This is a genomic window from Klebsiella sp. P1954 (genome assembly GCF_018199955.1).
Lineage (GTDB): Bacteria > Pseudomonadota > Gammaproteobacteria > Enterobacterales > Enterobacteriaceae > Klebsiella > Klebsiella pneumoniae.
Map to the genome: position 1 here is coordinate 2,054,935 of NZ_CP073373.1, position 57,671 is coordinate 2,112,605.

Sequence of the window (57,671 nt, forward strand, 5' to 3'; positions counted from 1 at the left end):
ATGCCATGCTCCATGCCGGATCCGTGGTTCATGCTCATGTCGCCGTGATGCATATTCCCCATGTCGCTCATGTCGCCATGCCCCATCATGCCGTGATCCATTCCGGCCATCGCCTGGTCGCCATACTTCTCCATCAGCGCCTGCATGCCCATCCGGTCGAGCATCGGATCCATCGACAGCTGGAGCTGACGCTGCGTCAGCCCCGTCAGGGACGGTAACGCCGGGAGAGCGGCCAGAGTATCCAGCAGCTTGCCGGAGGCGGGAATGACCAGCGGCTGGACGCGCAGTACCGGCTGTGGTTTATCAAAAGGCGCAATCGCCATGCCCATCTGGCTCACCGGCAGGGTCATCAGATCGAAAGGTTTACCGTCGCTGGTGTCCACCAGCACCTCAAAGCGTTCCCCCATCAAGACCGGCAATTCATCGACCTTGACCGGCTCGGCCAACAGACCGCCATCGCTGGCCACTACGTACAGCGGGCGCTTATCGCTGGTGGCAAAATTGAGGGAACGGGCATTACAGCCGTTCAGCAAGCGCAGGCGCAGCCAGCCGCGCGGCGCGGCATGTTCGGGATAGAGGGCCCCATTGGTCAGTAGCGTATCGCCAAACCAGCCGACGGCGGCGCTCATCACATCCAGCTGATAGTCGATCTCGCCGGCGGCGGTGAACTTCTTATCCTGGACGATCACCGGCACATCATCGATTCCCCACTGCTTAGGCAGCAGCAGGCGCCCGCTCTCTTCATCCTCGATCAGCACCAGGCCGGCCAGGCCCATCGCCACCTGCCGGCCGGTGCTTCCATGCTGATGCGGATGAAACCAGCAGGTCGCCGCCCGCTGCGTTGGCGTGAAGCTTACCGTGCGGGTGGCACCCGGCGCGATAACCCCCTGTGGCCCCCCGTCGACCTCGCCCGGTACCTCCAGACCATGCCAGTGCAGCGTGGTCTCTTCCGCCAGCTGGTTAGTAATATCCACCGTGACGGTCTTCCCCTGCGTCAACTGCAGCGCAGGGCCCAGCAGCGACCCGTTGTAGCCCCAGGTAGTGGCATTCAGGGCGCCAAACCGCGTTTTGCCCGCCTGGATCCTGAGCGCGATGCGGTTGCGCGCATCGGCGGCTAACAGCGACGGTATCGGCAGAGCCGGGCGACTGGCGGCAAAGACCGCCCGGCTCCATAACGGCAATGCGCTGGCCATGCCGACCGCGGCGGTCAGTTTGAGGAAGTCTCGACGTTGCATATTCACATCCTTTTATTCTGCGGGCGAATATTTGAGCTTAAACCCTACCGTAACGGGAAGGTCAAGCAGAAGAGTAAGAATAAAGATCGGCGCTGTGTAAAGAAGTATGCTAATTTGAAGCGTCGGTGATCTAATGGTAGAAAAAATGAAGACGCTTTTCAGAACAATGGTACTCGGCAGCCTGCTTGCTCTCTCCGCCAACAGCTACGCGCTCAGCGAATCCGAAGCGGAAGATATGGCTGATTTAACCGCGGTTTTTGTGTTTCTGAAAAACGACTGTGGCTACCAGAACCTGCCCAACACGCAGATCCGTCGCGCGCTGGTGTTCTTTGCCCAACAGAACCAGTGGGACCTGAGCAACTATGACAGCTACAACATGAAAGCGCTTGGCGAAGACAGCTATCGCGATCTTAGCGGCATTAACATTCCGACGGCGAAAAAATGTAAAGCGCTGGCCCGCGATTCGCTCAGCCTGCTGGCTTACGTTAAATAATTCCCTGCGCGGGCGGCAACGCTCCGCGCCTTTAGCATTTCAATTTCCCCCTTTAAATATTTATATTTATTATTGTATATAAACAAACTTTATTTAATTGCGAACCTATCAATTTGCCAAATAAAGTAAACCCATAATAATGAAGAATGACTAAAAAACTAATAAAATATCATTATTCATATATTGAAAAATAAAAAGCACCCTTCTAGAATCCGGTAAAAATATACCTACTTCATGGACTGAAATTGTGAATATCTCGCTGACTCTTCGTGTTATCCCACTCGCCGCGCTGTTAGTAGCCGGCTGTAGCAATACCTCTTCCCGCCAGCCGGTTAAACCGATCGCCACGCCGCTGACGTCACAGCAGCAGGCAGAGCAGGAGCGGGCGGCCAGCGAACAAGCGCGCATTGAATCCTGTCGCCAGGCGCTGGATTCGCTAAAAGAGGTTAACCCACAGCAAGCCACTAAACTCAGCAATGAATTTAACGCTTTAGTGCGCGCGGCGTCACAATACAATATCGTGCGCGAGAAAGTGGCGGATCCTACCCGGCTTGGCATTGACTCCATGTATCAGTTTAAATCCATCAAACTGTGCGCCGATATCCAGAAAACGCTGATCGATAGCCTGGTACAGCGTGGTGAAAGCAAACAGCCATGAACAGAGCCGCCACGCTGACCCTCAACGCGCCCCTGCTGATGCTCGTCGCTGCGCTGGCGCTTTCAACCCCCTTCACCGCCGGCGCCGCGCCGGCCTTTCTTGATTACGCCCAACAGCAAACCCAGCAATCTCAGGCGCAAGAAAAAAACGATGCCGCAAGCGCAAAACAAACACAAGAAAACCGCCAGAGCGCAGATAATAAAAAAACCGGTACCAGCACCTCACAATTACAAAAAAGAATCACCAGCCAGCAGGCGGCGATTGCACAAAAAGATAAGCTTATACAGCAATTAAAAAAACAGCTTGCCGCTACGCCGCAAACGGATACTGCCGGAGCGAATGAGCAAGCGGCGTTGAATAAGAGAATTAATGAATTACAGGTCGCCTTAAGCGCCGCTACTGCAGAAAAAGAGGCATTAATAAAAAAAGCAGGCGTTGTGCAGAATAATAATCTAAAGCAAAGCCAGGCCGCGGCGCGTCAGCAGATCCAGCAATTAACGACGCAGATTCAGCAAGCCGAAGCTGAAAATAAACGCCTCAGCGCCAGCTTTACCACGCTTAATAAAGATAAACACGCGCTAATGACCCGACTGGCCGCTGCGGAAAAAGAGAAGCAGGCCGCTCTTGAGCAGGTCAAAGCGCTTAACGCTGACAAACAGCCGCTGACTACCCGACTGGCCGCCGCGGAAAAAGAGAAACAGGCCGTCCTCGAGCAGGTTAAGGCCCTTAACGCCGATAAGCAGTCGCTGACTATTCGCCTCGCCGCTGCGGAGAAGGCGCAGCAGGCCGCTCTTGACCAGGCTAAAGCGCTTAACGCTGACAAACAGCCGCTGACGACCCGGCTGGCCGCCGCGGAAAAAGAGAAACAGGCTGTCCTCGAGCAGGTTAAGGCCCTTAACGCCGATAAGCAGTCGCTGACTATTCGCCTCGCCGCTGCGGAGAAGGCGCAGCAGGCCGCTCTTGACCAGGCTAAAGCGCTTAACGCTGACAAACAGCCGCTGGCGACCCGGCTGGCCGCCGCGGAAAAAGAGAAACAGGCCGTCCTCGAGCAGGTTAAGGCCCTTAACGCCGATAAGCAGTCGCTGACTATTCGCCTCGCCGCTGCGGAAAAGACGCAGCAGGCTGCCCTCGATCAGGTCAAAGCCCTTAACGCCGATAAACAATCGCTGTCCACCCGGCTGGCCGCCGCGGATAAAGCGCCGCATGGCCCCGCTAACGACGCCGCTGCGCCAAAAAATGAGCCACCAGAGATGGCGGCCATAGTGGCAGCCTATCGCCTGCAGGCGGATAAAGACAACGCCCAGCTACGGATAAAAGAAGATGAAATCGAACTGCTGAGAACGCAGCTTTCTGTACAGTCCAAAACGCGCAGCGGCGAGAGCGCCGCTGCCAAACTCAGCGCATCGGGAGAACAGCAGGCTTATGCGATCGGCGCCTCGATGGGAAGCGAGGCGCTCAACGTCCTTACCACCCGTCGCACTCAGGGAGTTACCGTCGACGCAGGCCTGGTGCTGCAGGGCATCGAAGATGCCTTTCGCGGCCAGCTTCGTCTCGGAGAGCAGGAACGTAACAAGGCGCTGTTTGATGTGTCGCAGCAGGTTTTTCAGAACCTGAATAAAATAGAGCAGAAAAACATCAGTGCCGGCAAGAAATATCAGCAGGCCTTTGCGCGCAAAAAAGATGTGGTCTTTAAAGAGGGCGTCTACAGCCGCGTCGATTACCCGGGTAAAGGAAAAATAAGCGGTAATGACCTGGTTACCGTGGTGATCAAAGAGATGCTGACGGACGGGACGGTGATCAACGATATGGAAGCGAAAGATCAGGCGCTTACGCAAAAGCTGGATGCCTATCCCCCGGTGTTTCGCGAACCGCTGAAGCGTCTACAGAACCACGGCTCTGTGACGCTCGTCGTCCCGCCTGAAAAGGCCTATGGCAGTAAAGGATTACCGCCAAAAATCCCGCCAGGCGCCACCATGGTTTATTCCGTGCGGATAGTAGATAGCCAACCCGAGCCGGCAAAATAGCCTCATCCTCTCCACCGCCCTTCCGGGGCGGTGGCTGTTATTCCTGCCTCATTGCTGCAATAACCGCCGTGCATCCTCATCTATAGTTGTCTATGATGTTGCACTCGTTTTACGGGTGTAACAGATGTTAACGAAGGAGGAGCCTTATCGTGGCCGATAATCCACTGTGGCATGAAACGCTGCATGACCATTTTGGTCAGTATTTTAGCGTTGATAACGTGCTGTACCACGAAAAAACCGATCATCAGGATCTGATCATCTTTGATAACCGCGCCTTTGGCCGGGTGATGGCGCTGGATGGCGTCGTACAAACCACCGAACGCGACGAGTTCATCTATCACGAAATGATGACCCATGTGCCGCTGCTGGCTCACGGCAACGCGAAGCATGTGTTGATCATTGGCGGCGGCGATGGCGCGATGCTGCGCGAAGTCTCTCGTCACCGTAGCATCGAAACCATCACCATGGTGGAAATCGACGCCGGGGTAGTTTCATTCTGCCGCCAGTACCTGCCGAACCATAACGCCGGCGCCTATGACGATCCGCGCTTTACGCTGGTGATTGATGATGGCGTCAATTTTGTTAATCAGACGACGCAAACGTTTGACGTGATCATTTCGGACTGTACCGACCCTATCGGCCCGGGAGAAAGCCTGTTCACCTCGGCTTTTTATGAAGGCTGCAAACGCTGCCTGAACCCGGGTGGGATCTTTGTTGCCCAGAATGGCGTCTGCTTCCTGCAACAGGATGAAGCGGTAGGCAGCCATCGCAAGCTAAGCCACTATTTTCGCGACGTCAGCTTCTACCAGGCGGCAATTCCAACCTATTACGGCGGGATCATGACCTTTGCCTGGGCGAGCGACAATGAGGCGCTGCGCCATCTCTCCAGCGAAATCATTCAGGCGCGCTTTCACAAAGCCAACCTGACCTGCCGTTACTACAATCCGGCAATCCATACGGCGGCCTTCGCCTTACCACAATATCTGCATGATGCTCTGTCCGCACCGTGACGCGAAATAAGGGGGTGAACTAAATTGAAAAAATTGAAGCTGCACGGCTTTAACAACCTGACCAAAAGCCTGAGTTTTTGTATCTACGATATCTGTTACGCCAAAACGGCAGAAGAGCGCGACGGCTACATCGCCTATATCGACGAACTCTATAATGCCAATCGCCTGACGGAGATCCTGACAGAAACCTGTTCTATTATTGGCGCCAATATCCTGAATATCGCCCGTCAGGATTATGAACCCCAGGGCGCCAGCGTGACCATTCTGGTCAGCGAAGAGCCTGTCGATCCCAAGCTGATTGACCAGACCGAACATCCTGGCCCGCTACCGGAAACCGTGGTCGCCCATCTCGATAAGAGCCATATCTGCGTGCATACCTACCCGGAGAGCCATCCGGAGGGCGGCCTGTGCACCTTCCGCGCCGATATCGAAGTTTCAACGTGCGGCGTCATTTCCCCGCTTAAAGCGCTGAACTATCTGATTCACCAGCTGGAATCGGACATTGTGACCATTGACTACCGTGTGCGCGGCTTTACCCGCGATATCAATGGGATGAAGCATTTTATCGATCATGAAATCAATTCGATTCAGAACTTTATGTCCGACGATATGAAGTCGTTGTATGACATGGTCGACGTCAACGTTTATCAGGAAAATATCTTCCATACCAAAATGTTGCTCAAGGAGTTCGACCTTAAGCACTACATGTTCCATACCCGACCGGAAGAGTTGACTGCCGAAGAGCGCAAGGTCATTACCGACCTGCTATGGAAAGAGATGCGCGAGATTTACTACGGCCGCAATATTCCTGCCGTGTAATCTATGAAATGCCCGGCGGCGCTTTTGCTTGCCGGGCCTGTAGTTCTGCGCCGCCCGACATAAAAGGCGTCATTAACGCTGCTGCATAAACTCACGATAGGCGGCGACCACCTGCAGGAAATCCTCAACACCGCACAGAGAGAGACTTTCTTCGTCGTAGTAGCTCATCCCCTCCTCGATTTCGTCGCCGGAAAACTCCAGCTGATTGGCGCGGATCATCACCTCTTCGCCATCCAGCCACAGCGTATATTCATGCCCGGCACGCTGCCAGGAACGCTCGCTGCCCTTCACGGTGCGCGCAGCCTGCTCCACTTCGTCCAGCAGAGCAAGATTGCCTTTCACCTCCTCGTTGAACCAGTGGCCGATCGCCTCGTGATCCATCGACATTCGCACCTTTACCACTCCGGTAATATCGCGCAGAAATTCGTAATCCATAGTCTTTTCCTCTGCAAGGGCAATGCGTCACCGCTGCACTGTACCCATGCAGTAATTATCGCAGCAGACAGAAAGAAAAAAAGCGTAGCGGGCGGGAGGTTTGGAAATAAAAATGCCCGGTGATGCAATGTTCACCGGGCATTGGAGAGTTTATCGCCAAACGGTCAGCCGGGCTGACCGAATGGTTTACACCGCGGTCTGGAAGATCACGCCGTCAGCTTTTTCAGTGTACTGATCCAGCTGGTTGAAGTTCAGATAACGGTAGGTATCTTCCGCCGTCTTATCCACCTGCGCCACGAAGGTCTGGTACTCTTCCGGCGTCGGCAGTTTGCCGAGCAGCGAAGCCACCGCTGCCAGTTCGGCAGAGGCCAGATAGACGTTAGCGCCGGTACCTAAACGGTTCGGGAAGTTACGGGTAGAGGTGGAAACCACCGTCGCGCCGTCGGCCACGCGCGCCTGGTTACCCATACACAGGGAACAGCCAGGGATTTCGATACGCGCCCCGCTCTTACCAAACACGCTATAGTAGCCTTCTTCGGTCAGCTGCGCGGCATCCATACGGGTTGGCGGCGCCACCCACAGGCGAGTCGGCAGTTGGCCTTTGTGGCTATCCAGCAGCTTACCGGCGGCACGGAAGTGGCCGATGTTGGTCATGCAGGAGCCGATGAACACTTCGTCGATCTTCTCGCCCTGCACATCAGACAGCAGGCGGGCATCGTCCGGATCGTTCGGCGCGCACAGAATCGGCTCTTTAATATCCGCCAGATCGATGTCGATCACTGCCGCGTATTCCGCGTCAGCATCGGCTTCCAGCAGCTGCGGATCCGCCAGCCATTTTTCCATGCCCTGGATACGACGCTCCAGGGTACGGCGGTCACCGTAGCCTTCGGCGATCATCCACTTCAGCAGAACGATGTTGGAGTTCAGATACTCAACGATCGGCTCTTTATTCAGCTTGATGGTGCAGCCGGCGGCAGAACGCTCCGCCGAGGCATCGGTCAACTCGAACGCCTGCTCGACTTTCAGATCCGGCAGACCTTCGATCTCGAGGATGCGACCAGAGAAGATGTTTTTCTTACCTTTCTTCTCCACGGTCAGCAGGCCCTGCTTGATGGCGTACAGCGGGATGGCGTGGACCAGGTCACGCAGGGTGATCCCCGGCTGCATTTTACCTTTGAAACGCACCAGCACCGATTCCGGCATATCCAGCGGCATCACGCCGGTCGCGGCGGCGAAGGCCACCAGACCAGAGCCTGCCGGGAAGGAGATGCCGATTGGGAAACGGGTGTGGGAGTCACCGCCGGTACCCACGGTATCCGGCAGCAGCATGCGGTTCAGCCAGGAGTGAATCACGCCATCGCCCGGACGCAGAGAAACACCGCCGCGGTTCATGATGAAGTCCGGCAGAGTGTGGTGCGTGGTAACGTCAACCGGCTTCGGGTAGGCCGCGGTGTGGCAGAAGGACTGCATCACCAGGTCTGCAGAGAAGCCCAGGCACGCCAGGTCTTTCAGCTCATCACGGGTCATTGGACCGGTGGTGTCCTGAGAACCGACGGAGGTCATTTTCGGTTCGCAATAAGCGCCCGGACGGATACCGGCAACGCCGCAGGCGCGGCCAACCATTTTCTGCGCCAGCGAGAAGCCGCGGGTGCTTTCCGCCACGTCTTTCGCCTGACGGAAGACATCGCTGTGCGGCAGGCCCAGCGCTTCACGCGCTTTGGTGGTCAGACCGCGACCGATGATCAGCGGAATACGGCCGCCGGCGCGCACTTCGTCGATCAGCACATCGGTTTTCAGCTCGAAGCTGGCCAGCAGTTCGTTGGTCTCGTGGTTACGCACTTCGCCTTTGAACGGGTAAACGTCGATTACGTCGCCCATGTTCAGGTTAGACACATCAACTTCGATAGGCAGCGCGCCCGCATCTTCCATGGTGTTGAAGAAAATTGGCGCGATTTTACCGCCCAGACACAGGCCGCCGCCGCGCTTGTTCGGCACGTTCGGGATATCGTCGCCCATAAACCACAGCACCGAGTTGGTGGCGGATTTACGTGAAGAACCGGTCCCGACCACGTCGCCGACGTAGGCCAGCGGGTAGCCTTTCTGCTGCAGGGCTTCGATCTGTTTGATTGGGCCAACCACGCCCGGCTGATCCGGCTCAATGCCTTCGCGGGGGTTTTTGAGCATTGCCAGCGCATGCAGCGGGATATCCGGGCGCGACCACGCATCCGGCGCCGGAGAGAGATCATCGGTGTTCGTTTCGCCGGTGACCTTGAAGACGGTAACAGTGATTTTCTCTGCCAGCTGCGGACGGTTCAGGAACCACTCGGCGTCAGCCCAGGATTGCATAACCTGTTTAGCATGCTCGTTACCCGCTTTGGCTTTCTCTTCCACGTCGTAGAAGTTATCGAACATCAGCAGGGTATGGGAGAGCGCTTTCGCGGCAATCGGCGCCAGTTTCGCGTCGTCCAGCGCATCGATCAGCGGATGGATATTGTAACCGCCCTGCATGGTGCCCAGCAGTTCAACGGCTTTTTCAGGGGTAACCAGGGGGGAGGTCGCTTCGCCTTTGGCGATCGCGGCAAGGAATCCAGCTTTAACATAGGCGGCTTCGTCGACGCCCGGCGGTACACGGTTAATCAGCAGGTCTAACAGGAATTCTTCTTCGCCCGCAGGCGGGTTTTTCAGCAGTTCTACCAGCGCGGCCATTTGGGTTGCATCTAAGGGTTTGGCAACAATCCCCATGGCGGCACGCTCAGCTACGTGCTTACGGTATTCTTCTAGCACGACGGTTCTCCTCGCTCTCATTGTCATAATGCGGCCTACACGTCTTCAATCAATCTGCCTCTGTCCTGGCTTAGCTTGCCGCGTGACGCATCTTGAAGGATTTAGTGGCTGGGCGATTTTCTTCACGCTCCTGTGAGACAGCAGTTTGTAGGGTAAATGCCCGATACCGCGTCGGCAGCATAGCAGGATTTTTGAAAGGTGTTAATCTGTTTACAAAAAAGCAACATTAAAATTTAGCTGAATCGTTAAGGGCAGGATATTGCAGGCTTTCTGTTCAAATCCCGCGACAAAAATTCCTTTCCGCGTACAACGCCACGGGCCGATCCCAACAATAATCAATAAAAAGCCATACCGCTTACTTATACTCAGCAAACGCGCCGTTTTCGCAGATACTTTAGCGAGATGGGTTACTTTTTGGGTCAGGAGTTTCCATGTCACTGCCGTTCAAACCCCATATTATCGCCCTGCTCTGTAGCGCTGGCTTACTCGCGGCGGCAGGAACACTCTATGTACAAAGCCGAACCCCAGCGACGATCGCTGAACCGCCTGCGCAGCAAGCGCCAGCGCCCGCAGCGTCGACGACACAGCCGGTGGCCGCCACTTACACCCAGGCGCAAATTGATCAGTGGGTCGCCCCTATCGCGCTCTACCCGGACAGTCTGCTGTCGCAGGTGTTGATGGCCTCCACTTATCCCGACAACGTCCTGCAGGCGGTCCAGTGGTCCCAGGATAACCCCGCGATGAAAGGGGATGCGGCCGTGCAGGCGGTTGCCAGCCAGCCGTGGGACCCTAGCGTCAAATCTCTTGTCGCTTTCCCTGCCCTGCTGGCGATGATGGGCGAGAATCCGCCCTGGGTGGAAAATCTTGGCAATGCGTTTTTGGCCCAGCCGCATGATGTGATGGATTCAGTGCAGCGCCTGCGCGCCATTGCCCAACAAACCGGGACGCTGAAATCCACACCGCAGCAGAAAGTGATTGTCACCCCTGCCGCACCGGTTTCAGCCAGCAGCAGCACGGCAGCAACCGCAACCGCCCACACAGCGGCGCCTGCGCCCACGCAGGTCATTAAAATAGAGCCGACCAATCCACAGGTGGTCTATGTTCCCAGCTATAACCCCTCCACCGTCTATGGTACCTGGCCGAACAGCGCCTATCCGCCGGTCTATCTGCCGCCCCCTCCCGGGGAGCAGTTTACCGATAGCTTCGTCAAAGGCTTCGGGTACAGCCTCGGCGTGGCCACCACCTGGGCGCTGTTCAGCAGTATCGACTGGGATGATGATGACCATCACCATCACGATGACGACTACCGCCACGGCGATTACTCGCATAATGGCGATAACATCAATATTAATGTAAATAATTTCAATCATATAACAGGAGAAAACCTGCCGGGAGACCACGTTAACTGGCAGCACAATCCTGCCTATCGCGGACACACACCGTATCCCGATAATACGGTAGCTCAGCGCTTCCATCAGACCAACGTTTCCGGCGGACTGAGCGCGACCCAACATGCGCCAGTCGATCGCGAAGCGCAGCGCCAGGCAGCGATGACCCAGCTGCAGCATAACGTACCGACGGCCACAGCGGGCAATCTGGCGGCAAACAACGCCTCACGCGACGCCCAGCGTCAGGCGGCCTCGGCGCAGCTGAAGCAAGCCACCCAACGCAGTAATTACCGCGGTTACGACAGCACGCCGACCCAACAGCAGCGTCGCGAGGCGGCAAAAACGCAGCTGAAAACCCCCACGCCGCAGCAACAGCAGCGTCGAGAAGCCGCCAGGAGCCACGAGCAGAACCGCACACCTCAGCAGCAGCAGCGCCGGCAGCAGTTCCAGTCCGCCACGCCAGCCCAGCGTCAGCAGACGCTCAGCCATCTGCGCGCCAACGCCCTTAGCGGCAACGAAAGCCGCGCCCCCTCCTGGCAAGCGCAGCAGGAACGAGGACTGCAGAGCCGCCAGTTATCCGGCGTAAACCGCGAGTTACGCGAGGGCGCCAGAGAACGTCTTTCCGAACACCATGAACTGCGTCGCCGCTAAGGATGAGCAGAATGAGAAACCCATTATCCGTTGCCCTGTTTACGTTAATGCTGTCGCCGCTTGCCGCCTTCGCCCAACAGCAGTTTGCCACGCCGGAACAGGCCGCAACTGCGCTGGCCGAAGCGATCAGCCAGCCTAATGAAGCCGCGCTGAGCGAAGTACTCGGCGATAACTGGCAGCAGTTTTTACCCACGGACGGGATCGACCCTGCCGCCGTCGATCGCTTTCAACGCGACTGGCAGGTGAAACATGTCATCATCCAGCAGGGTGACAAAGCCTGGCTCGATGTCGGTAGCGAGGCATGGCGTCTGCCCGTGCCTATCGTAAAAGCGTCTGAGGGATGGCGCTTTGATATGGCCGCTGGCGAAGAGGAGATCCTCACCCGCGCCATCGGCCGCAATGAGCTGTCGGCGATCGCCGCCATGCATGCCTATGTTGATGCCCAGCAGGATTATTATCATCTGAACCACCGCTGGGCGCAGAAAATCATCAGTAGCGAAGGCAAAAAAGATGGCTTGTACTGGCCAACTTCGCCGGGCGAAGCGCCAAGCCCGCTCGGTCCGGCCTTTAGCCCGACGGTGCCCGGTAGCGGCTACCATGGCTATCGCTTTCGAATTATCGCCGGTCGCGATGACCAGAGCGTCGCCTTGCTGGCCTGGCCGATAGCCTGGGGTGAAACCGGCGTGATGAGCTTTATGATCGATCAGCAGGATAGGGTCTATCAGGCCAATCTCGGTGAAGAGAGCGCCGCAAAGGCACAGGAGATAACGCGTTTTACCCCCGACGCTGACGCCGGCTGGCAGGTGGCAGAACCTTAAAAAAAACGCCCGGTTGCACTCACGCAACCGGGCGTTTTCATTCACTTAGCCCTGGTGAGGCATCAGAGAAGGATCGCCGGCAAAGGCTGGTTTTGTGCTGGATAATGCCGCTTCGTCAGCGCTGATGCTACCGGAATTCGCCGCCCATACCCCTTCATTGGTCTTCGTCACCTGCTGATGCTGGGCATTCAGATCCTGGCCCATCGCCGCAATGTGGGTCGTTTCCGTACCGCCGCTGTTGTCCGCCCAGGGAATGTTGGCGTCAGCGGCGCAAGCCACACCGGTAAAAAACGTTGCAGCGACCAGCGCTGTGGTTAAAAAGCGTTTCATCTCACACCTCATCGATATCATTAACTACCTATAAGTTTACTGAGTGACTATTTTCAAAGTATGTATGAGGTGTAGCGGTTTATGAACAGTGACATAGTTCTAAACATCAGGCATAAAAAAAGCGGCTCCCGGAGCCGCTTATGCTTTTTTCCTGAAAGAAAAAGTTACTTTTTCTTCGCTTTGGCGTTTGGCAGGTCGGTGATGCTGCCTTCGAACACTTCCGCCGCCAGGCCAACGGACTCGTGCAGAGTCGGGTGAGCGTGGATGGTCAGGGCGATGTCTTCAGCGTCACAGCCCATCTCGATAGCCAGGCCGATCTCACCCAGCAGCTCGCCGCCGTTGGTGCCGACAATCGCGCCGCCGATAACACGGTGGGTCTCTTTGTCGAAGATCAGTTTGGTCATACCATCTGCGCAGTCAGAAGCGATAGCACGGCCGGAAGCAGCCCACGGGAAGGTGGCGGTTTCGTAGCTGATGCCTTTCTCTTTCGCTTCTTTCTCGGTCAGACCGACCCATGCCACTTCTGGTTCAGTGTAGGCGATGGATGGGATCACTTTCGGATCGAAGTAGTGTTTCAGACCGGAGATAACTTCTGCGGCAACGTGGCCTTCATGGACACCTTTGTGCGCCAGCATCGGCTGGCCGACGATATCGCCGATAGCAAAGATGTGCGGCACGTTGGTGCGCATTTGTTTGTCAACGCGGATGAAGCCGCGATCGTCAACTTCCACGCCAGCTTTACCTGCATCGAGGTTTTTACCGTTCGGTACGCGGCCGATAGCGACCAGCACTGCGTCGTAACGCTGCGCTTCCGCCGGTGCTTTTTTACCTTCCATGGAAACGTAAATACCGTCTTCTTTCGCTTCAACGGCAGTCACTTTGGTTTCCAGCATCAGGTTAAATTTCTTGCTGATGCGTTTGGTGAAGACTTTCACCACGTCTTTGTCGGCAGCCGGGATAACCTGGTCGAACATTTCCACCACGTCAATCTCTGAACCCAGCGCATGGTATACGGTACCCATTTCCAGACCGATGATACCGCCGCCCATCACCAGCATGCGTTTCGGTACAGATTTCAGTTCCAGAGCGTCGGTGGAGTCCCATACGCGCGGATCTTCATGCGGGATAAACGGCAGCTGAATCGGACGGGAACCCGCCGCGATGATAGCGTTGTCGAAGTTGATCACGGTTTTGCCGTTTTCGCCTTCCACTTCCAGGGTGTTAGCGCCGGTAAATTTACCCAGACCGTTAACCACCTTCACTTTACGACCTTTGGCCATGCCAGCCAGACCACCGGTCAGCTGAGTGATGACTTTTTCTTTCCAGGTGCGGATCTTGTCAATGTCAGTTTTCGGTTCGCCGAAAACGATGCCGTGTTCGGCCAGCGCTTTCGCTTCTTCGATAACTTTTGCCACGTGCAGCAGCGCTTTAGAAGGGATACAACCCACGTTCAGACAAACACCACCGAGGGTGCTGTAACGTTCTACGATGACGGTTTCCAGACCTAAATCAGCGCAACGGAAGGCTGCAGAGTAACCTGCGGGGCCTGCCCCAAGTACCACGACCTGAGTTTTGATTTCAGTACTCATCATGACCTCTGTAATTTATATCCGGCGGGTCTGACGCTATTATTCTTACGCCCAAGTCCACCGGGACGTTCTATCCGCGTGTATTTTACAAAATTGTTAACAATTTTTAAACAACAAACGGCAAACGATTTTGTCCTTTGTTGCTGATAATCCCCAACAGCCTGAGGTTATCAGAAAAAAGCCGGCCGTCAGGCCGGCTTTTTCGATTACATCACCAGGCGGCGAATGTCGCTCAGGGTGTTGTTAATGATGGTAATGAAGCGGGCACCATCAGCACCGTCGATGACGCGGTGGTCGAAGGACAGAGAGATCGGCAGCATCAGGCGCGGCACAAACTCTTTACCATTCCATACCGGCTCCATCGCGGACTTAGACACGCCGAGGATGGCCACTTCCGGCGCGTTAACAATCGGCGCGAAGTGGGTGGTACCCAGGCCGCCGATGCTGGAGATGGTGAAGCAACCGCCCTGCATTTCGCCAGCCGTCAGTTTGCCATCGCGCGCTTTCTTCGAGATGGTGGTCAGTTCACGAGACAGCTCGGTGATGCTCTTCTTGTTCACGTCTTTGAAGACCGGAACCACCAGACCGTTCGGGGTATCCACCGCCACACCGATGTTGATGTATTTCTTCAACGTCAGGCGCTGACCATCTTCGGAGAGCGAGCTGTTGAAGCGCGGCATCTGCTCAAGCGCAGCGGCAACCGCTTTCATGATGAAGACCACTGGAGTGAATTTCACGTCCAGTTTACGCTTCTCAGCTTCGGCATTCTGCTGCTTGCGGAACGCTTCCAGATCGGTGATATCGGTTTTGTCGAAGTGGGTAACGTGCGGGATCATCACCCAGTTACGGCTCAGGTTGGCGCCAGAGATTTTCTGGATACGACCCAGCTCCACTTCTTCGACTTCGCCAAACTTGCTGAAGTCAACCTTCGGCCACGGCAGCATGCCCGGGATACCGCCGCCTGCGGCAGCAGCCGGTGCGGATTCAGCGCGTTTAACCGCTTCTTTCACGTAAGCCTGAACGTCTTCGCGCAGGATACGACCTTTACGGCCGGTGCCTTTCACTTTCGCCAGGTTAACACCGAACTCGCGCGCCAGACGGCGAATCAGCGGGGTCGCGTGAACGTAGGCATCGTTTTCAGCGAATTCGCTTTTACCTTCTGCTTTCGCAGCCGGCGCAGCGGCAGGCTTAGCGGCCTGAGCCGGGGCAGCAGCTGGTGCCGGTGCAGCAGCCTGAGCCGGAGCGGCGGCAGGCGCAGCGCCTTCCACTTCGAAGACCATGATCAGGGAACCGGTTTTGACTTTATCGCCGGTGCTGATTTTGATCTCTTTAACGGTACCCGCGAACGGCGCCGGAACTTCCATAGAGGCTTTGTCGCCCTCTACGGTGATCAGGGACTGTTCTGCCGCGACTTTATCGCCGACTTTAACCATCACTTCGGTGACTTCAACTTCGTCGCCGCCGATGTCCGGGACGTTAACATCTTTCACGCCTGCTGCGGCAGCCGGAGCCGCAGCAGCCGGCGCGGCAGCCTGTGCCGGAGCGGCTGCAGGCGCAGCGCCCGCCACTTCGAAGATCATAATCAGGGAGCCGGTGGAAACTTTATCGCCGGTATTGATTTTGATCTCTTTGACGGTACCGGCGAACGGCGCCGGAACTTCCATAGAGGCTTTATCGCCTTCTACGGTGATCAGGGATTGCTCAGCGGCGATGGTGTCGCCCACTTTAACCATGATCTCAGTGACTTCGACTTCATCGCCGCCGATATCCGGGACGTGAACTTCTTTCGCTGCCGCGGCAGCCGCTGGAGCAGCGGCTGCCGGAGCGGCTTCTTTCTTCTCTTCCTGCGCAGGTGCAGCGGCGGCTGCACCTTCGGCGGAATCGAAAATCATAATCAGTTTGCCAGTCTCGGTTTTGTCGCCGACGGAGACTTTAATCTCTTTCACGACGCCAGCCTGCGGAGACGGGACTTCCATAGAGGCTTTGTCGCCTTCTACGGTGATCAGCGACTGTTCAGCTTCTACTTTGTCGCCAACTTTGACCAGGATCTCGGTGATTTCAACTTCATCAGCCCCGATGTCCGGTACTTTGATTTCGATAGCCATTATTCTTTTACCTCTTACGCCAGACGCGGGTTAACTTTTTCTGCATCGATGTCGAATTTCGCGATAGCGTCAGCCACCACTTTCTTATCGATTTCACCACGTTTAGCCAGTTCGCCCAGCGCTGCTACGACCACATAGGAAGCATCGACTTCGAAGTGGTGACGCAGGTTTTCACGGCTGTCGGAACGACCGAAGCCATCGGTACCCAGTACGCGGTAATCATCAGCCGGTACGTAAGTACGAACCTGCTCAGCGAACAGTTTCATATAGTCAGTGGATGCCACTGCCGGAGCGTCGTTCATTACCTGAGCGATATACGGCACGCGCGGGGTTTCCAGCGGGTGCAGCATGTTCCAGCGTTCGCAATCCTGGCCATCACGCGCCAGTTCGGTGAAGGAGGTAACGCTATACACGTCGGAACCCACGCCGTAGTCTTTCGCCAGGATCTGCGCTGCTTCACGCACGTGACGCAGGATAGAACCGGAGCCCAGCAGCTGAACTTTACCTTTGCTACCTTCGATGGTTTCGAGTTTGTAGATACCTTTACGGATACCTTCCTCGGCGCCTTCCGGCATGGCCGGCATGTGGTAGTTTTCGTTCAGCGTAGTGATGTAGTAGTAAACGTTCTCTTGCGCTTCGCCGTACATACGGACCAGACCATCATGCATGATGACAGCCACTTCATAGGCGTACGCCGGGTCGTAAGAGATACAGTTCGGGATAGTCAGCGACTGAATGTGGCTGTGACCATCTTCGTGCTGCAGACCTTCGCCGTTCAGGGTAGTACGACCGGAAGTCCCGCCAATCAGGAAGCCGCGAGCCTGCTGATCGCCAGCCGCCCAGCACAGATCGCCGATACGCTGGAAGCCGAACATCGAGTAGTAGATGTAGAACGGGATCATCGGCAGGTTGTTGGTGCTGTAAGAGGTCGCAGCAGCCAGCCAGGATGCGCCTGCGCCCAGCTCGTTGATCCCTTCCTGCAGAATCTGGCCTTTCTCGTCTTCTTTGTAGTAAGCAACCTGCTCACGGTCCTGCGGGGTATACTGCTGGCCGTTCGGGCTGTAAATACCGATCTGACGGAACAGACCTTCCATACCGAAGGTACGCGCTTCGTCGGCGATGATCGGCACCAGACGATCTTTGATCGACTTGTTCTTCAGCATCACGTTCAGGGCGCGAACGAAAGCGATAGTGGTAGAGATTTCTTTGTTTTGCTCTTCCAGCAGCGCGCTGAAGTCGGCCAGGGTCGGCAGCTCGAGTTTCTCAGTGAACTTCGGCTGACGAGTCGGCAGATAGCCGTTCAGCTTCTGACGCTGAGCGTGCAGGTAAGTGTGCTCTTCGGAACCTTCCGGGAAGGTTACGTACGGCAGTTTTTCGAGATCGGCATCCGCCACCGGCACATTGAAACGATCGCGGACGTAGCGAACACCGTCCATGTTCATTTTCTTAACCTGGTGCGCGATGTTCTTACCTTCAGCGGTATCGCCCATACCATAACCTTTAATGGTATGCGCCAGGATCACGGTCGGCTGACCTTTGGTCTCCTGCGCTTTCTTCAATGCAGCGTAGACTTTCTTCGGATCGTGACCACCGCGGTTCAGAGCCCAGATCTGCTCGTCAGTCCAGTCAGCGACCAGGGCAGCGGTTTCCGGATATTTGCCGAAGAAGTGCTCACGAACGTAAGCGCCGTCTTTGGATTTGAAGGTCTGGTAGTCGCCGTCAACGGTTTCGTTCATCAGCTGAATCAGCTTACCGCTGGTGTCTTTACGCAGCAGCTCATCCCAACGGCCGCCCCAGATAACCTTGATAACGTTCCAGCCAGCACCACCGAAGATGCCTTCCAGTTCGTTAATGATTTTGCCGTTACCGGTGACCGGGCCGTCCAGACGCTGCAGGTTGCAGTTGATGACGAAGACCAGGTTGTCCAGTTTTTCACGGGTGGCGATGGTGATAGCGCCTTTTGATTCCGGCTCATCCATCTCGCCGTCGCCCAGGAAGGCGTAAACGGTTTGTTCGGAGGTGTCTTTCAGACCGCGGTGTTCCAGATATTTCAGGAATTTGGCCTGATAGATAGCGCCCAACGGCCCCAGACCCATGGATACGGTCGGGAACTGCCAGAATTCCGGCATCAGTTTCGGGTGCGGATAAGAGGACAGACCCTTGCCGTGAACTTCCTGGCGGAAGTTGTCCATCTGCTCTTCGGTCAGACGGCCTTCCAGGAACGCACGTGCATATACGCCCGGAGAGATGTGACCCTGGAAGTACACCAGATCGCCGCCATCTTTCTCAGTGCGCGCACGGAAGAAGTGGTTGAAGCAGACTTCGTAGAAGGTCGCGGAAGACTGATAGGACGCCATGTGGCCGCCCAGTTCGAGATCTTTTTTCGACGCGCGCAGAACGGTCATGATGGCGTTCCAGCGAATCGCAGAACGAATGCGACGTTCCAGATCCAGATTGCCCGGGTATTCCGGCTCATCTTCAACGGCAATAGTGTTGACGTAGTTGCCGGCGGAAGCGCCTGCAGCAACCTTCACTCCGCCTTTACGGGCTTCAGAAAGGAGTTGGTCAATCAGATACTGAGCGCGCTCAACACCTTCTTCACGGATGACCGATTCGATCGCCTGTAGCCAGTCGCGAGTTTCGATCGGATCCACGTCATTGTGTAAACGTTCTGACATGGGGGTATTCCTTATCTATCTAATCGTTGATTAATCTGGAACCTGTCCCATTGAACTCTTCGTTCTTCACGCTGGAACAACCAAAAATTCAATAAGACAGGTTCTGCGTTTAGTTGCCGCGCTCTAAAAATGGCGCTTAAGAACCGGAGTTCTCGTCCTTTCGTTGCTGTAAACGACGCAGTGAGCGCTCTCGACGGCTCTGCTCACGACTACGATCCAGCAAAATTTCCTCAATGAACGCCAGGTGACGGTGCGACGCTTCACGCGCCTGCTCCGGCTCCCCGGCCATTATCGCCTCGAAAATGCGAGTGCGATGGTTGCTGACCAACGGGAGCATTTCCCGCCGGGCATACAGCAATTCAAAGTTCTGACGCACGTTTTGCGCCAACATCGGCTCCATACACCTTAGCAGATGAAGCAACACCACATTGTGTGCCGCCTCGGTGACGGCGATTTGATACTGGACGACGGCGCCGGACTCAGCGTCCAAATCGCCCGACTGCTGAGCGCGTTCAATAGCCTGATGCAGTTCACGGATACGGTCGCGATCCTCATCATTGCTGCGCAGCGCCGCGTAATAGGCCGCGATGCCTTCCAGCGCGTGACGGGTCTCAAGCAGATCGAATTGGGATTCAGGGTGATCGGACAGCAGCTCAACCAGCGGATCGCTGAAGCTCTGCCACAGGCGGCTCTGAACAAACGTTCCACCTCCCTGACGACGAAGCAACAAGCCCTTGGCTTCGAGGCGTTGAATCGCCTCACGCAGCGAGGGGCGGGAAACGTCGAACTGTTTAGCCAGTTCGCGTTCTGGCGGGAGTTTTTCACCGGGGCGCAAGGTCCCCTCAAGAATCAGAAACTCCAGCTGCTGCTCTATCACATCGGATAATTTTGGTTGGCGGATTTTGCTGTAGGCCATATTCCCTGTCTCTGCCATTAGCCCGGAGTCAATTGGTCTTACCAATTTAAAGTTCGTAGCGCTAAAGTAACAAAGTATTCACCTTCTGTCCATACAGGTTTTGATTGAAATCAGTAAACCTGGGACATTTTAACAACCTTACAGAAATAACATTTCAGAAATGTAACCTTGCACAAATGTTACGTTTACTCACAAAGAGGTAGCCTTAACTTTATAGAAACGAAAAATTACGCTTTCTGAACCGATTCAACGCTGCAATAAATGAATACAGAGTCACTTAAAGTGAATAAATAATGACAAAGCAGCATGCATCAAAATACGACAGATTGTGACTATTGATGTCTTTTTAGACACATCGTCATCATCCCTTCATAAAGCAGGTGCATTCAAACGCGCTTACCACTATTCTGCCGGAGACGAAAGGCCTTTTTCGGAATTACCACACAGCCTTCCGTAAACAAAACAATACAGAAACGGAAGTTACTGAATACACAAACACAACAATATGTGCGCGCCATCACTCAGGTAAAAAGTGGGCCACTTCGCCCAAATTTTCGCTGGCTATGCTTTCAGGCAGGGACAGCAGTGAAGCAGCAACCTGACGGATGACGTACACAAAAAATAACCACACACGAGGTTTCATATGGAAGGTCAACAGCACGGCGATCGGCTGAAGCGCGGCCTGAAAAACCGTCACATTCAGCTCATCGCGCTGGGCGGGGCTATCGGCACCGGCCTGTTTCTGGGGAGCGCGTCCGTCATTCAGTCCGCCGGACCGGGTATCATTCTTGGTTACGCTATCGCCGGTTTTATCGCTTTCCTGATCATGCGTCAGCTGGGCGAAATGGTGGTGGAAGAGCCGGTGGCCGGCTCATTTAGCCACTTTGCTTACAAATACTGGGGCGGTTTTGCCGGCTTCGCCTCCGGCTGGAACTACTGGGTACTGTATGTCCTGGTGGCCATGGCGGAACTGACCGCCGTTGGCAAATATATCCAGTTCTGGTGGCCGGAAATCCCTACCTGGGCCTCGGCGGCGGTCTTCTTCATCGCCATCAACGCCATTAACCTGACCAATGTCAAAGTGTTCGGTGAAATGGAATTCTGGTTCGCGATTATCAAAGTGGTCGCCGTAGTGGCGATGATTTTGTTCGGCGGCTGGCTGCTGTTCAGCGGCAACGGCGGCCCGCAGGCGACGGTACGTAACCTGTGGGACCAGGGGGGCTTCCTGCCGCACGGCTTTTACGGGCTGGTGATGATGATGGCGATCATCATGTTCTCCTTTGGCGGCCTGGAGCTGGTGGGGATCACCGCCGCGGAAGCGGATAATCCGGAGCAAAGCATTCCTAAAGCCACCAATCAGGTTATTTACCGTATTCTGATCTTCTATGTTGGTTCGCTGGCGGTGCTGCTCTCCCTGCTGCCGTGGACCCGCGTCACCGCGGACACCAGTCCGTTCGTCCTGATCTTCCATGAACTTGGCGATACGCTGGTGGCAAACGCTCTGAACGTGGTGGTGCTGACGGCAGCACTGTCGGTTTATAACAGCTGCGTGTACTGCAACAGCCGTATGCTGTTCGGCCTTGCTCAGCAGGGCAACGCGCCAAAAGCGCTGCTCAGCGTCGACAAACGCGGCGTGCCGGTGAATACCATTCTCGTCTCGGCCCTGGTCACTGCGCTGTGCGTGCTGATCAACTACCTGGCGCCTGAATCTGCTTTCGGTCTGCTGATGGCGCTGGTGGTCTCAGCCCTGGTCATCAACTGGGCGATGATCAGCCTCGCGCATATGAAATTCCGTCGCGCCAAAAAGCAGCAGGGCGTGGTCACGCGTTTCCCGGCCCTCTTCTATCCGCTGGGCAACTGGCTGTGCCTGCTGTTTATGGCGGCGGTGCTGGTGATTATGCTGATGACCCCGGGGATGGCGATTTCCGTCTGGCTGATCCCGGTATGGATTGCAGTGCTGGGCGTGGGCTACCTGTTTAAAGAGAAAGCCGCCGCCACCATAAAAGCACAATAATACATCTCATCAATACTTCACTTTGCTCTGCGCCCTCCCCTGAATAATGGGCGCAGAGCATTGTTATCTGCTTCACACTTTCCCCTCCATAGCTTATTTATCCATATCGTCAACGAGTTCCTGCAACGTATTTCTGCCAACCGCAGCCAATAATTCTCTCCATACTGCAACGGAGAGACCGCACATGGCAGAGAACACGCTTTCAATAAGAGAAAAGATTGGTTACGGGATGGGTGATGCCGGATGCAATATTATCTTTGGCGCCATCATGCTGTTTGTGAACTATTTTTACACTGATATATTCGGACTAGCGCCGGCGCTGGTCGGCGTACTTCTGCTCTCGGTGCGAGTCATCGATGCGGTAACCGACCCTATCATGGGCGCTCTTGCCGACCGCACCCGTAGTAAATATGGTCGCTTTCGTCCATGGCTGCTGTGGATCGCCTTCCCCTACGCCCTGTTCAGCGTCCTGATGTTCACCACTCCTGAGTGGACCTACAATAGCAAAGTCATCTATGCGTTTGTGACCTACTTTCTGCTGTCGATTACCTATACCGCGATTAATATTCCCTACTGCTCGCTGGGAACGGTGATGACCGCCGATCCGAAAGAGCGTGTTGCCTGCCAGTCTTATCGTTTCGTCATGGTGGGTATCGCCACGCTCCTGCTGTCATTGACGCTGCTGCCAATGGCCGACTGGTTCGGCGGCGCCGATAAAGCGAAGGGCTACCAGATGGCGATGACCGTGCTGGCCTTTATCGGTATGTGTATGTTCCTGTTCTGCTTCGCCACCGTGCGCGAACGTATCCGCCCGGCGGTGCAGACGAATGACGAACTGAAAAAAGATCTGAAAGACGTCTGGAAAAATGACCAGTGGGTGCGCATCCTGCTGCTCACGCTGTGCAACGTCTGTCCGGGCTTTATCCGCATGGCCGCCACCATGTACTACGTCACCTGGGTGATGGGACAAAGCACCCATTTTGCCACCCTGTTTATCAGCCTCGGCGTAGTTGGGATGATGATTGGCAGCATGCTGGCGAAAGTCCTGACCGACCGCTGGTGCAAACTGCAGGTTTTCTTCTGGACCAATATCGTGCTGGCCGTGTTCTCCTGCGCCTTCTATTTCTTTAATCCACACGCCACCACGCTGATTATGGTGCTCTACTTCCTGCTCAACATTCTGCATCAAATCCCTTCCCCGCTACACTGGTCGCTAATGTCCGACGTTGACGACTACGGCGAATGGAAAACCGGCAAGCGCATCACCGGTATCAGCTTCTCCGGTAATCTGTTCTTCCTGAAGGTCGGCCTGGCGGTCGCCGGGGCAATGGTCGGTTTCCTGCTGTCATGGTACGGCTACGACGCCGGCGCGAAAGCGCAAAGCGCCTCCGCGCTGAACGGTATCGTGCTGCTATTCTCAGTCATTCCCGGCGTCGGCTATCTGATCACCGCCGGCGTGGTGCGCCTGCTGAAGGTTGACCGTACCCTGATGCGCCAGATTCAGAGCGATCTGGAGAAGCGCCGCAGCAACTACAGCGAGCTGAACGAATACCAGGAACTGAAAACCAGTGAACACGTAAGGAAAGCCTGATGAACAACTGGCCAAACCCCTTTATTGAACAGCGTGCAGACCCCTTTATCCTGCGCCATCTTAGCCACTACTACTTTATTGCCTCGGTGCCGGAATACGACCGGCTGGAGATCCGGCGCGCGGTAACCCTTGAAGGATTACGCGATGCTGAGCCGGTCGTGGTTTGGCGCGCGCCGCAAAGCGGGCCGATGAGCCAACTGATTTGGGCGCCGGAGCTGCATGAAATAGACGGTAAGTGGTATATCTATTTTGCCGCCACCCATACTCACGATCTGGATGCGCTGGGGATGTTTCAGCATCGCATGTTCGTTCTCGAGTGCGCTGACAGCGATCCGCTGACCGGCCGCTGGCAGGAAAAAGGCCAGGTGGTCACGCCTTTCGATACCTTCGCCCTCGATGCCACCACTTTTACCCATCAGGGGAAACGCTGGTATCTGTGGGCGCAAAAATCCCCGCATATCGAAGGCAACTCAAACCTGTATCTCGCCGAAATGGCTAACCCGTGGACGTTAAAAGGCGAGCCGGTCATGCTGAGCAAGCCGGAGTTCGACTGGGAGTGCCGGGGATTTAAGGTCAACGAAGGGCCTGCGGTACTGATGCATGGCGATAAGCTATTTATCAGCTATTCCGCCAGCGCCACCGATGAAAACTACTGCATGGGGTTGTTATGGATCGACCGGCAGGCCGATCCGCTGCAGCCGGCAAACTGGCATAAAGCTCCGCAGCCGGTGTTCCGCACCAGCTATGAAAACCGCCAGTATGGCCCAGGTCATAATAGTTTTACCCAAACGCCGGAAGGGGAAGATGTGCTGGTGTATCACGCGCGGAATTACACCGAGATAGAAGGCGACCCGCTGTATGATCCCAATCGCCATACGCGGTTAAAGCTGGTCAGCTGGCGGGAAGACGGGATGCCCGACTTCGGTATTCCACCGGCGGATACGCTGTAGCGGTTCGGAATGTTACCCGCTGGCGCGGGTTCTCCAGGCCGGGTCAGGCGAAGCCGCCGCCCGGCAACATGACCAGCACGGCGTCTGATATATCGCCCGGCGGCGCTGTTGCTTGCCGGGTCTACGTGACGTGAGCCTGCGGGTGACTCGCCAGGCCGGATAAGCGCAGCGCCATCAGGCAACAAAAGCCCCGCAGGTACGTACATCGTGGCAGGCAGCGCGCGGGCTCAGGCCGTTAAACCAGGGTACCGTAAATCGTCAGCAGCGCCATAATCACCACTACCACCAGCGAAGTCTTCTTAGCCATCGATACCGCAGCCTTCGGCGTCGCTACTTTATCCACGTGCGGCTCACGGGCCAGGGAATACTGCGCCAGGCGGGTCAACACCTGATACTGCGACGAATGGCGGTCGCCCAGCGAAGCAAACCACGCCGGGAGCGCTTTTTCACCATGGCCCACCAGGGCATAGACCACCCCCACCAGACGCACCGGCAGCCAGTCCACAATATGCAGGATACCATCGATCCCGGACTGCAACCGGTGGTGCGGCGTCTGGTAGCGCGCCAGCCATGTCTGCCAGGCGCGCAGTACGCTGTAGGCGATAAGCGTCAGCGGGCCCCAGGCCCCCCCCACGACAAACCAGAAAAGCGGCGCCAGATAGTATCGATAGTTAATCCACAGCAGCGCATTTTGCAGTTCGCTAAGGTACTCACGCTCATCACAGCCCGGCGGCACGCCGTGAATCAGCGTCAGCTCGCTGGCCATGGCATCGCAGGCGCGACTGTCATTGCGCGACGCCGCTTTCAGATAGGCATGGTAGTGCAGCCGAACTTTGCCGGCGCCAATGCATAGCAGGCCCAGTAAAATCCAGAACACCAGCAGCGGTATGTTAAACAGCTGCCCCTGCAGCAGACGCTGAATGATATACACGACCGCGACAGCCACCAGCGTCATCAGCAGCGTGCCCGGTAACGAGAAATGTTTTATCCGGCGAAACGCCACCTCCAGCCGATGATCAAGCTGCCAGTGTTCGCCCAGCTTAAACAGCCGTTCGGCGATAAGCACCAACAGCGTCGTAAACAGCGTCATGAGGTCTCCTTTTCTGACGGGGCGCTGAGCAGCGCACGGTATTTTATCCAGTCAAAGGCCGGTCCTGGATCGGTTTTCCGCACGGGCGCGATATCGCTGTGGCCCGCAATGTTTTCGGCGATAGCCGGATAAAGCGCGATCAGCAGATCCGTCACCGCCGCCAGCTGCCGGTACTGCGCGTCGGTATACGCCAGAGTATCGGTGCCTTCCAGCTCTATGCCGATGGAAAAGTCATTGCAGCGTTCGCGTCCCTGATAACAGGAGACGCCCGCATGCCACGCCCGCTTATCGAAAGGCACATACTGCACGATTTCGCCATCACGGCGAATCAGACAATGCGCCGAAACGCGCAGATGAGCAATCTCGGCAAAGAAAGGATGCGCGTGCGGATCCAGGGTACCAGTGAACAGCGCATCAATCCACGGACCACCAAATTCCCCCGGTGGCAGGCTAATGTTATGCACCACCAGTAAGGAAGGGGTCTCTTCATCCGGACGGCAGTCATGGTGCGGCGAGGGAACCCGACGCGCGCCGACCAACCACCCCTCGTTCAACTGCATGCGGGATCTCCTTTCGCGAACTCATGCTTCCGGGCCACACGCCGGCCCAAAGGATGAAGTGTGTATGGTACTGAAACGTCGTTCAGGTTAGCATGTTTCCCACTTCTGAATCTTATCTATCTGGAGCTTTATCATGTCGCCTCGTCGTTACAACCCCGACCGCCGCCGTGACGTGCTGCTGGAACGTATTAATCTCGATATTACCGATGCTGTCGCACACTCCCTGCGGGAAGATCTGGGCGGCGAAGTCGACGCCAACAACGATATTAGCGCGCAATTATTGCCGCAGGATGCACGCTCCCATGCGGTGGTCATTACTCGTGAAGATGGCGTCTTCTGTGGCAAACGCTGGGTGGAAGAGGTCTTTATTCAGCTCGCCGGTGACGATGTGAATATCACCTGGCACGTGGCCGACGGCGATGCGGTCAAAGCCGACCAGCCGCTGTTCGAATTGGAAGGCCCGTCGCGTATTCTGCTCACCGGCGAACGCACGGCGCTGAACTTTGTGCAAACCCTCTCCGGCGTCGCCAGCGTCGTCCGTCGCTATGTCGACCTGCTCGCCGGCACCAAAACCCAACTGCTGGATACGCGCAAAACGCTGCCAGGGCTGCGTACCGCGCTGAAATACGCGGTACTCTGCGGCGGCGGCGCCAACCATCGACTAGGCCTGTTCGACGCGTTCCTGATTAAAGAAAACCACATTATCGCCTCCGGATCGATCCGTCAGGCAGTGGAAAAGGCGTTCTGGCTGCATCCTGATGTGCCGGTGGAAGTGGAAGTGGAAACCCTGGATGAACTGGAGCAGGCGTTAAAAGCCGGGGCTGATATCATTATGCTCGATAACTTCACCACCGATCTGATGCGCGAGGCGGTGAAAATTACCGCAGGCCAGGCGGCGCTGGAGGTCTCCGGCAACGTTACCTTTGACACCATCCGCGAATTCGCCGATACCGGCGTCGACTATATTTCCGTCGGCGCCCTGACCAAACATGTGCAGGCGCTCGACCTGTCGATGCGCTTCCGCTGAGCAACAGGCCTTCACGCTTCCGGGCGTGAAGGCCTGAATTTGCGGCCCGCCTCGCAGTCGCCCGTGCTCACCATGAAATCCAGATAAAAACCCTGGAACCCGCTTTCCCGGATCGTTTTCGCCCCCTCGCCTGCGCCCCTCAATCCCTTCACAGTGCTCCTGTCACAACAAGGAGCGACTTATGGATAAACAACGAGGTTTTACCCTGATTGAACTGATGGTGGTTATCGGAATCATCGCCATTCTTAGCGCCATCGGCATCCCGGCCTACCAGAACTACCTGCGTAAAGCCGCCCTCACCGACCTGCTGCAGACCTTTGTCCCTTACCGGACAGCCATCGAACTTTGCGCGCTCGATCATGGCGGCCTAACGCCATGCGACGGCGGCAGCAACGGCATTCCCTCGCCGACAACCACGCGCTACCTCTCCGCCATGAGCGTGGCCAAAGGGGTCGTCACCCTCACCGGTCAGGAGAGTCTGAACGGACTGGGGGTCACCCTGACGCCGACCTGGGACAATGCCGAGGGCGTCACCGGCTGGCAGCGCGTCTGCACCATCACCGGCAATAGCGCGCTTCAGCAGGCCTGCGAAGACGTTTTCCGGGTGAAGTGAGGGCTAATGCATGAAAACAGAACAGCTGATCCCCCTCTGCCGTCGCTACCACGCCATGCTGCTGCATAGCGATGAACAGACAATCTCTATTGCGGTGGTTAATACCCCGCCGGCGGAGTTGATGGAGGCGCTACGCTTCGCGACGCAAAAGCGGATCGACATTGAATGCTGGAGCCAGGAGCAGATGGATAAGCGTCTGCAGGCCCAGGAAAAGCAGGCGCAACTGGCGCAGAACGACGGGCCGGAAAATATCGCCGAACGGGTCAACCAGATCCTCGAACAGGCCCTGCGTCAGCGGGCGTCTGATATTCATATCGAGCCCACGGAAACGCACTTACGCATCCGCCTGCGGGTCGATGGCGTCCTTCACGCCCTACCGTTGCTGGCTCCCGAACTGGCCGCACCGGTTATCGCGCGACTCAAGGTCCTGGCCAGTCTCGATATCGCCGAGCACCGTTTACCGCAGGATGGCCAGTTCGCGCTGAATCTTGCGGGACGACCGCTCTCTTTTCGCATCGCCACTCTGCCCTGCCGCTATGGCGAAAAGATTGTCCTGCGCCTTCTGCATCAGGTTGACCAGGCGCTGGATCTGGAAGCACTCGGACTCTCATCCTCCCAGCTGGCGGCCTTTCGCCAGGCGCTGAACCAGCCGCAGGGTCTGCTGCTGGTCACCGGCCCAACCGGAAGCGGGAAAACGGTGACCCTCTACAGCGCCCTGCAGGCCAGAAACCGTGAGCAAGTGAATATCTGTAGCGTGGAGGATCCACTGGAGATCCCCATCGCCGGGATGAACCAGACGCAAATCAATCCCCGCGCCGGACTCACTTTTCACAGTGTGCTGCGCGCCCTGTTACGCCAGGATCCGGATATTGTCATGGTGGGCGAGATCCGCGATGCCGAGACCGCTGAAATCGCGCTCAAAGCCGCCCAGACCGGTCATCTGGTGCTCTCCACCCTGCACACCAATTCCACCAGCGAAACCCTGACCCGCCTGCAGCAAATGGGCATCGCCCGCTGGATGATTTCCTCTGCGCTCTCGCTGGTCATCGCCCAGCGTCTGGTCCGCAAGCTGTGTCCCCACTGTCGGCGTAATGCCGGCAGCGCCGCCGACCTGCCGCACAGCCTGTGGCCCCGCCCGCTGCCACGCTGGCAGGCAGCGGGCTGCGAACATTGTTACCACGGATATTACGGCCGGCTGGCGCTGTTCGAAGTGCTGCCTGTTACCCCCGGGCTACGCCAGGGGATAGTCCAGGGACTTAACGCCATTGAGATTGAATCTCTGGCGCGAGCCGCAGGGATGATGACGCTTTTTGAAAGCGGCTGTCAGGCTATCGAACAGGGATTGACCAGCCTCGAAGAGGTGGTGCGGGTGCTGGGGATCCCCCATGGCGACTAAGCGTCTCTGGCGCTGGCGCGGTATTGATGTGCAGGGCGCCCCCTGTCAGGGGATGCTATGGCAAACCAAGCGTCTGGAGGTCCTGCAGCACCTTCAACAGCAGCGAGTCATACCGCTGGCCGTACGCCGCTGTGCGGTGAAGCAGAGCCTCTGGCACCCGCGCTACAGTTGCGAAACGATCCGCCAGCTGGCGTCCCTGCTGCAGGCCGGCCTGCCGCTGGCGGAAGGGTTATCGCTGCTGGCGCAGCAGCAGTCGCATGCCCAGTGGCAGGCGCTGCTTGAGGCGCTGGGCCGCGAGCTGGCCCAGGGCGTGGCGTTCTCTGCCGCGCTGGCGCAGTGGCCCCAGGCTTTTCCGCCCCTATATCTGGCGATGATTAGCACCGGCGAACTGACGGGCAAGCTCGATATCTGCTGCCTGCAGTTGGCAAATCAGCAGCAGGAGCAGCAGCGGCTCGCCAGCAAAGTCAAAAAAGCGCTGCGCTACCCGCTGATCGTGCTCTCTCTGGCGCTGTTGGTGGTGCTGGGGATGCTCTATTTTGTCCTGCCCGAGTTCACCGCCATCTACCAGACGTTCAGTACGCCGTTACCGCTGTTGACGCGGATGGTCGTTGCGGCAGGCGACATGCTAAGTCGCGGCTGGCCGCTGCTGCTGGCCTTGCTGCTGAGCCCGCTGCTGCTCAACCAGCTGATCCGGCGGCGCAGCGACTGGTTGCTGCGCCGCCAGCGGTTGCTTAACGCGCTTCCTCTCATTGGCTCCCTGATCGGCGGACAACAGCTGAGCCTGATCTTCACCATCCTGGCGTTAACCCAAAGCGCCGGTATTAGCTTTCTGCAGGGGCTGCAAAGCGTTGAAGAGTCCCTGTCGTGCCCGCTATGGCGCCAGCGTCTGGCGCAGGCCCGCGCGCTGATCGTTCAGGGGGAGCCGATTTGGCAGGCGTTAAGCCGCTGCGGCGGTTTTACACCGCTGTGCCTGCAGCTCATCCGCACGGGGGAAAGCGCGGGAGCGCTGGATCAGATGCTGGAAAACCTGGCGCATCACCATCGCCAGCAAACCTATCAGCGAGCCGATAGTCTGGCTGCGCATCTTGAACCCATGATGCTGGTGATAACCGGCTCGCTGGTCGGGATTCTGGTGGTGGCAATGTATTTGCCCGTTTTTCACCTGGGCGATGCCATTGGCGGGGCGGGAGGATGAGAAACACTGGCGCCGCGCAGGCGCCAGTGCAGCCGATTACAGGCTATTGAATACCCGGTTCTCTTGTTCCTGAACGCGGATAAAGGTCGTACGCTTGGTCAGCTCTTTCAGACGCGAGGCGCCAACGTAGGTGCAGGCAGAACGCAGGCCGCCGAGAATATCACGTGCGGTATTCTCCACCGGTCCACGCAAAGGCAGCTTAACGGTTTTGCCTTCCGCCGCGCGGTATTTCGCGACACCGCCCACATGGCGGGTCATCGCCGACTCGGAGCTCATGCCGTAGAACAGCATGAATTTCTCTCCGTTCTCTTCAACGATGGTTCCGCCGCTCTCTTCATGGCCCGCCAGCATGCCGCCAAGCATCACGAAATCAGCGCCGCCGCCGAAGGCTTTCGCCACATCGCCCGGCATGGTGCAACCGCCGTCGCTGATGATCTGGCCGCCAAGGCCGTGCGCCGCATCGGCACACTCAATCACGGCGGAGAGCTGCGGATAGCCGACCCCGGTCTTAACGCGGGTGGTGCAGACGGATCCCGGGCCGATGCCAACTTTGACGATATCGGCGCCGGAGAGGATCAGCTCTTCGCACATTTCACCGGTGACCACGTTCCCGGCGATGATAGTTTTTTGCGGCCAGGCTTCGCGCGCCTTCGCCACGAACTGTACAAAGTGCTCGGAGTAGCCGTTGGCGACGTCGATACACACAAAATTCAGCTGTGGGTTCTGAGAGAGGATCTGCTGGGTTTTTTCGAAATCCGCATCGGACGTGCCGGTGGAAACCATCACATGCTTGAGTACGTCTGCGGATGCGCCCTGGGTAAACGCCAGCCATTCTTCAGCGGTGTAGTGCTTATGTACCGCGGTCAGAATACCAAAAGTGGCCAGCGCTTTAGCCATGCTGAAGGTGCCGACGGTATCCATGTTAGCCGCAATAATCGGCACGCCGGACCAGGTCAGGCCTGAATGTTTAAAGGTGAATTCACGTTCCAGCTCAACATCAGAACGGCTTTTGAGGGTAGAGCGTTTCGGGCGGATAAGAACGTCTTTGAAACCAAGCTTCAGATCTTCTTCAATACGCATGTGCGAATTCCTGGGGTTAATGGCATGAATGTGAGAGCACAACTCCAGTGACGTTATCATACGCGCGAATCAGGCCCGCGCAAGACTGCGATTTTCACTTTTTTTACGCTACAATCGTATAAATTTACCTGGTGAATGGAGAAAAAGGCGCCTATGCCTTCCCCTGCCGGAGTATTTTTTTTAACCATTTGATTTGCTTGATTAAAACAAACAGTATAGCGGACGGCGATCCCGGTTGGCGCGGGGCCCTCACGACATGCTCACTGTCGCCTCCCCGGCGCGCTGCCAGTCATCGCTGTCTGCCTGCAAAAAATACGAGCAATCCGTTTCAGGGTCAGAAGATATGGGGTACACAGTCGCGTTAACAGGCGGGATCGGCAGCGGTAAAAGTACGGTCGCCGACGCCTTCGCGCAGCTTGGGGTTAAGGTTATCGATGCCGATGTTATCGCCCGTCAGGTGGTCGAGCCCGGTACCCCGGCGCTCCAGGCCATTGTCGGCCACTTTGGACCACAGATGATTGCCCCCGACGGCACGCTGAACCGCCGCCTGCTGCGGGAAAAAATTTTTGCTCACGTGGAGGAAAAAGCCTGGCTCAATGCGCTGTTGCACCCGCTGATTCAGCAGGAAACGCGCCGCCAGATGCAGGCCGCCACCTCTCCTTATCTCCTCTGGGTTGTACCTTTGCTGGTCGAAAACCGCCTGTCCGGCCAGGCCGATCGCGTACTGGTCGTCGATGTGCCGAAAGAGACGCAAATCGAACGCACCATGCTGCGCGATAAGGTCAGCCGCGAACATGCTGAACATATTCTTGCCGCCCAGGCCACGCGCCAGCAGCGCCTGGCCGTCGCGGACGATGTTATTGAAAACACTGGCACGCCGGATGCAGTGGCATCGGATGTTGCCCGCCTGCACGAAAAGTATTTAACGCTGGCATCGCAGGCCGCCTCACAGGAAAACTCGTAATGCATACCCCCGTTCTGTTTGAACATCCTCTTAATGAGAAAATGCGCACCTGGCTGCGCATCGAATTTCTGATCCAGCAGATGGCTTTCCGTCCGCAGATTGCCAGCCATGCCGATGCGCTCCATTTTTTCCGTAACGCCGGCGATCTGCTGGATGTCCTGGAGCGCGGCGAGGTGCGCACTGACCTGGTTAAAGAGCTGGAACGCCAGCAGCGTAAGCTCCAGTCATGGGCAGAAGTGCCGGGCGTCGATCAGGAGCGCATTAACGAGCTGCGCCACCAGTTGAAGCAGTCCTCCAGCACCCTGATGGCCGCGCCGCGCATTGGTCAGTTTCTGCGTGAAGATCGCCTGATTGCGCTGGTGCGTCAGCGCCTGAGTATTCCTGGCGGCTGCTGCAGCTTCGATTTACCGACCCTGCATATCTGGCTCCATATGCCACAGGCGCATCGCGATGAGCAGGTGGCCAGCTGGCTTGCCAGCCTCGATCCGCTGGTCCAGTCCCTGAGCCTGATCCTCGATCTTATCCGCAACTCCGCGCTGTTCCGCAAACAGACCAGCCTCAACGGCTTTTATCAGGATAATGGCGAAGATGCCGATCTGCTGCGCCTGCGTCTCGATCTGGCTCACCAGCTTTATCCGCAAATTTCCGGCCATAAGAGCCGTTTCGCCATCCGTTTCCTGGCGCTGGACAGTGAATATGGGATCGTGCCGGAGCGCTTTGATTTTGAACTGGCCTGCTGTTAAGGAGATAACATGTCAGAAGAGACTATCGTCAACTGCCCGACCTGCGGCAAAACTGTGGTGTGGGGCGAGCAGAGTCCGTTTCGTCCGTTCTGTAGCAAGCGCTGCCAACTGATCGATCTGGGAGAATGGGCAGCGGAAGAGAAGCGCATCCCCAGCGCGGGGGATCTCTCCGATAGCGATGACTGGAGCGAGCAGCAACCCTGATTTGATGGCAAGCTAACCCGGCGCCTGGCGGGTTAGCCTCGCGCCCCGGGGCTCAGCCCTGGGCGATAAGTTTGCTGATAACCGGTTCATTCGCCGGAGGAAACGCCGCCGGATCCAACGTTGGTCCCGCCATCCACCGACCCGGCTGCCCTTCTTTACCCCACGGCTCGCCTTGCCAACTTTCCACGAGGAAAAACCACAGCGTAATATGGCGATCGGGGAACTGATACTCCAGCTTATCAAAGAGCGAAGAGGTGGTGACCGTAATCCCAACCTCCTCCTGCAGTTCGCGGATTAGCGCCTGCTCAGGCGTCTCATCAGATTCAATCTTCCCGCCCGGGAACTCCAGCTTATTCGCCATATGGGCATCGGCGGCGCGCTGGGTAATAAAGATTTCGCCTTGCGGATTGCGAATTATCCCGACGGCGATTTGCAGTTTTTTCATTGAATGCGCTCCATAAAAAAGGCGCAGAACTCTGCGCCTTTGTTTGTTTTATCAGACCTTAGCTCAGACGGCCGTGGCACTGTTTGTACTTTTTGCCGGAGCCGCACGGGCACGGATCGTTACGGCCCACTTTACGTTCGCCGGTTTGCGCCGCCAGATCCTGGGCTGCGGCTTCATCATCGCTCTGATGGCTGAGCTGCTGCATCTGCGCCAGGCGCTCGGCCTCTTCACGACGCTGCTGTTCCATCGCCTCGACTTCTTCCGGCATCCGCACCTGGACTTTGCTCAGGGTGCTGATCACTTCATACTTCAGTGACTCCAGCATCGCGGCAAACATCGAGAACGATTCGCGCTTGTACTCCTGCTTCGGATCTTTCTGCGCATAGCCGCGCAGGTGGATACCCTGGCGCAGGTAATCCATCGCCGCCAGGTGCTCTTTCCACAGCGAATCCAGAGTCTGCAGCATCACGCCTTTCTCGAAGTGGCGCATCATCTCGGCGCCGACCACTTCTTCTTTACGCTGGTAGGTTTCTACCGCGCTCTGCAGAATACGTTCGCGCAGGGTCTCTTCATGCAGCTCCGGCTCTTTATCCAGCCACTCTTTGATTGGCAGGTCGAGGTCGAAGTCGTTTTTCAGACGCTCCTGCAGACCTTCGATATCCCACATCTCCTCCAGCGACTGCGGCGGAATATGGGCATCGATCGTCGCCTTAAAGACGTCTTCGCGGATGCTGTTGATGGTTTCGCTGACGTCAGACACGTCCAGCAGCTCGTTACGCTGGGTGTAGATCGCCCGGCGCTGGTCGTTGGCCACATCATCATATTCCAGCAGCTGCTTACGGATATCGAAGTTACGGCTTTCCACTTTACGCTGGGCGTTGGCGATCGCCTTGGTGACCCACGGGTGCTCAATCGCCTCACCTGGTTTCATTCCCAGTTTACGCATCATGCCAGACACGCGATCGGAGGCGAAGATACGCATCAGGGCATCTTCCATTGACAGGTAGAAGCGGGAAGAACCGGCATCCCCCTGACGACCAGCACGGCCGCGCAGCTGGTTATCGATACGGCGAGATTCATGACGCTCGGTACCGATGATGTGCAGACCGCCTGCGGCCAGTACCGCATCGTGGCGTACCTGCCAGTCGGCTTTGATTTTCTCAATCTGCTCTGGCGTTGGGTTTTCCAGCGCAGCGACTTCCGCCTGCCAGCTACCGCCGAGCATAATATCGGTACCACGACCCGCCATGTTGGTGGCGATGGTCACCGCGGAAGGGTAGCCCGCCTGGGCGACGATATCCGCCTCGCTGGCGTGGAATTTGGCGTTCAGGACGTTGTGCTTGATGCCGGCTTTAGTCAGTTCGCGGGAAACCACTTCAGATTTTTCGATCGAGATAGTCCCCACCAGCACCGGCTGACCGGCAGCGGTACGAGTTTTGATATCTTCGATAATTGCCTGAATTTTTTCCGCTTCGGTCATATAGACCAGATCCGCCATGTCTTTACGGATCATCGGACGGTTGGTCGGTACAACCACGGTATCCAGCTTATAGATAGAGCTGAATTCAAAGGCTTCGGTATCGGCTGTACCGGTCATCCCCGCCAGCTTCTCGTACAGACGGAAGTAGTTCTGGAAGGTGATAGAGGCCAGAGTCTGGTTCTCGTTTTGGATCTCCACGCCCTCTTTGGCCTCAACGGCCTGGTGCAGACCATCGGACCAGCGGCGGCCCTGCATCGTACGGCCAGTGTGCTCATCGACGATGATAACTTCGCCATCTTTGACAATGTAGTCAACGTCGCGGGTGAACAGCGCATGGGCGCGCAGCGCGGCGGTAACGTGGTGCATCAGCATAATGTTGGTTGGAGAGTACAGGGACTCACCTTCATCCATAATGCCTTCCTGTACCAGCAGCTCTTCAATCAGCACCAGACCACGTTCGGTCAGGTTAACCTGACGCGCTTTTTCATCCACCGAGAAGTGGCCTTCGCCGGTGAAAGTATCCGAATCCTCTTTTTCCTGGCGGATCAGATGCGGGATGATTTTGTTTACCTTGCGGTACATTTCAGAGCTGTCTTCCGCCGGGCCGGAAATGATCAGCGGCGTACGCGCCTCATCGATCAGGATGGAGTCCACCTCATCCACCAGCGCATAGTGCAGTTTACGCTGAACGCGCTCTTCCGGGCTGAAGGCCATGTTGTCGCGCAGGTAGTCGAAGCCGTATTCGTTGTTGGTGCCATAGGTGATATCGGCAGCGTAAGCTTCACGCTTCGCCGGCGCCGGCAGGCCGGACATGTTGATGCCAACTGTCATGCCCAGGAATTCAAACAGCGGGCGGTTATTTTCGGCGTCACGCTGGGCCAGATAGTCGTTGACGGTCACTACGTGAACGCCTTTGCCGGTTAGCGCGTTGAGGTACGCCGGCAGGGTCGCGGTCAGGGTTTTACCTTCACCGGTACGCATCTCGGCGATGCAGCGATCGTTAAGCACCATACCGCCCAGCAGCTGGACGTCGAAGTGGCGCATGCCGAATACGCGCTTACTGGCTTCGCGAACGACGGCGAAAGCTTCAGGGATCAGGCTTTCCAGCGTTTCGCCTTTTTCCAGGCGCGCGCGGAATTCAGCGGTTTTCGCTTTCAGCTCGTCATCAGAGAGCTTTTCCATCGCCGGTTCCATGCCGTTGATGATATTGACGACTTTGCGCATACGACGCAGCGTACGGTCGTTACGGCTGCCGAAAACCTTGGTTAACATTTTGATAAGCATAATAAAATCTCAAACGCCCCGCGGTGCGGAGTCACAAAAAATAGGATGGTCCGTGGTTATTTTCAGCTGAGACGTTGAGGCCCTGCGCGGATCCCCGCCACCTGGCTTATCCAGGCGCTGACGCGGAAGGCAGAATATGAAGAAGGGATGTAACCCGCCTGGCGGATCACCACCGGCGGCGTGCTGTCCTGCGTCAGCAGCGCGCTGAGGGTGTCGAGCAGCGCCAGATGCTGAGCCTGCAGCGGGGAAGTTTCTTCCGCGACCGGCAGCGCCTGCGGCGCCATGGCGAAGGAGAGATGACGAATAACGGTGCGAATGGCGTGCTGATGCCAGTAGTCGACGGTAAAGCTGGGCCGGCGATTCGTCTCCAGAAGCGCCAGCTGAGAGAAATTAACCTTGCTCGGATTGTGATTGCTGGCGGTCGCCTTCGCTGGCGCCGCGGTCTCGTGACCGTTGCTTAGCGCAGGCAGGCCGAGGCTGGCCGCGACCATCCCCAACAGGAGATGCGGCCAAAAATACCGTCTGCCAAACTGTCGCCAGCGCGTCAGTAATCCACTCACGTTCATTACCTTTCTTTGCTAGACCCGTCGTCGTTCAGGCTGTCTCTTTATTGATGTTTTTCGCAGGACAACCTGATGTCCACGGGGTAAAGCAACCCTGAGAAATAATTTTGCGCTCAAATACTAACATTAATACCGGCCTGAGGCAGCATGAATGAAGGCGATTGCCCGGCGAAAACGCTTAATAAAGCAGCGAACGCACGCTAATTATTATCCAGGGATCGCAGCGAAAATAACTGGAGGGTGCTATAAAAGAAAAACGACTGGCTCCCTGGTCGGAGAGAGTACCAGGTTACCAGTCGAATTTACTGAATGGTCAGGCTTACGCCAGAACCATCGACGGTGCGCGGAACGCCATTGGCAGTTTTGCGTCGTCTTCGAAGGTCACATACTCCCAGGCTTCCTGTTTTGCCAGAACCGCCTGCAGCAGTTTGTTGTTCAACGCGTGACCCGATTTGTACGCCGTGAATGCGCCGATAATGTTGTGACCACACATAAACAGGTCACCGATCGCATCCAGCATTTTGTGGCGAACAAATTCGTCTTCAAAGCGCAGACCGTCTTCGTTCAGTACGCGATAATCGTCAACAACGATGGCACAATCGAAGCTGCCGCCCAGGCACAGGCCGCGGGACTGCAGATATTCGATATCGCGCATAAAACCGAAGGTACGCGCACGGCTAATCTGACGCATGAACGCATCGGCCGAGAAGTTCAGCGTATAGCGCTGGGTGCTGGCATCAATCGCTGGATGGTTAAAATCGATGGTGAAGTCCAGCGAAAAACCATTGTACGGTTTGAATTCAGCCCATTTGTCGCCATCTTCGACGCGAACCGTCTCTTTGATACGTACAAATTTCTTGGCGCAGTTCAGTTCATCAATGCCGGCGTCCAGCAACAGATAAACGAACGGAGCCGCACTGCCGTCCATAATCGGGATTTCCGGCGCATCGACTTCAACAATAATGTTGTCGATACCCAGGCCAGCCAATGCGGCGTTCAGGTGTTCAACCGTAGAAATCCGCACGTCATGCTCATTAACCAGGCAAGTACAGAGCATGGTATCACGCACAGATTTGGCATCAGCCGGAAAATCTACCGGTGGATTCAAGTCGGTGCGACGATAGATGACCCCGGTATTTGCCGGCGCAGGGCGTAACGTCAGAGTGACTTTCTTGCCGGTATGCAAACCGACGCCAGTCGCCTGAACGATACGTTTAAGAGTCCTTTGTTTGATCATCGTATAATCTCGCCAATTTACCTATCCAACCGAAGTGTACACCACTATCGGGAGGCCAGTTTAGCACAAAGAGCGCAGATGCCCAACTTCCAGTCGATTCTTAATCGGCTTGCTTACGCAGGAAGGCTGGGATATCCAGATAATCCGGCTCTTTCGCGGTTTGCGGCGTATTGTCGTTCACCACTTTGGCTGCCGGCTTCTGCTCTTGCGTCAGCGGCGACATACCATGCTGCTGGTAACGATCCATCACCGGCTGCTGAACCTGCTTGTTGGTTACCAGGGTGATTTCCGGACGCTTATCCATGCCAATACCGGTCGCCACTACGGTCACGCGCAGCTCGTCGTTCATATCCGGGTCCAGAGAGGTACCGATAACCACGGTCGCATTATCCGAGGCAAAAGCACGGATGGTGTTACCCACAGTTTCGAACTCGTCCAGACGCAGGTCGAAGCCCGCAGTAATGTTGACCAGCACGCCGCGCGCGCCTGACAGGTCGATATCTTCCAGCAGCGGAGAAGAGATAGCCATTTCAGCCGCTTCTTCCGCACGGTCTTCACCGCTCGCCACCCCGGAGCCCATCATCGCGTAGCCCATTTCAGACATCACGGTACGGACGTCCGCGAAGTCGACGTTCATCAGACCCGGACGGGTGATCAGTTCGGCGATACCCTGCACCGCGCCTTTCAGGACGTCGTTTGCCGCGCCGAATGCGTCGAGCAGGGAAATTCCACGACCCAGGACCTTCAGCAGCTTGTCGTTCGGGATGGTGATCAGTGAGTCAACGTGCTTGGACAGCTCGGTGATCCCCTGCTCAGCGAACGCCATGCGCTTCTTACCTTCAAAATTAAACGGCTTAGTGACCACCGCAACGGTGAGGATCCCCAGATCCTTCGCCACTTCCGCAACTACGGGCGCCGCGCCGGTACCGGTACCGCCGCCCATGCCTGCCGCGATGAACACCATGTCTGCGCCATCAAGGGCTGCGCGCAGCGCTTCACGGTCTTCATCAGCCGCGTTACGGCCGACTTCCGGGTTCGCGCCCGCGCCCAGACCTTTGGTAATACCGCTACCGATCTGGATAGTCTGGCCAACCGCCGTCTTACGCAGCGCCTGCGCATCGGTATTTACCGCGAAGAATTCAACACCCTCAATGCGCTCGCGCACCATGTGTTCAACGGCGTTACCGCCGCCGCCACCGACGCCGATGACTTTAATCACCGCGTCGTTGGTCAGTTCCATAGGTTCAAACATAGTTTCTCTCCGTCTTGTGCCTGTCGCCTGAGAACGCTAATTGTCTGCGTTCTCTTAAAAAATTAAAACTCTTTTCGCAGCCAGCTGTTGAGTCGCTTAATCCACGAGCCCACTGAGGCCGTCACGCGTTTTTCTACTTCCGCTTCACCACTGAGATGTGACTCTTTTCCGTAGTGCAGCAGCCCCACCGCCGTTGAATAATACGGCTCCTGGGCATAGTCGGTTAAACCGGTGATGTTCAGCGGCGCGCCAATGCGCACCTGAGTATGGAACACGCGCTGCGCACAGGCCGCCAGACCTTCAATTTGCGCCGCGCCGCCGGTTAACACAATCCCCGCCGCCAGATGATGTTTAACACCCTGCTGGCGGAGCTGTTCCTGCAGCTGCAGGATCTCTTCATTGACCAGGTTAAGCAGCTCGGTATAGCGCGGTTCAATCACCTCTGCCAACGTCTGACGCTGCAGGCTACGCGGAGGACGTCCACCAACGCTCGGTACTTCGACGTTTTCGTCTTTACCGACGATGGAACCCAATGCGCATCCGTGACGAACCTTGATGGCTTCGGCATCGCTCGGCGGCGTACCGAAGGCATAGGCGATATCGCTGGTCACCACGTTACCGGCATACGGGATCACTTTGGTGTGACGCAATGCGCCGCCGGTGTAGACGGCGATATCCATTGTACCACCGCCGATATCCACAACGCAGACGCCCAGCTCACGTTCGTCTTCTGTTAATACCGAATAACTGGCCGCTAACCCGGCGAAAATAAGTTGGTCAACTTTCAGACCACAACGTTCCACTGCTTTAACAATGTTTTTTGCCATATCGTTATGGCAGGTGATCAGATGCACCTTCGCCTGCATACGCACGCCGGACAGCCCTACCGGGTTTTTAATCCCTTCCTGGTAGTCGATAGCATATTCCTGCGGAATCACGTGCAGGACACGATGTTCATCGCGAACGCGAACCGACTTCGCGGTGTGGACCACGTTCTCGACGTCGTCCTGCGTCACTTCTTCTTCCGAAATCGGTACCATCCCGATTTCATTCTGACAGCTTATATGTTTACCCGAAAGTGCCAAATAAACTGATGAAATCTGGCAATCCGCCATCAGTTCGGCCTGGTCGATGGCGCGCTGTACGCATTTCACCACCGACTCGAGGTCGTTCACACCGCCTTTATCCATACCACGCGATGGGCAACTGCCCACGCCGATGATATTGATCATGCCGTCGGGCAGAACTTCCCCTACTAAAGCGGCCACCTTGGCGGTGCCAATCTCCAGTCCAACTACCAGTTTTCTGTCCGTCGCCTTGATCATTGTTGTTCTGCCTGTGCCTGATTCTGTTGTTGATTAGTTTCCTCTGCGGGAGCAGGTACCCAGCCCACTGCCGCACCCGAGTCATAACGCAAATCAACGTAGCTAATCCGTTTGCCGTCGGTCTGCGCCTGCTGCTGAAGAACCGGGTAGAGTTCCATAAAGCGCTGAAGCCGTTTCATGGTATCGCCACGGCCAAGGTTGAGCTTGATGTCATTATTAAGCGTCAACTGCCAGGAGCGACGGGCGGTCATCGCCGCCACTTTCAACGTGAATTTATCCTTTGCCAGCACCTGCCCCATGTCACGATACCCCTGCAGCACTTCGTTCTCGCTGCCTTCGGGACCGTATAACATCGGTAAATTCTGTTTGCTGGTGCGATCCGCCGGCACGCTGAAGGCATTTCCTTCTGCATCCACCATATGTTGATCATTCCAGCGCGCAATCGGCACATATTCAACCAGATGAATCTTCAATTCATCGGGCCACTGCTTTCGGACGCTCGCCTGCTTAATCCACGGCAGACGTTCAATCTGGCTCTGGATGATGTTCACATCCTGAGTCATAAAGGTACCCGGCGAACCCAGCGCCAGGATCGCCTGACGGATGTCATCATTGCGCGTATAGTGGCGCTCGCCGGTCACCACCATCTTCGACAGCGGTAAGCGCTGCGCATCTTCCATCCAGCCAAGAACCATCCACCCGCTGACCAGCACGGTAAACAGCACCGCCAGCAGGAAAACGATCCCTGCCAGCCGCGTTCCATTACTCCGACGCGAAGAAGAAGCCTCTTCTTCATGGTTCCGCGTATTCAGCGCAGCCTGCGACATATCACCCCGCCAGGTCCAGAATTCGTACAACAAGCTGGGAGAAGCTCATTCCTGCCTGACGCGCCGCCATTGGCACAAGGCTATGGCTGGTCATGCCCGGGGAAGTATTCGCTTCCAGCAGATAAAACTGGCCATCGCTGTCCAGCATCACGTCAATACGGCCCCAGCCTTTGCAACCCAGAACATTCCAGGCTTTAAGCACCAGGTTCTGAATAGCTGACTCACGCGCGGGATCTTCAAATCCTGGGCAGAAATATTGCGTCTCATCAGAGAGATACTTCGCCTCATAATCATAGAAGGTTCCCGCGGCCTGGATACGTATTGACGGTAAAATTTCTTCACCGACTATGGCGACGGTAAATTCCGGTCCACTGAGCCATTTTTCGACCAAAACTTCATCATCATGCTGAAAAGCCAACGCCAATGCACTTGCTAAATCACAACTTTCGCTGACTTTCGACATCCCGACGCTGGAGCCTTCACGGCTCGGCTTGATGATGACCGGCAGACCCAGCGCCGCAATTTGCTGTTCGACGTCAGTAGACAGCCCGGCGGCAAACTGGGCGCGGGTCAGCGCCACCCACGGCGCGACCGGTAATCCGGCGCCCTGCCACAGCCACTTGCTGCGCAGTTTATCCATTGAAATCGCCGAAGCCATCACGCCGCTGCCGGTATAAGGCAGCTGGATTAACTCCAGCAGCCCCTGCAGAGTGCCATCTTCCCCGCCGCGGCCGTGGAGGGCAATAAACGCTTTCTTAAAGCCCTGCTTTTTTAGCTGGGTAATATCAACATCGCGCGGGTCGACCGGATGGGCGTCCACCCCGCCTTCACGCAGCCCGGCCAGCACCGCCGCGCCTGAATTCAGCGACACTTCACGTTCAGCGGAGGTTCCACCGAAAAGCACCGCGATTTTATCAGCCATGGCGCTCCTCCTCCGTTTTTTGCGGGATCAGTTTGATTTCAGCCAGGTGGCGGGCGATTTTACCGATGTTACCGGCGCCCTGCACCAGTACTAAATCGTTGCCGGTCAGGACTGACGCCAGCATCTCCGCGGCCTGGGCCGAATCGGGCACCAGGATCGGATCCACTTTCCCGCGACCGCGAATGGTGCGGCACAGCGAGCGGCTGTCGGCGCCCGGGATCGGCGCTTCGCCCGCCGGATAGACGTCCAGCATCAGCAGGGCATCCACCTGGGTCAGCACGTTGGCAAAATCATCATACAGATCGCGGGTACGGGTATAACGGTGCGGCTGGAATAGCATCACCAGGTTTTTATCCGGCCAGCCGGCGCGCGCTGCTTTAATGGTGGCGTCCACTTCCGTCGGGTGGTGACCGTAATCATCGATCAGCATCGCGCTGCCCGGTTTGCCGTTGACTTCGGCCAGCGGAAACTCGCCAAGAAAATCAAAGCGGCGTCCAGTTCCCTGGAAGCTCTCCAGTGCGCGCAGAATAGCCCGATCGTCAATCCCCTCTTCCGTCGCCACGGCGACGGCCGCCGCCGCGTTCAGCGCGTTATGGCGTCCCGGGGCATTGAGCGTCACCTGCAGGATCGCTTTATCCTGGCGCACCAGGCGGAAATGCCCCTGCGCCCCAACCTGACGATAGTCCTCGACGCGTACGTCGGCGTCGTCGCTAAAACCGTAGGTGGTGATCTGCCGGCCAACGCGCGGCAACAGTTCCCGGATCACCGGATCGTCCACGCACATCACCGCGCGTCCGTAGAACGGCAGGTTGTGCAGGAAGTTGATAAAGGTCTGCTTCAGATTCTCAAAGTCGCCATGGTAGGTATCCATGTGATCGGCTTCGATGTTGGTGACAATGGCCACCATCGGCTGCAGATGCAGAAACGACGCGTCGCTCTCATCCGCTTCCGCGATCAGGTAACGGCTATGGCCAAGACGGGCATGTACGCCCGCCGCTTTTACCAGTCCGCCGTTGACGAAGGTCGGGTCCAGCCCGGCCTCGGCGTAAATGCTGGATACCATCGCGGTGGTGGTGGTTTTGCCGTGGGTCCCGGCAATGGCGATCCCGTGGCGAAAGCGCATAAGTTCCGCCAGCATTTCGGCACGACGGATCACCGGGATACGCGCCTCATGCGCGGCAACGATTTCCGGGTTATCTGCCGAAATCGCGCTGGAAACGACAACCACGCTGGCATCACGCACGTTTTCCGGGCGATGGTTGAAATAAATGGTGGCGCCAAGCTGCGACAGCTGCTGGGTCACCGGATTCGGCGCCAGGTCGGAGCCGCTGATCTGGTAACCTTCGTTAGCCAACACTTCGGCAATACCGCCCATACCGGCACCGCCGATGCCGACAAAGTGAATGTGCCGAACGCGACGCATCTCGGGCACTATGGAACGCAGTTTTGCCAAATCTTGTGTATTCATTCTTTACGCCATCAACTTCTGTATTCGGGCGGTGAAAATCACCGCAATTAGCGCGCCAAAGCTACGGCGCTGACCTCTTCTGCTACCCGCTCGGTAGCGTCCGGAATCGAAGCGCCACGCGCTCGTTCCGCCATATCCAGCAAGGTTTCCCGATCCCAGCTCGCCAGGGTAGAGGCAACCGCCTCTACCGTGAACTCAGGCTGTTCAAGAATTTTCGCCGCGCCGGCTTTCTCCAGCGGCAGCGCATTCCAGTACTGCTGACGATCTTTGTGCTGGAACGGGACAAACAGCGCTGGTAAACCTGCGGCCGCGATTTCGCTAACCGTCAGCGCGCCGGAACGGCAAACCACAACATCTGCCCAGGCATACGCCGCGGCCATGTCATCAATAAATTCCGTCACTTTATGCTGCGGCTGTCCGGCGGCGGCATAGGCCTGCTGCACGGTTTGCTGGCCGCCTTTGCCGCTTTGATGCCAGATGGTCACCGTAGCGCCGAGCTTCGCCGCCACCTGCGGCATCGTCTGGTTCAGGACGCGCGCGCCCTGAGAGCCACCGACCACCAGCACGCGAATCGGCCCCTGACGGCCAACCAGACGCTGACCTGGCAGCGGCAGCGCCAGTACATCGGTGCGCACCGGGTTCCCAACGACGTCCGCATGCGGGAACGCGCCGGGAAACGCCTGCATCACTTTCTTCGCAATCTTCGCCAGCCACTTGTTAGTCAGGCCGGCAATGCCGTTTTGCTCGTGGAGGACCACCGGGATCCCCAGCGACCACGCCGCCAGACCGCCAGGCCCGGAAACATAGCCGCCCATACCCAGCACCACGTCCGGCTGGAAACGCTTCATGATCGCCCGCGCCTGACGCCAGGCGTTAAAGATACGCACCGGCGCCAGTAGCTGCGCTTTGATACCTTTGCCACGCAGGCCGGAGATGCGGATAAAATCAATTTCGATGCCGTTTTTCGGCACTAAATCCGCTTCCATACGATCGGCGGTACCCAGCCAGCGAACCTGCCAGCCCTGGTCCATTAAATGGTGCGCGACCGCCAGTCCCGGGAACACATGCCCGCCGGTACCGCCCGCCATCACCATCAACCGCTTTTCCTGACCGCTCATCGCACACCCCGTGTAAACGCCTGGGCTTTTTCCAGACGCGTTTCATAATCAATTCGCAACAACAACATAATGGCCGTCGACATAATCAACAGACTGGAACCACCATAACTGATCAGCGGCAGCGTCAGACCTTTCGTCGGCAGCATCCCCGCCGCCGCGCCGACGTTAACTAACGCCTGGAAGCTAAACCAGATACCAATCGCACAGGCGAGGAAGCCGGAAAAGCGATGATCGATCTCCAGCGCTTTACGGCCAATCGACATGGCGCGGAAAGCGACGAAGAATACCATTAAAAGCGCCAGTACCACACCGATATAACCGAGTTCTTCGCCGATAATGGCGAAGATAAAGTCAGTGTGCGCTTCCGGTAAATACTCCAGTTTTTGCACCGAGTTGCCGAGGCCCTGCCCCCACATCTCGCCGCGGCCGAAAGCCATCAGCGACTGGGTCAGCTGGTAGCCGCTGCCGAACGGGTCTTCCCACGGGTTCCAGAAGGAGGTCACGCGGCGAATACGGTATGGTTCGGCGAGGATCAGCAGGACCACCGCCGAAATACCCATGCCGATAATGGCGATGAACTGCCACAGCTTCGCGCCGGCGAGAAACAGCATCGCCAGCGTGGTGACGAACAGGACCACCACGGTACCGAGGTCAGGCTGCGCCAGCAGCAGGATGGCCAGTACGAAAATCACGCCCATCGGTTTTAAGAAGCCGCGCAGGTTGTTACGCACTTCGTCGGCTTTACGCACCAGATAGTTGGCGATGTAGCAGAACAGCGACAGCTTGGTAAACTCCGCCGGCTGAATACGCAGCGGACCAAGGGCTATCCAGCGCGATGCGCCGTTTACCGAGCTGCCTACTACCAGTACGATCAGCAGCATGACGATCGAGGCGATCAGCATCGCGGTACTGTGGCGCTGCCAGAAATCCATCGGCAGACGTAGCGTAATCATCGCCAGCGCGAAGGCCAGCACAATGTACAGGCCGTCACGCTTGGCGAAGAGGAAAGGATCGTTCGCCAGGCGCTGTCCGACCGGCATCGACGCCGAGGTCACCATAATAAAGCCGATCGCCGCCAGGCCGAAGGTCAGCCATAGCAGCATCCGGTCATACATCACCAGACTGTCGTTATCTTTCGGGCGCGAGCCCATCACCCAGCCTTTCAGCGCAGCGAATAGCCAGGCGAAAATAAACATCCCCGGCAATCGCGGCAGTCTCAGCCGAGGCAGGCTCAGCTGCGGCATTCTCAGGCGTGGGAGAGAGAAACGCATCAACCTAACTCCTTCGCCAGACGGGCAAACATCTCGCCCCGTTGTTCAAAGTTCTTAAACTGATCCAGGCTGGCGCAGGCCGGCGACAGGAGCACCATGTCCCCCGCTTTCACCAGGGGAGCAATCTGACGCATCGCCTGTTCCATAGTCTCAGTTTGTACCGCCACCTCAGGACGCAGCTCAGCGAGCTCGGCGCCATCGCGACCAAAGCAGTACAGGCGAATACGATCGCCGCCGAGGTAGCGCTTCAGCGGGGTAAAATCAGCGGACTTGCCGTCGCCGCCCAGCAGCAGATAGAGCGTGCCGTCCAGCTGCAGGCCGTTCAGCGCCGCCTCGGTGCTGCCGACGTTGGTCGCCTTCGAGTCGTTAATCCAGCGTACGCCGTTGTGTTCCAGCACCAACTGGAAACGGTGCGCCAGACCGGTAAAGGTGGTCAGCGCCTTCAGGCTGCTGGCCCGCGGCAGACCTGCGGCATCGGCCAGCGCCAGCGCCGCCAGGGCGTTGCTGTAGTTATGCTGACCGGTGAGAGGCATCTCTTTCACATTGAGGACTTTCTCACCTTTAACGCGCAGCCAGGTTTCGCCCTGCTGGCGGTTAAGGTGGTAGTCACCGACATCGACGCCAAAGCTAATGCAGCGTTCGTCCGCCCCGCGTACCGGCATGGTGAGCGCATCGTCCGCATTCACCACGCAGGTCTTCGCATTCTCGTAAATCCGCAGCTTCGCCGCGCGATACTGCTGCAGCCCCAGCGGGTAGCGGTCCATATGGTCCTCAGTCACGTTGAGGATGGTTGCCGCCACCGCCTGCAGGCTGGAGGTGGTTTCCAGCTGGAAGCTGGAGAGCTCCAGCACATACAGCTCTCGATCGGTGTCCAGCAGCATCAGCGCCGGCAGGCCGATATTGCCGCCCACGCCGACGTTAACTCCAGCGGCTTTCGCCATCTCGCCCACCAGGGTAGTAACAGTGCTTTTGCCGTTAGAACCGGTAATGGCGATAATCGGCGCCTGCGCTTCGCGGCAGAACAGTTCGATATCGCCAACGATCTCTACGCCAGCGTCGGCCGCTGCGCTGAGCGAAGGATGGGCCAGCGCAATCCCCGGACTGGCGACAATCAGGTCCGCCGCCAGCAGCCAGGTATCATTGAGTCCGCCGACATGGCATTCGACCGATTCGGGTAATTTATCCAGCCCCGGAGGCGCGACGCGGGTGTCCATCACGCGCGGGGTTACGCCGCGCGCCATGAAAAAGTCCACGCATGACAGGCCGGTCATACCCAGCCCAATAATGACGACTTTTTTACCCTGATAATCTGCCATGATTAACGTACCTTCAGCGTCGCCAGGCCAATCAGCACCAGCATCAGCGAAATAATCCAGAAGCGCACGATAACGCGCGGCTCCGGCCAGCCTTTCAGTTCATAGTGGTGGTGGATCGGCGCCATGCGGAAGATGCGCTGACCGCGCAGCTTAAAGGAGCCGACCTGCAGAATAACCGACAGCGTTTCCACCACGAAAACCCCGCCCATGATCACCAGCAGGAACTCCTGACGCAGCAGCACGGCGATAATGCCCAACGCGCCGCCGAGCGCCAGTGAACCGACGTCGCCCATAAAGACTTGCGCCGGGTAGGTGTTGAACCACAGGAAGCCCAGCCCCGCCCCGACAATCGCCGTACAGACGATCACCAGCTCGCCAGCGTGGCGCAGATACGGGATATGCAGGTAGTTGGCGAAATTCATGTTGCCGGTGGCCCATGCCACCAGCGCAAAGCCTGCCGCGACGAAAACGGTCGGCATAATCGCCAGGCCGTCGAGGCCGTCGGTCAGGTTGACGGCGTTGCCGGTACCGACGATAACGAAGTAGGCCAGCAAGATATAGAACAGCCCCAGCTGCGGCATTACGTCTTTAAAGAACGGCACCACCAGCTCGGTTGCCGGGGTATCTTTCCCCGCCAGATACAGCGCGAAGGCCACGCCCAGGGCGATCACCGACATCCAGAAATACTTCCAGCGGGCGATCAGGCCTTTGGTATCTTTGCGCACGACTTTACGGTAATCATCAACGAAACCGATGATGCCGTAGCCGATTAATACCGTCAGTACGCACCAGACGTACGGGTTAGATGGATAGGCCCACAGCAGAACGGAAACGGTGATCGCGGTGAGGATCATGATCCCGCCCATGGTCGGAGTACCGCGTTTACTGAAATGAGACTCCGGGCCGTCGTTACGTACGACCTGGCCAAAGGCGAGTTTTTGCAGACGGGCGATCATGCGCGGGCCCATCCACAACGAGATGAACAGCGCGGTCAGCAGGCTGACGATGGCGCGAAACGTCAGATATGAAAAGACGTTAAAGCCGGAATAATATTTGACCAAGTGTTCGGCCAGCCATACTAACATGTCCCAGTCTCCTGTAATGCGCGTACTACCTCTTCCATGGCGGCACTACGTGAACCCTTCACTAAAATGGTCATTATTTTGTGCTCCGCCAGCAGCTCGCGCAGGCGAGCCACCACGGCGGCTTTATCGTTAAAATGTTCGCCCACGCCGCTGGCGCGGCTGATATCCGCGCTCAAGGCGCCGACGCTGAGGACGCAATCCAGACCCGCCGCTTTCGCCGCTTCGCCGACTTCGCGATGGCAGGCCGCGCTCTCCGCGCCAAGCTCTGCCATATCGCCGACCACCATCGTGCGAAAGCCGGGCATCTCTGACAGCACCTGCACCGCCGCGGTCATCGAACCAACGTTAGCGTTATAGGAATCATCCAGCAGCAGCTGGCTCTCGGTCAGCCGGATCGGGAACAGACGTCCCGGAACGGCCTGCAGCTGCGCCAGTCCGGCTTTCACCGCCGCCAAATCGGCGCCTACCGCCATCGCCAGCGAAGTGGCGGCCAGCGCATTAGCGATGTTGTGGCGTCCCGGCAGCGGCAGCAGTACGTCAACGTTGCCGGTTGGGGTCTGCAGCGTAAATTCGGTGCCGTGGCTGGTGATCTGCACGTTGGTCGCCGTGAAATCGCTGTTCGCCGCGTTCGGCGAGAAGCGCCACACTTTGCGATCGCCAATCACCGCCTGCCAGTTCAGCCAGTCGTTATTGTCGGCATTGAGGATGGCGATGCCATTTTCCGGCAGACCGGTATAGATTTCGCCCTTCGCCTTCGCCACGCCCGCCAGCGAACCGAAACCTTCCAGGTGCGCCGCAGCAAGGTTGTTGACCAGCGCCGCTTCCGGACGCGTCAGGCTGACGGTCCAGGCGATTTCGCCCTGGTGGTTGGCGCCGAGTTCGATCACCGCGTACTGATGCTCTTTGGTCAGCCGCAGTAGCGTCATCGGGACGCCGATATCGTTGTTCAGGTTGCCGGCAGTATACAGCGTGTTGCCGCACTGGCTGAGGATCGCCGCGGTCATCTCTTTAACCGAGGTTTTACCGGACGAGCCGGTCAAGGCGACGACACGAGTCGGCACCTGCTGACGCACCCAGGCGGCTAACTCACCGAAAGCCTGCCGGGTATCGTTCACAATCACCTGCGGGAGATCGCAGGCCAGCGGACGACTCACCAGCAGCGCGCCGGCGCCCGCCGCTTTCGCCTGTTCGGCAAAATCATGGGCGTCGAAACGCTCCCCTTTCAGCGCCACAAACAGGCAGCCCGCCGTCACTTTACGGGTATCGGTGGTCACCTCGTCGATAGCGACATCGCTACCCTGCCGTTCGCCATGGGCGATCGCGGCAAGTTGACTTAACGTAAAGCGAATCATGCTACCGCTCCCAGCAGACGCGCGACGGTCACGCGGTCGGAATAATCCAGACGGCGGTTGCCGACGATCTGGTAATCTTCATGGCCTTTACCCGCCACCAGCACCACGTCGTTCTCTTTCGCCTGCATCACGGCGTTGGTCACCGCTTCCGCGCGGCCTTCCATCACCTTCGCCTGACCTGCATCGAGCATGCCGGCCAGAATATCGTTGATAATCGCCCGCGGCTCTTCGGTGCGCGGGTTATCGTCAGTAACGACCACGATGTCGGCAAACTCTTCCGCGATAGCGCCCATCAACGGACGTTTACCTTTGTCGCGGTCGCCGCCGCAGCCGAAGACGCACCACAGCTTGCCGCTGCAGTGCAGGCGTGCCGCCTGCAGCGCTTTTTCCAGCGCGTCAGGCGTATGGGCATAATCTACCACCACGGCAGGTTTACCCGGCGCGCTGAACACTTCCATACGGCCGCACACCGGCTGTAAACGCGCTGCGCTCTTCAGCAGATCGGCCAGCGGATAGCCCAGCGCCAGCAGCGTGGCCAGCGCCAGCAGCAGATTGCTGACGTTAAAGGCGCCCATCAGGCGGCTTTCGATTTCGCCCTTGCCCCAGCTGGAGTCAAACTGGATGGTCGCCCCGCTGTCGTGATAGTTCACCGCAGTAGCCTTTAGCCAGCGGCCGTGGCAATTCGGGTTGATATGATCTTCCATCGATACCGCCACCGCGTCCGGCAGCTTCGCCAGCCAGCGACGACCGACTTCATCGTCAGCATTGACGATGGCCTGACCGCAATGATGGGTGGAGTACAGCAGCCATTTCGCCGCTTCGTAGTGCTCCATGTCGCCATGGTAGTCGAGATGATCGCGGCTGAGATTGGTAAACACCGAGGCGGCAAACTGCAGGGCCGCTACGCGGTGCTGTACCAGACCGTGGGAGGAGACTTCCATCGCGCCGAAGGTAGCCCCCTGCCCGACCAGACTGGAGAGCACATGTTGAACGTCCACCGCGGAACCGGTGGTGTTTTCAGTTGGAACGACTTTATCCAGCAGACCGTTACCGACGGTCCCCATCACCGCGCTGGTTTCGCCGAGCAGCTTTGCCCACTGCGCCAGCAGCTGAGTGGTGGTGGTTTTCCCGTTGGTGCCGGTGACGCCCACCAGACGCAGCTGCTGCGACGGCTGATGATAAAAACGCCCGGCCAGCGCCGATAAGCGTTCGTTAAGCTGGCTCAGGTAGATAACCGGCACGCCGTGCATTTCACGGATCTCACCGTCTTTAGCTTCGCCCTGCGCTTCAGCAATAATGGCAGCCACACCTTGCGCTATCGCCTGCGGGATATAACGACGCCCGTCCGCCTGATGACCCTGTACCGCGATAAAGAGATCGCCGGAAGCAGCCACCCGGCTGTCCAGCGTCATCTCTCGCAGAATGCGCTCCGGTGCGTTTGGCACCCATGGAGCGAGTAGGTCGCGCAAATTACGATCTGCCACCTGTTCCCTCGCCTTGATTAATTACAAATTCACTTTTTTCGCCCGTTGCCAGCGCATCCGGCTCGATGTTCATGGTGCGCAATACGCCGCCCATGATGGCACCGAAGACCGGCGCGGAAACGGCGCCACCGTAGTATTTACCTGCCTGCGGGTCGTTGATCACCACCACCAGCGCGAAGCGCGGATGGCTGGCGGGCGCAACGCCTGCGGTGTAAGCAATATATTTGTTGATATAGCGGCCATCCGGCCCCACTTTTTTCGCCGTACCGGTTTTAATCGCGATGCGATAGCCTTTGATCGCCGCTTTCACACCGCCGCCGCCGGGCAGCGCCACGCTTTCCATCATATGAACGACGGTACGAACGAGTGATTCCGGGAAGACGCGCTCGCCCGGAACCGGAGGATCAACTTTGGTAATCGACAACGGGCGATAGATGCCATAGCTGCCAATCGTTGCGTAGACTCGCGCTAACTGTAACGGGGTTACCATTAGCCCATAGCCGAAAGAAAAGGTGGCCCTCTCTATGTCAGACCACCGTTGTTTTTGAGGATATAAGCCACTGCGTTCTCCGACCAACCCCAAATTGGTCGCCTTTCCAAGCCCAAAACGTGAGTAAGTATCTACTAACGCTGAGGACGGCATCGCTAACGCCAGCTTAGAAACACCGACGTTACTCGACTTCTGTAGCACCCCGGTCAGGGTCAATTCGCTGTAGCGCGCCACGTCTTTGATTTCGTGGCCGTTAATTCGATAAGGCACGGTATTGAGCACGGTATTTTCGTTGACGATACCGCGCTGCAGCGCCGTCATGACCACCATCGGTTTCACCGTCGAACCCGGCTCAAACACGTCGGTAATCGCACGGTTACGCATGGTGTCTTTTGCCGTACCGGCGAAGTTGTTCGGGTTATAGGATGGGCTGTTGGCCATCGCCAGCACTTCACCGGTGTTAACATCCACTAACACGGCGCTGCCCGACTCGGCTTTGTTAAAGGCCACGGCGTTGTTCAGCTCGCGATAGACCAGCGCCTGCAGGCGTTCGTCGATACTCAGCGCCAGGTTGTGCGCTGCCTGGCTATCGGTAGAAGAGATGTCTTCAATTACCCGGCCATAGCGGTCTTTACGTACGATACGCTCGCCCGGCTGACCGGTAAGCCATTTATCAAAGCTTTTCTCAACCCCTTCAATCCCCTGACTATCGACGTTGGTAAAGCCGATGAGGTGAGCGGTTACTTCCCCGGAAGGGTAGTAACGACGGGATTCTTCGCGCAGATGAATGCCCGGCAGCTTCAGCTTCTTGATGTAATCGGCCATGTCAGGATTAACCTGACGCGCCAGATAGATAAACCGCATCCGCGGATTGGTATTGATGCGCGTCGCCAGCTGATCCAGCGGCATATTGAGGGCATCCGCCAGCGCCTTCCAGCGTGTATCCAGGGTAACCCCGCCGGCGTCATGGAGCTCTTTCGGGTCGGCCCAGATAGCCTTCACCGGCACGCTGACCGCCAGCGGACGTCCGGAGCGATCGGTTATCATCCCGCGCGCGGTGGACACTTCCTGTACGCGCAGAGAACGCATATCGCCCTGGCGCACCAGCATATCGGGGCTGATCACCTGTAGCCAGGCGACGCGACCCAGCAGAAAAGCCAGCGCCAGCAGAATACAGCCGCACAGCAACGCAAAACGCCAACTGATAAAGTTGGCCTGTTCTTCCTGACGTTTTGCTTTAGGCGTTTTTGGCGCTGCTTTCATCCGTCGCAATAATCCTTATTTCTGTACAACGATATTTTCTTGTGATGGATCGACGTGTTGCATCTGTAACTTCTCGGTCGCGATCCGCTCAACCCGACTGTGATCGCCGAGCGCGTTCTCTTCGAGGATCAGGTTGCGCCACTCAATATCCAGGGCGTCGCGCTCCAGAACCAGCTGTTCACGCTGCGCGGTCAACAGGCGCGTGTGATGCGCAGTGGTGACCACGGTAATCGCCGTAATAATGATGCAAATGAACAGGCAGAGTGGCAGTTTCCCAAACCGCAGAAGGTCGTCCCCGATCACGCCAGGCAAAGCATGGCGCTCGTTGCTTCCAATCGACCCTTTAACCTTGCTTAAGGCCTCTGTCACTCTGCCGATCATGCGTTCGTCCTCTCTGCGATACGCAGCACTGAACTACGGGCGCGTGGATTCTCTGCCACCTCTTCTTCGCCCGGCATCAACTTGCCTAGTGCTCGCAACTCACGGCCGCCCAGTTTTTTGAGCTGCGCTTCGGTCATCGGTATTCCTGCCGGAACCTGCGGACCGCGGCTTTGCTCACGCATAAAGCGCTTCACAATGCGGTCTTCCAGCGAATGAAAACTAATGATCGACAGCCGCCCGCCCGGGGCCAGCACGCTGAGCGAGCTTTTTAGCGCCTGCTCTATCTCCTCCAGTTCACTGTTTACCCATATGCGCACCGCCTGGAAGGTACGGGTCGCGGGATGTTTGTGCTTATCTTTTACCGGCATCGCCGCGGCGATGACTTCCGCCAGCTCTTTGGTGCGGGTCATCGGCTGAATGCGATTACGTTCGACGATCGCGCGGGCGATACGTTTGCCGAAACGCTCTTCGCCAAAGGTTTTAATCACCCAGGCGATATCGTCTTCTTCAGCCGTCTGCAGCCATTCGGCCGCGGACTGACCGCGCGTCGGATCCATGCGCATATCCAGCGGCCCGTCACGCATAAAGGAAAAGCCGCGTTCCGCATCGTCAAGCTGCGGGGAAGAGACGCCGAGATCGAGCAGAATGCCGTCGATCTTACCGGTAAGATTGCGCTCGCCGACGTACTCAGCGAGTTGTGAAAAGGGACCATGTACGATGGAAAAGCGGGGGTCATCGATGGTTTGCGCGACGGCAATCGCCTGCGGGTCGCGATCGATGGCCAGCAAGCGTCCTTCCGCACCCAGCCGGGAGAGGATCAGGCGCGAGTGACCACCGCGGCCAAAAGTACCATCAATATAGATACCGTCTGGACGAATATTGAGGCCGTTGACGGCTTCATCCAGAAGTACCGTAGTATGTTTATAATTTTCCATCATTTTTATAAGGACAAATCCTGCAGGCGCTCCGACAGTTCACCGGTCGCGGACTGCTCAGCGTCGATATCTTCCTTGACCCGTTGATACCAGGTCGTTTCATCCCACAGTTCAAATTTATTAAACTGCCCGACCAGCATCACTTCTTTTGTCAGCCCGGCATGCTGCCGTAACACCGGCGCAATCAGCAAGCGGCCGGCATTATCCATCTGACATTCGCTGGCATGACCCAAAAGCAAACGCTGTACGCGCCGCTCAACGGGATTCATGCTCGATAAACGCGACAATTTCTGCTCGATGACTTCCCATTCAGGCAATGGATAAAGCAGCAGGCACGGGTGATGGATGTCAATGGTGCATACCAATTGACCGGCAGCGTCCTCGATCAGCCCTTCGCGATAGCGCGTTGGCACGGCCAGGCGGCCTTTGCTGTCGAGATTGACTAACGTTGCTCCACGGAACATGCCAGCCTCACCCCTTTTCGCCACTTTACCCCACAAATTCCCACCAGAAGGAGTTTACGGAGCGGAGGAAAAGCTTGTCAAGCCAGCACGGATGCCAACGGAGCTCAAAAACCCATTATTTACAGCCGACATTAGCCCTGATGAAAAAATCATCAACAGGCGAGGCAAATTAACGTTATGAATACGTGTAAGAAAATAACCAACAAACTCGTAACAGTTATAAACAACAGAATATCTTCGGCGGGAAAATATAAAGTGTCAGTTTGCGACGCGAGCGGCATTTTAGGCCATTATGCCGGCCGTTAACAGTACCTGTTGCTGGCAGAGGGACTGGCCAGGCGCGGGATATGACGGGGATGAAAGCGTGGCGCGTACAAAATGAGTGTTAATTCAGCAATTAACCTGATGAATGTAACAAAATAATACAATTAAAGTCCGCGCAGTCATTTTTTGTACCCCATTTGGAGTCACAAAACGATGGTCAGTGAATAAAATAAAATAACGCGTAAAGAAGTTTAGGGATTTGTCTGAAATATATTCAGTTTTGCATTTTGCACGTCAATTGCCTGATTTATCGCCAGCGGCCTGCTTACGGTCAGGCCTGCCAGGTTTATACCTGGGCGCTGGCGATATGGCGCCCTTAGCGGCGATTCAGGCTACCGCGACGATAGAGATTACGGCGAATACGGCTAAGACCCGGCTTCGGCTTGCGAGGTTCGTCGAGGCTGGCGAGGACGATCTCCAGCACCCGCTCAGCGACATCGCGATGACGCTGGGCCACGGCCAGTACCGGACACTGCAGAAAATCGAGCAGCTCATTATCACCGAAGGTGGCGATCGCCAGCTCGGAGGGCAGTTTACCCTCGCGACGCAAGGTCACATCCATTACGCCCTGCAGCAGCGGGAAAGAGGTGGTAAACAGCGCCTGTGGCATCGGATGGGTTTCAAGCCATTTCTCAAACAGCTGGGCCGCCGCTTCGCGCTCATAGCTGTTGGCATAGAGATAATGCACCTCACGCGGATCGCCCTGCCAGGCTTTACGGAAGCCCTGTTCGCGCAGGAAGCTCACCGACAGCTCCGGCAGCGCGCCGAGATAGAGCACCGTTTCGCCAGGAAACGTCCGCAGCTCAGCTGCGAGCATCTCGGCGTCATCCTGGTCAGCGCCAACCACGCTGGTGAAGTGCTCGCGATCGAGGGCGCGGTCGAGGGCGACAATCGGAAACGGGTCGTTAGCCCAGCGCTGATAAAAAGGATGCTCCGGCGGCAGCGAAGTAGAGACAATGATAGCGTCCACCTGGCGCTGCAGCAGATGCTCGATACAGCGCATCTCGTTATCGGGCTGATCCTCCGAGCAGGCAATCAGCAGCTGATAGCCGCGCTGACGCGCCTGACGTTCGAGATAATTTGCAATCCGGGTATAGCTGGTGTTTTCCAGATCCGGGATCACCAGACCGATAGAGCGTGTGCGTCCTGCACGCAGGCCAGCAGCGACCGCATTTGGGTGATAGTTGTGCTCTCGCACCACAGCCATCACTTTTTCGACCGTTTTATCGCTTACGCGGTACTGCTTCGCTTTGCCATTAATCACATAGCTCGCGGTGGTTCTTGAAACACCGGCCAGCCGGGCGATTTCATCCAGTTTCACAATTGCCCCTTGGGTAAGAAGTGCCAAACATAACCATTATTCAGGTATGGAATCCTTTTTATAACATCTAAGCGCAGAATAGTTAGCGCAGCAACCGCTTTCGCTTACAGTTCCTACTGATTTCGCAAAAAAAAAAGCCCGACAGTCTCTGCCGGGCTATTTTTACAGCAGTTCCCGATCCTTAGCGCATGATTTTATCACCGCGAGACAGGCCGACCACGCCGGAGCGAGCCACTTCCACAATCCGAGCGACATCGCGCAGCGAGGCCAGAAATGCATCCAGCTTATCGCTGGTGCCGGCGAGCTGGACGGTATAGATAGAAGGCGTCACGTCGATAATCTGTCCGCGGAAGATTTCGGTGTTGCGCTTCACTTCTTCACGGCCATAGCCGCTGGCCTGAACCTTCACCAGCATAATTTCGCGTTCAACATGAGCCCCCTGCCCCAGCTCGCTGACCCGCAGGACATCCACCAGCTTGTGCAGTTGCTTTTCAATCTGCTCAATCGCTTTTTCATCGCCCACGGTCTGAATGGTCATTCTGGAGAGAGTGGGATCGTCCGTCGGCGCGACAGTCAGGCTTTCTATATTATAGCCACGCTGGGAAAAGAGGCCGATAACGCGGGACAATGCGCCCGATTCGTTTTCCAGTAATACCGATAATATCCGGCGCATAATCAGGTCCTCTCCGTTTTGCTCAACCACA

50 protein-coding genes and 1 pseudogene (2 of these 51 only partly in view) are annotated in these 57,671 nt (G+C 57.0%); 18 read left to right on the forward strand and 33 right to left on the reverse strand.

Going from position 1 to position 57,671, the window contains the following annotated elements:
- On the reverse strand, positions 1 to 1,235 hold the 5' portion of the coding sequence (cueO, locus tag KB890_RS09995) for a multicopper oxidase CueO (RefSeq protein WP_004894197.1). The gene continues 364 nt to the left of window position 1, outside the view; only the first 1,235 of its 1,599 coding nucleotides appear in the window; the start codon lies at positions 1,233 to 1,235; its stop codon lies off the left edge, out of view.
- A gap of 145 nt (positions 1,236 to 1,380) precedes the next feature.
- Here cueO and KB890_RS10000 point away from each other — a divergent pair, with 145 nt between their 5' ends.
- The 6 genes and pseudogenes from KB890_RS10000 (at position 1,381) to speD (ending at position 6,239) form a co-directional block, all read left to right on the forward strand.
- Complete coding sequence (locus KB890_RS10000) at positions 1,381 to 1,728, forward strand: YacC family pilotin-like protein (RefSeq protein ID WP_002888808.1); 348 nt, start codon at positions 1,381 to 1,383, stop codon at positions 1,726 to 1,728.
- 247 nt (positions 1,729 to 1,975) lie between these two features.
- Positions 1,976 to 2,386, forward strand: a complete 411-nt coding sequence (locus KB890_RS10005; protein WP_020324423.1) for a hypothetical protein — start codon at positions 1,976 to 1,978, stop codon at positions 2,384 to 2,386.
- 581 nt (positions 2,387 to 2,967) lie between these two features.
- Positions 2,968 to 3,207 (forward strand): annotated as a pseudogene (locus KB890_RS10010) (peptidylprolyl isomerase); the annotation flags it as partial.
- A 9-nt stretch (positions 3,208 to 3,216) separates the two neighbouring features.
- Positions 3,217 to 4,410 carry an FKBP-type peptidyl-prolyl cis-trans isomerase gene (locus KB890_RS10015; protein WP_032440684.1) on the forward strand — a complete coding sequence of 398 codons (1,194 nt, stop codon included), beginning with the start codon at positions 3,217 to 3,219 and terminating at the stop codon, positions 4,408 to 4,410.
- Positions 4,411 to 4,559: 149 nt separating this feature from the next.
- Positions 4,560 to 5,420: a polyamine aminopropyltransferase gene (gene speE, locus KB890_RS10020; protein WP_002888741.1), complete on the forward strand. Its 861-nt coding sequence runs from the start codon at positions 4,560 to 4,562 to the stop codon at positions 5,418 to 5,420.
- A 24-nt stretch (positions 5,421 to 5,444) separates the two neighbouring features.
- The gene (speD, locus tag KB890_RS10025) at positions 5,445 to 6,239 is read left to right on the forward strand and encodes an adenosylmethionine decarboxylase (RefSeq protein WP_002888739.1); all 795 of its coding nucleotides are present in this window, start codon (positions 5,445 to 5,447) and stop codon (positions 6,237 to 6,239) included.
- Positions 6,240 to 6,311: 72 nt separating this feature from the next.
- Here the strand turns inward: speD and yacL are convergent, their stop codons facing one another.
- Both yacL and acnB read right to left on the reverse strand, forming a co-directional pair.
- Complete coding sequence (gene yacL / locus KB890_RS10030) at positions 6,312 to 6,674, reverse strand: protein YacL (protein ID WP_002888737.1); 363 nt, start codon at positions 6,672 to 6,674, stop codon at positions 6,312 to 6,314.
- A gap of 186 nt (positions 6,675 to 6,860) precedes the next feature.
- Positions 6,861 to 9,458: a bifunctional aconitate hydratase 2/2-methylisocitrate dehydratase gene (gene acnB, locus KB890_RS10035; RefSeq protein ID WP_002888735.1), complete on the reverse strand. Its 2,598-nt coding sequence runs from the start codon at positions 9,456 to 9,458 to the stop codon at positions 6,861 to 6,863.
- A 431-nt stretch (positions 9,459 to 9,889) separates the two neighbouring features.
- Here acnB and KB890_RS10040 point away from each other — a divergent pair, with 431 nt between their 5' ends.
- Complete coding sequence (locus KB890_RS10040; RefSeq protein WP_004178599.1) at positions 9,890 to 11,497, forward strand: DUF3300 domain-containing protein; 1,608 nt, start codon at positions 9,890 to 9,892, stop codon at positions 11,495 to 11,497.
- Positions 11,498 to 11,508: 11 nt separating this feature from the next.
- Entirely contained in the window at positions 11,509 to 12,315 is an 807-nt protein-coding gene (locus KB890_RS10045) for a DUF2950 family protein (protein WP_002888733.1), read from the forward strand.
- Between the two features lie 45 nt (positions 12,316 to 12,360).
- On the opposite strand, the gene KB890_RS10050 is transcribed toward KB890_RS10045, so the two are convergent.
- From KB890_RS10050 to pdhR, 5 genes are all read right to left on the reverse strand, one after another.
- Entirely contained in the window at positions 12,361 to 12,645 is a 285-nt protein-coding gene (locus KB890_RS10050; protein ID WP_002888732.1) for a hypothetical protein, read from the reverse strand.
- A 164-nt stretch (positions 12,646 to 12,809) separates the two neighbouring features.
- Complete coding sequence (gene lpdA / locus KB890_RS10055; RefSeq protein WP_002888731.1) at positions 12,810 to 14,234, reverse strand: dihydrolipoyl dehydrogenase; 1,425 nt, start codon at positions 14,232 to 14,234, stop codon at positions 12,810 to 12,812.
- Positions 14,235 to 14,440: 206 nt separating this feature from the next.
- Complete coding sequence (gene aceF, locus KB890_RS10060; RefSeq protein ID WP_004178598.1) at positions 14,441 to 16,339, reverse strand: pyruvate dehydrogenase complex dihydrolipoyllysine-residue acetyltransferase; 1,899 nt, start codon at positions 16,337 to 16,339, stop codon at positions 14,441 to 14,443.
- Positions 16,340 to 16,353: 14 nt separating this feature from the next.
- Complete coding sequence (aceE, locus tag KB890_RS10065; RefSeq protein WP_002888700.1) at positions 16,354 to 19,017, reverse strand: pyruvate dehydrogenase (acetyl-transferring), homodimeric type; 2,664 nt, start codon at positions 19,015 to 19,017, stop codon at positions 16,354 to 16,356.
- 136 nt (positions 19,018 to 19,153) lie between these two features.
- Positions 19,154 to 19,933, reverse strand: coding sequence for a pyruvate dehydrogenase complex transcriptional repressor PdhR (gene pdhR, locus KB890_RS10070; protein WP_002888699.1), 780 nt, complete (start codon positions 19,931 to 19,933; stop codon positions 19,154 to 19,156).
- A gap of 643 nt (positions 19,934 to 20,576) precedes the next feature.
- On the opposite strand from pdhR, the gene aroP reads away from it, so the two are divergent.
- From aroP to KB890_RS10085, 3 genes are all read left to right on the forward strand, one after another.
- A complete protein-coding gene (gene aroP, locus KB890_RS10075) occupies positions 20,577 to 21,947 on the forward strand; it encodes an aromatic amino acid transporter AroP (protein WP_004147090.1) in 1,371 nt (456 codons plus the stop codon).
- Between the two features lie 184 nt (positions 21,948 to 22,131).
- Positions 22,132 to 23,538, forward strand: a complete 1,407-nt coding sequence (locus tag KB890_RS10080) for a glycoside-pentoside-hexuronide (GPH):cation symporter (protein WP_004145929.1) — start codon at positions 22,132 to 22,134, stop codon at positions 23,536 to 23,538.
- Positions 23,538 to 24,488 (forward strand): glycoside hydrolase family 43 protein, encoded by a 951-nt coding sequence (locus tag KB890_RS10085; protein WP_004177405.1) that lies wholly within the window; start codon positions 23,538 to 23,540, stop codon positions 24,486 to 24,488. Before KB890_RS10080 ends, KB890_RS10085 begins: the two co-directional genes overlap by 1 nt.
- Before the next feature lie 235 nt (positions 24,489 to 24,723).
- Here the strand turns inward: KB890_RS10085 and ampE are convergent, their stop codons facing one another.
- Positions 24,724 to 25,578 carry a beta-lactamase regulator AmpE gene (ampE, locus tag KB890_RS10090; RefSeq protein WP_004177406.1) on the reverse strand — a complete coding sequence of 285 codons (855 nt, stop codon included), beginning with the start codon at positions 25,576 to 25,578 and terminating at the stop codon, positions 24,724 to 24,726.
- Positions 25,575 to 26,138 carry a 1,6-anhydro-N-acetylmuramyl-L-alanine amidase AmpD gene (gene ampD, locus KB890_RS10095; RefSeq protein ID WP_002888692.1) on the reverse strand — a complete coding sequence of 188 codons (564 nt, stop codon included), beginning with the start codon at positions 26,136 to 26,138 and terminating at the stop codon, positions 25,575 to 25,577. The genes ampE and ampD overlap by 4 nt, the downstream gene beginning before the upstream one ends.
- Before the next feature lie 133 nt (positions 26,139 to 26,271).
- On the opposite strand from ampD, the gene nadC reads away from it, so the two are divergent.
- The 4 genes from nadC (at position 26,272) to hofC (ending at position 30,369) form a co-directional block, all read left to right on the forward strand.
- Positions 26,272 to 27,165, forward strand: coding sequence for a carboxylating nicotinate-nucleotide diphosphorylase (nadC, locus tag KB890_RS10100; RefSeq protein ID WP_002888684.1), 894 nt, complete (start codon positions 26,272 to 26,274; stop codon positions 27,163 to 27,165).
- A 181-nt stretch (positions 27,166 to 27,346) separates the two neighbouring features.
- The gene (gene ppdD / locus KB890_RS10105; RefSeq protein WP_002888683.1) at positions 27,347 to 27,778 is read left to right on the forward strand and encodes a prepilin peptidase-dependent pilin; all 432 of its coding nucleotides are present in this window, start codon (positions 27,347 to 27,349) and stop codon (positions 27,776 to 27,778) included.
- Positions 27,779 to 27,788: 10 nt separating this feature from the next.
- A complete protein-coding gene (gene gspE, locus KB890_RS10110; RefSeq protein WP_004145935.1) occupies positions 27,789 to 29,174 on the forward strand; it encodes a type II secretion system protein GspE in 1,386 nt (461 codons plus the stop codon).
- Positions 29,164 to 30,369 carry a protein transport protein HofC gene (hofC, locus tag KB890_RS10115; protein ID WP_004178597.1) on the forward strand — a complete coding sequence of 402 codons (1,206 nt, stop codon included), beginning with the start codon at positions 29,164 to 29,166 and terminating at the stop codon, positions 30,367 to 30,369. The genes gspE and hofC overlap by 11 nt, the downstream gene beginning before the upstream one ends.
- 36 nt (positions 30,370 to 30,405) lie before the next feature.
- Here the strand turns inward: hofC and KB890_RS10120 are convergent, their stop codons facing one another.
- A complete protein-coding gene (locus KB890_RS10120; RefSeq protein WP_004145938.1) occupies positions 30,406 to 31,449 on the reverse strand; it encodes a GMP reductase in 1,044 nt (347 codons plus the stop codon).
- Positions 31,450 to 31,792: 343 nt separating this feature from the next.
- On the opposite strand from KB890_RS10120, the gene coaE reads away from it, so the two are divergent.
- Genes coaE through yacG form a run of 3 tightly spaced genes read left to right on the forward strand, consistent with a single transcriptional unit; the run spans position 31,793 to position 33,360 of the window.
- A complete protein-coding gene (coaE, locus tag KB890_RS10125; protein WP_002888649.1) occupies positions 31,793 to 32,413 on the forward strand; it encodes a dephospho-CoA kinase in 621 nt (206 codons plus the stop codon).
- The gene (gene zapD, locus KB890_RS10130; protein ID WP_004178596.1) at positions 32,413 to 33,156 is read left to right on the forward strand and encodes a cell division protein ZapD; all 744 of its coding nucleotides are present in this window, start codon (positions 32,413 to 32,415) and stop codon (positions 33,154 to 33,156) included. Before coaE ends, zapD begins: the two co-directional genes overlap by 1 nt.
- A gap of 9 nt (positions 33,157 to 33,165) precedes the next feature.
- Positions 33,166 to 33,360: a DNA gyrase inhibitor YacG gene (yacG, locus tag KB890_RS10135; RefSeq protein WP_002888644.1), complete on the forward strand. Its 195-nt coding sequence runs from the start codon at positions 33,166 to 33,168 to the stop codon at positions 33,358 to 33,360.
- Between the two features lie 52 nt (positions 33,361 to 33,412).
- Here the strand turns inward: yacG and mutT are convergent, their stop codons facing one another.
- From mutT to ilvI, 22 genes are all read right to left on the reverse strand, one after another.
- Positions 33,413 to 33,805, reverse strand: coding sequence for an 8-oxo-dGTP diphosphatase MutT (mutT, locus tag KB890_RS10140; RefSeq protein WP_004145942.1), 393 nt, complete (start codon positions 33,803 to 33,805; stop codon positions 33,413 to 33,415).
- 58 nt (positions 33,806 to 33,863) lie between these two features.
- Complete coding sequence (gene secA, locus KB890_RS10145) at positions 33,864 to 36,569, reverse strand: preprotein translocase subunit SecA (RefSeq protein ID WP_002888638.1); 2,706 nt, start codon at positions 36,567 to 36,569, stop codon at positions 33,864 to 33,866.
- Between the two features lie 62 nt (positions 36,570 to 36,631).
- Positions 36,632 to 37,129 (reverse strand): secA translation cis-regulator SecM, encoded by a 498-nt coding sequence (gene secM / locus KB890_RS10150; protein WP_002888635.1) that lies wholly within the window; start codon positions 37,127 to 37,129, stop codon positions 36,632 to 36,634.
- A 322-nt stretch (positions 37,130 to 37,451) separates the two neighbouring features.
- On the reverse strand, positions 37,452 to 38,369 hold the full coding sequence (lpxC, locus tag KB890_RS10155; RefSeq protein WP_002888632.1) for a UDP-3-O-acyl-N-acetylglucosamine deacetylase: 918 nt from the start codon (positions 38,367 to 38,369) through the stop codon (positions 37,452 to 37,454).
- A 100-nt stretch (positions 38,370 to 38,469) separates the two neighbouring features.
- The gene (gene ftsZ / locus KB890_RS10160; RefSeq protein ID WP_002888628.1) at positions 38,470 to 39,621 is read right to left on the reverse strand and encodes a cell division protein FtsZ; all 1,152 of its coding nucleotides are present in this window, start codon (positions 39,619 to 39,621) and stop codon (positions 38,470 to 38,472) included.
- Between the two features lie 62 nt (positions 39,622 to 39,683).
- Entirely contained in the window at positions 39,684 to 40,946 is a 1,263-nt protein-coding gene (gene ftsA / locus KB890_RS10165; RefSeq protein WP_002888625.1) for a cell division protein FtsA, read from the reverse strand.
- Positions 40,943 to 41,773: a cell division protein FtsQ gene (gene ftsQ, locus KB890_RS10170; RefSeq protein ID WP_002888624.1), complete on the reverse strand. Its 831-nt coding sequence runs from the start codon at positions 41,771 to 41,773 to the stop codon at positions 40,943 to 40,945. Before ftsQ ends, ftsA begins: the two co-directional genes overlap by 4 nt.
- 1 nt (position 41,774) lies before the next feature.
- Positions 41,775 to 42,695, reverse strand: a complete 921-nt coding sequence (locus KB890_RS10175; protein ID WP_002888623.1) for a D-alanine--D-alanine ligase — start codon at positions 42,693 to 42,695, stop codon at positions 41,775 to 41,777.
- Positions 42,688 to 44,163 carry a UDP-N-acetylmuramate--L-alanine ligase gene (gene murC / locus KB890_RS10180; RefSeq protein WP_004178595.1) on the reverse strand — a complete coding sequence of 492 codons (1,476 nt, stop codon included), beginning with the start codon at positions 44,161 to 44,163 and terminating at the stop codon, positions 42,688 to 42,690. Before murC ends, KB890_RS10175 begins: the two co-directional genes overlap by 8 nt.
- A gap of 47 nt (positions 44,164 to 44,210) precedes the next feature.
- Positions 44,211 to 45,281, reverse strand: coding sequence for an undecaprenyldiphospho-muramoylpentapeptide beta-N-acetylglucosaminyltransferase (gene murG / locus KB890_RS10185; protein ID WP_002888566.1), 1,071 nt, complete (start codon positions 45,279 to 45,281; stop codon positions 44,211 to 44,213).
- Positions 45,278 to 46,552, reverse strand: coding sequence for a cell division protein FtsW (ftsW, locus tag KB890_RS10190; protein WP_002888565.1), 1,275 nt, complete (start codon positions 46,550 to 46,552; stop codon positions 45,278 to 45,280). Before ftsW ends, murG begins: the two co-directional genes overlap by 4 nt.
- On the reverse strand, positions 46,552 to 47,868 hold the full coding sequence (gene murD / locus KB890_RS10195; RefSeq protein WP_004147075.1) for a UDP-N-acetylmuramoyl-L-alanine--D-glutamate ligase: 1,317 nt from the start codon (positions 47,866 to 47,868) through the stop codon (positions 46,552 to 46,554). Before murD ends, ftsW begins: the two co-directional genes overlap by 1 nt.
- 2 nt (positions 47,869 to 47,870) lie before the next feature.
- Positions 47,871 to 48,953 (reverse strand): phospho-N-acetylmuramoyl-pentapeptide-transferase, encoded by a 1,083-nt coding sequence (mraY, locus tag KB890_RS10200; RefSeq protein ID WP_002888562.1) that lies wholly within the window; start codon positions 48,951 to 48,953, stop codon positions 47,871 to 47,873.
- Positions 48,947 to 50,305 carry a UDP-N-acetylmuramoyl-tripeptide--D-alanyl-D-alanine ligase gene (gene murF, locus KB890_RS10205; RefSeq protein WP_004177411.1) on the reverse strand — a complete coding sequence of 453 codons (1,359 nt, stop codon included), beginning with the start codon at positions 50,303 to 50,305 and terminating at the stop codon, positions 48,947 to 48,949. Before murF ends, mraY begins: the two co-directional genes overlap by 7 nt.
- Entirely contained in the window at positions 50,302 to 51,789 is a 1,488-nt protein-coding gene (gene murE, locus KB890_RS10210) for a UDP-N-acetylmuramoyl-L-alanyl-D-glutamate--2,6-diaminopimelate ligase (RefSeq protein ID WP_004147071.1), read from the reverse strand. The genes murF and murE overlap by 4 nt, the downstream gene beginning before the upstream one ends.
- Complete coding sequence (locus KB890_RS10215; protein WP_002888559.1) at positions 51,776 to 53,542, reverse strand: peptidoglycan glycosyltransferase FtsI; 1,767 nt, start codon at positions 53,540 to 53,542, stop codon at positions 51,776 to 51,778. The genes murE and KB890_RS10215 overlap by 14 nt, the downstream gene beginning before the upstream one ends.
- A 15-nt stretch (positions 53,543 to 53,557) precedes the next feature.
- Positions 53,558 to 53,923 carry a cell division protein FtsL gene (gene ftsL / locus KB890_RS10220; protein ID WP_002888550.1) on the reverse strand — a complete coding sequence of 122 codons (366 nt, stop codon included), beginning with the start codon at positions 53,921 to 53,923 and terminating at the stop codon, positions 53,558 to 53,560.
- Entirely contained in the window at positions 53,920 to 54,861 is a 942-nt protein-coding gene (gene rsmH / locus KB890_RS10225) for a 16S rRNA (cytosine(1402)-N(4))-methyltransferase RsmH (protein WP_002888547.1), read from the reverse strand. Before rsmH ends, ftsL begins: the two co-directional genes overlap by 4 nt.
- 2 nt (positions 54,862 to 54,863) lie before the next feature.
- Positions 54,864 to 55,322 carry a division/cell wall cluster transcriptional repressor MraZ gene (mraZ, locus tag KB890_RS10230; RefSeq protein WP_002888541.1) on the reverse strand — a complete coding sequence of 153 codons (459 nt, stop codon included), beginning with the start codon at positions 55,320 to 55,322 and terminating at the stop codon, positions 54,864 to 54,866.
- Between the two features lie 640 nt (positions 55,323 to 55,962).
- On the reverse strand, positions 55,963 to 56,967 hold the full coding sequence (cra, locus tag KB890_RS10235) for a catabolite repressor/activator (protein WP_020325301.1): 1,005 nt from the start codon (positions 56,965 to 56,967) through the stop codon (positions 55,963 to 55,965).
- A gap of 181 nt (positions 56,968 to 57,148) precedes the next feature.
- Complete coding sequence (gene ilvN, locus KB890_RS10240; protein ID WP_002888536.1) at positions 57,149 to 57,640, reverse strand: acetolactate synthase small subunit; 492 nt, start codon at positions 57,638 to 57,640, stop codon at positions 57,149 to 57,151.
- A 2-nt stretch (positions 57,641 to 57,642) separates the two neighbouring features.
- Positions 57,643 to 57,671: the final stretch of an acetolactate synthase 3 large subunit gene (gene ilvI, locus KB890_RS10245; protein WP_002888534.1), read on the reverse strand. It continues 1,696 nt past the right edge of the window; only the last 29 of its 1,725 coding nucleotides appear in the window; the start codon falls outside the window, past its right edge; its stop codon occupies positions 57,643 to 57,645.

Excerpts from the sequence above, each read along its gene's own strand:
- KB890_RS10120 (WP_004145938.1), bottom strand. The coding sequence starts at position 31,449 with ATGCGTATTGAAGAAGATCTGAAGCTTGGTTTCAAAGACGTTCTTATC.
- KB890_RS10215 (WP_002888559.1), bottom strand. The coding sequence starts at position 53,542 with ATGAAAGCAGCGCCAAAAACGCCTAAAGCAAAACGTCAGGAAGAACAG.
- KB890_RS10050 (WP_002888732.1), bottom strand. The coding sequence starts at position 12,645 with ATGAAACGCTTTTTAACCACAGCGCTGGTCGCTGCAACGTTTTTTACC.
- ftsA (WP_002888625.1), bottom strand. The coding sequence starts at position 40,946 with ATGATCAAGGCGACGGACAGAAAACTGGTAGTTGGACTGGAGATTGGC.
- lpdA (WP_002888731.1), bottom strand. The coding sequence starts at position 14,234 with ATGAGTACTGAAATCAAAACTCAGGTCGTGGTACTTGGGGCAGGCCCC.
- ppdD (WP_002888683.1), top strand. The coding sequence starts at position 27,347 with ATGGATAAACAACGAGGTTTTACCCTGATTGAACTGATGGTGGTTATC.
- yacG (WP_002888644.1), top strand. The coding sequence starts at position 33,166 with ATGTCAGAAGAGACTATCGTCAACTGCCCGACCTGCGGCAAAACTGTG.
- ampD (WP_002888692.1), bottom strand. The coding sequence starts at position 26,138 with ATGCAGTTGAACGAGGGGTGGTTGGTCGGCGCGCGTCGGGTTCCCTCG.
- ftsZ (WP_002888628.1), bottom strand. The coding sequence starts at position 39,621 with ATGTTTGAACCTATGGAACTGACCAACGACGCGGTGATTAAAGTCATC.
- mraY (WP_002888562.1), bottom strand. The coding sequence starts at position 48,953 with ATGTTAGTATGGCTGGCCGAACACTTGGTCAAATATTATTCCGGCTTT.
- yacL (WP_002888737.1), bottom strand. The coding sequence starts at position 6,674 with ATGGATTACGAATTTCTGCGCGATATTACCGGAGTGGTAAAGGTGCGA.
- murC (WP_004178595.1), bottom strand. The coding sequence starts at position 44,163 with ATGAATACACAAGATTTGGCAAAACTGCGTTCCATAGTGCCCGAGATG.
- aceF (WP_004178598.1), bottom strand. The coding sequence starts at position 16,339 with ATGGCTATCGAAATCAAAGTACCGGACATCGGGGCTGATGAAGTTGAA.
- secA (WP_002888638.1), bottom strand. The coding sequence starts at position 36,569 with ATGCTTATCAAAATGTTAACCAAGGTTTTCGGCAGCCGTAACGACCGT.
- ilvN (WP_002888536.1), bottom strand. The coding sequence starts at position 57,640 with ATGCGCCGGATATTATCGGTATTACTGGAAAACGAATCGGGCGCATTG.
- nadC (WP_002888684.1), top strand. The coding sequence starts at position 26,272 with ATGTCGCCTCGTCGTTACAACCCCGACCGCCGCCGTGACGTGCTGCTG.
- hofC (WP_004178597.1), top strand. The coding sequence starts at position 29,164 with ATGGCGACTAAGCGTCTCTGGCGCTGGCGCGGTATTGATGTGCAGGGC.
- rsmH (WP_002888547.1), bottom strand. The coding sequence starts at position 54,861 with ATGATGGAAAATTATAAACATACTACGGTACTTCTGGATGAAGCCGTC.
- murD (WP_004147075.1), bottom strand. The coding sequence starts at position 47,868 with ATGGCAGATTATCAGGGTAAAAAAGTCGTCATTATTGGGCTGGGTATG.
- KB890_RS10045 (WP_002888733.1), top strand. The coding sequence starts at position 11,509 with ATGAGAAACCCATTATCCGTTGCCCTGTTTACGTTAATGCTGTCGCCG.
- lpxC (WP_002888632.1), bottom strand. The coding sequence starts at position 38,369 with ATGATCAAACAAAGGACTCTTAAACGTATCGTTCAGGCGACTGGCGTC.
- KB890_RS10040 (WP_004178599.1), top strand. The coding sequence starts at position 9,890 with ATGTCACTGCCGTTCAAACCCCATATTATCGCCCTGCTCTGTAGCGCT.
- aroP (WP_004147090.1), top strand. The coding sequence starts at position 20,577 with ATGGAAGGTCAACAGCACGGCGATCGGCTGAAGCGCGGCCTGAAAAAC.
- coaE (WP_002888649.1), top strand. The coding sequence starts at position 31,793 with ATGGGGTACACAGTCGCGTTAACAGGCGGGATCGGCAGCGGTAAAAGT.
- ftsW (WP_002888565.1), bottom strand. The coding sequence starts at position 46,552 with ATGCGTTTCTCTCTCCCACGCCTGAGAATGCCGCAGCTGAGCCTGCCT.
- gspE (WP_004145935.1), top strand. The coding sequence starts at position 27,789 with ATGAAAACAGAACAGCTGATCCCCCTCTGCCGTCGCTACCACGCCATG.
- murG (WP_002888566.1), bottom strand. The coding sequence starts at position 45,281 with ATGAGCGGTCAGGAAAAGCGGTTGATGGTGATGGCGGGCGGTACCGGC.
- zapD (WP_004178596.1), top strand. The coding sequence starts at position 32,413 with ATGCATACCCCCGTTCTGTTTGAACATCCTCTTAATGAGAAAATGCGC.
- ftsL (WP_002888550.1), bottom strand. The coding sequence starts at position 53,923 with ATGATCGGCAGAGTGACAGAGGCCTTAAGCAAGGTTAAAGGGTCGATT.
- KB890_RS10085 (WP_004177405.1), top strand. The coding sequence starts at position 23,538 with ATGAACAACTGGCCAAACCCCTTTATTGAACAGCGTGCAGACCCCTTT.
- pdhR (WP_002888699.1), bottom strand. The coding sequence starts at position 19,933 with ATGGCCTACAGCAAAATCCGCCAACCAAAATTATCCGATGTGATAGAG.
- aceE (WP_002888700.1), bottom strand. The coding sequence starts at position 19,017 with ATGTCAGAACGTTTACACAATGACGTGGATCCGATCGAAACTCGCGAC.
- murF (WP_004177411.1), bottom strand. The coding sequence starts at position 50,305 with ATGATTCGCTTTACGTTAAGTCAACTTGCCGCGATCGCCCATGGCGAA.
- KB890_RS10080 (WP_004145929.1), top strand. The coding sequence starts at position 22,132 with ATGGCAGAGAACACGCTTTCAATAAGAGAAAAGATTGGTTACGGGATG.
- KB890_RS10175 (WP_002888623.1), bottom strand. The coding sequence starts at position 42,695 with ATGGCTGATAAAATCGCGGTGCTTTTCGGTGGAACCTCCGCTGAACGT.
- ftsQ (WP_002888624.1), bottom strand. The coding sequence starts at position 41,773 with ATGTCGCAGGCTGCGCTGAATACGCGGAACCATGAAGAAGAGGCTTCT.
- mraZ (WP_002888541.1), bottom strand. The coding sequence starts at position 55,322 with ATGTTCCGTGGAGCAACGTTAGTCAATCTCGACAGCAAAGGCCGCCTG.
- ampE (WP_004177406.1), bottom strand. The coding sequence starts at position 25,578 with ATGACGCTGTTTACGACGCTGTTGGTGCTTATCGCCGAACGGCTGTTT.
- mutT (WP_004145942.1), bottom strand. The coding sequence starts at position 33,805 with ATGAAAAAACTGCAAATCGCCGTCGGGATAATTCGCAATCCGCAAGGC.
- KB890_RS10000 (WP_002888808.1), top strand. The coding sequence starts at position 1,381 with ATGAAGACGCTTTTCAGAACAATGGTACTCGGCAGCCTGCTTGCTCTC.